At 67.6% G+C, this 55,068-nt stretch carries 55 protein-coding genes and 1 tRNA gene (2 of these 56 only partly in view); 21 read left to right on the top strand and 35 right to left on the bottom strand.

Features of this window, described 5'->3' with window-relative positions; all coding sequences use genetic code 11:
- The 7 genes from L2D00_12625 to hemC all read right to left on the bottom strand — a co-directional run.
- Positions 1-266, bottom strand: the beginning of a protein-coding gene (locus tag L2D00_12625; protein WBQ12683.1) for a Na/Pi symporter. It extends 1,390 nt beyond the left edge of the window; 266 of the gene's 1,656 nt are visible here — the first part of the coding sequence; the start codon lies at positions 264-266; its stop codon lies off the left edge, out of view.
- A gap of 217 nt (positions 267-483) precedes the next feature.
- Positions 484-559: transfer RNA gene (locus L2D00_12630), tRNA-Thr, on the bottom strand.
- Between the two features lie 104 nt (positions 560-663).
- Positions 664-1,338 (bottom strand): uridine kinase, encoded by a 675-nt coding sequence (gene udk / locus L2D00_12635; protein ID WBQ12684.1) that lies wholly within the window; start codon positions 1,336-1,338, stop codon positions 664-666.
- Positions 1,339-1,347: 9 nt separating this feature from the next.
- Positions 1,348-2,805: a hypothetical protein gene (locus tag L2D00_12640; protein WBQ12685.1), complete on the bottom strand. Its 1,458-nt coding sequence runs from the start codon at positions 2,803-2,805 to the stop codon at positions 1,348-1,350.
- Positions 2,802-3,983 (bottom strand): hypothetical protein, encoded by a 1,182-nt coding sequence (locus L2D00_12645; protein WBQ12686.1) that lies wholly within the window; start codon positions 3,981-3,983, stop codon positions 2,802-2,804. The genes L2D00_12640 and L2D00_12645 overlap by 4 nt, the downstream gene beginning before the upstream one ends.
- Before the next feature lie 81 nt (positions 3,984-4,064).
- A complete protein-coding gene (locus tag L2D00_12650) occupies positions 4,065-4,787 on the bottom strand; it encodes a uroporphyrinogen-III synthase (GenBank protein ID WBQ12687.1) in 723 nt (240 codons plus the stop codon).
- Position 4,788: 1 nt separating this feature from the next.
- Complete coding sequence (hemC, locus tag L2D00_12655) at positions 4,789-5,745, bottom strand: hydroxymethylbilane synthase (GenBank protein ID WBQ12688.1); 957 nt, start codon at positions 5,743-5,745, stop codon at positions 4,789-4,791.
- Positions 5,746-5,805: 60 nt separating this feature from the next.
- Between hemC and tsaD the strand changes: the two genes are divergently transcribed.
- Entirely contained in the window at positions 5,806-6,951 is a 1,146-nt protein-coding gene (tsaD, locus tag L2D00_12660) for a tRNA (adenosine(37)-N6)-threonylcarbamoyltransferase complex transferase subunit TsaD (protein WBQ12689.1), read from the top strand.
- Between the two features lie 40 nt (positions 6,952-6,991).
- Entirely contained in the window at positions 6,992-7,993 is a 1,002-nt protein-coding gene (locus L2D00_12665) for an NAD(P)-dependent glycerol-3-phosphate dehydrogenase (protein WBQ12690.1), read from the top strand.
- Between the two features lie 25 nt (positions 7,994-8,018).
- Here the strand turns inward: L2D00_12665 and L2D00_12670 are convergent, their stop codons facing one another.
- A complete protein-coding gene (locus L2D00_12670; GenBank protein ID WBQ12691.1) occupies positions 8,019-8,417 on the bottom strand; it encodes a DUF2237 domain-containing protein in 399 nt (132 codons plus the stop codon).
- A gap of 163 nt (positions 8,418-8,580) precedes the next feature.
- On the opposite strand from L2D00_12670, the gene L2D00_12675 reads away from it, so the two are divergent.
- Together L2D00_12675 and L2D00_12680 are read left to right on the top strand one after the other, a co-directional pair.
- Complete coding sequence (locus L2D00_12675) at positions 8,581-9,201, top strand: peroxiredoxin family protein (protein WBQ12692.1); 621 nt, start codon at positions 8,581-8,583, stop codon at positions 9,199-9,201.
- 68 nt (positions 9,202-9,269) lie between these two features.
- A complete protein-coding gene (locus tag L2D00_12680; GenBank protein WBQ12693.1) occupies positions 9,270-9,833 on the top strand; it encodes a GNAT family N-acetyltransferase in 564 nt (187 codons plus the stop codon).
- Positions 9,834-10,023: 190 nt separating this feature from the next.
- Here L2D00_12680 and L2D00_12685 read toward each other — a convergent pair whose 3' ends face one another.
- Positions 10,024-10,794, bottom strand: coding sequence for a LytTR family transcriptional regulator (locus L2D00_12685; GenBank protein ID WBQ12694.1), 771 nt, complete (start codon positions 10,792-10,794; stop codon positions 10,024-10,026).
- A 165-nt stretch (positions 10,795-10,959) separates the two neighbouring features.
- On the opposite strand from L2D00_12685, the gene L2D00_12690 reads away from it, so the two are divergent.
- From L2D00_12690 to L2D00_12705, 4 genes are all read left to right on the top strand, one after another.
- Complete coding sequence (locus L2D00_12690; GenBank protein WBQ12695.1) at positions 10,960-11,346, top strand: DUF2306 domain-containing protein; 387 nt, start codon at positions 10,960-10,962, stop codon at positions 11,344-11,346.
- 88 nt (positions 11,347-11,434) lie between these two features.
- On the top strand, positions 11,435-12,670 hold the full coding sequence (locus tag L2D00_12695; GenBank protein ID WBQ12696.1) for an alkaline phosphatase family protein: 1,236 nt from the start codon (positions 11,435-11,437) through the stop codon (positions 12,668-12,670).
- A gap of 124 nt (positions 12,671-12,794) precedes the next feature.
- Positions 12,795-14,198, top strand: a complete 1,404-nt coding sequence (gene lpdA, locus L2D00_12700; GenBank protein WBQ12697.1) for a dihydrolipoyl dehydrogenase — start codon at positions 12,795-12,797, stop codon at positions 14,196-14,198.
- Positions 14,199-14,358: 160 nt separating this feature from the next.
- Complete coding sequence (locus L2D00_12705; protein WBQ12698.1) at positions 14,359-14,913, top strand: GNAT family N-acetyltransferase; 555 nt, start codon at positions 14,359-14,361, stop codon at positions 14,911-14,913.
- 45 nt (positions 14,914-14,958) lie between these two features.
- Here the strand turns inward: L2D00_12705 and L2D00_12710 are convergent, their stop codons facing one another.
- The 5 genes from L2D00_12710 to L2D00_12730 form a co-directional block, all read right to left on the bottom strand.
- On the bottom strand, positions 14,959-15,768 hold the full coding sequence (locus L2D00_12710) for an exodeoxyribonuclease III (protein ID WBQ12699.1): 810 nt from the start codon (positions 15,766-15,768) through the stop codon (positions 14,959-14,961).
- Between the two features lie 19 nt (positions 15,769-15,787).
- Positions 15,788-16,402 (bottom strand): hypothetical protein, encoded by a 615-nt coding sequence (locus tag L2D00_12715; protein ID WBQ12700.1) that lies wholly within the window; start codon positions 16,400-16,402, stop codon positions 15,788-15,790.
- Positions 16,403-16,752: 350 nt separating this feature from the next.
- Positions 16,753-18,843, bottom strand: coding sequence for an EAL domain-containing protein (locus L2D00_12720; GenBank protein WBQ12701.1), 2,091 nt, complete (start codon positions 18,841-18,843; stop codon positions 16,753-16,755).
- A 254-nt stretch (positions 18,844-19,097) separates the two neighbouring features.
- Positions 19,098-20,567 (bottom strand): hypothetical protein, encoded by a 1,470-nt coding sequence (locus L2D00_12725; protein ID WBQ12702.1) that lies wholly within the window; start codon positions 20,565-20,567, stop codon positions 19,098-19,100.
- A gap of 168 nt (positions 20,568-20,735) precedes the next feature.
- Positions 20,736-21,740, bottom strand: a complete 1,005-nt coding sequence (locus L2D00_12730) for an adenosine kinase (GenBank protein ID WBQ12703.1) — start codon at positions 21,738-21,740, stop codon at positions 20,736-20,738.
- Between the two features lie 130 nt (positions 21,741-21,870).
- Between L2D00_12730 and L2D00_12735 the strand changes: the two genes are divergently transcribed.
- Entirely contained in the window at positions 21,871-22,794 is a 924-nt protein-coding gene (locus L2D00_12735) for a hypothetical protein (protein ID WBQ12704.1), read from the top strand.
- Here L2D00_12735 and L2D00_12740 read toward each other — a convergent pair.
- Positions 22,775-23,647, bottom strand: coding sequence for an isoaspartyl peptidase/L-asparaginase (locus tag L2D00_12740; protein ID WBQ12705.1), 873 nt, complete (start codon positions 23,645-23,647; stop codon positions 22,775-22,777). The two genes, L2D00_12735 and L2D00_12740, sit on opposite strands and share 20 nt — an antisense overlap.
- A 189-nt stretch (positions 23,648-23,836) precedes the next feature.
- Between L2D00_12740 and L2D00_12745 the strand changes: the two genes are divergently transcribed.
- Entirely contained in the window at positions 23,837-24,610 is a 774-nt protein-coding gene (locus L2D00_12745; protein WBQ12706.1) for an SDR family NAD(P)-dependent oxidoreductase, read from the top strand.
- 4 nt (positions 24,611-24,614) lie between these two features.
- Here the strand turns inward: L2D00_12745 and tadA are convergent, their stop codons facing one another.
- Positions 24,615-25,097, bottom strand: a complete 483-nt coding sequence (gene tadA, locus L2D00_12750; GenBank protein ID WBQ12707.1) for a tRNA adenosine(34) deaminase TadA — start codon at positions 25,095-25,097, stop codon at positions 24,615-24,617.
- A 38-nt stretch (positions 25,098-25,135) separates the two neighbouring features.
- On the opposite strand from tadA, the gene L2D00_12755 reads away from it, so the two are divergent.
- Positions 25,136-26,023 carry an rRNA pseudouridine synthase gene (locus L2D00_12755; protein ID WBQ12708.1) on the top strand — a complete coding sequence of 296 codons (888 nt, stop codon included), beginning with the start codon at positions 25,136-25,138 and terminating at the stop codon, positions 26,021-26,023.
- Positions 25,998-26,558, top strand: a complete 561-nt coding sequence (gene rsmD, locus L2D00_12760) for a 16S rRNA (guanine(966)-N(2))-methyltransferase RsmD (GenBank protein WBQ12709.1) — start codon at positions 25,998-26,000, stop codon at positions 26,556-26,558. The genes L2D00_12755 and rsmD overlap by 26 nt, the downstream gene beginning before the upstream one ends.
- Positions 26,559-26,589: 31 nt before the next feature.
- Here the strand turns inward: rsmD and L2D00_12765 are convergent, their stop codons facing one another.
- Together L2D00_12765 and L2D00_12770 are read right to left on the bottom strand one after the other, a co-directional pair.
- The gene (locus L2D00_12765) at positions 26,590-27,402 is read right to left on the bottom strand and encodes an SDR family NAD(P)-dependent oxidoreductase (protein WBQ12710.1); all 813 of its coding nucleotides are present in this window, start codon (positions 27,400-27,402) and stop codon (positions 26,590-26,592) included.
- Positions 27,403-27,437: 35 nt separating this feature from the next.
- Positions 27,438-28,418, bottom strand: a complete 981-nt coding sequence (locus L2D00_12770; protein ID WBQ12711.1) for a hydrogen peroxide-inducible genes activator — start codon at positions 28,416-28,418, stop codon at positions 27,438-27,440.
- A 176-nt stretch (positions 28,419-28,594) separates the two neighbouring features.
- Here L2D00_12770 and L2D00_12775 point away from each other — a divergent pair, with 176 nt between their 5' ends.
- The 4 genes from L2D00_12775 to L2D00_12790 all read left to right on the top strand — a co-directional run bounded on the left by L2D00_12775 (position 28,595) and on the right by L2D00_12790 (position 31,630).
- On the top strand, positions 28,595-29,146 hold the full coding sequence (locus L2D00_12775; GenBank protein WBQ12712.1) for a peroxiredoxin: 552 nt from the start codon (positions 28,595-28,597) through the stop codon (positions 29,144-29,146).
- A gap of 96 nt (positions 29,147-29,242) precedes the next feature.
- Positions 29,243-29,776 carry a carboxymuconolactone decarboxylase family protein gene (locus L2D00_12780; protein WBQ12713.1) on the top strand — a complete coding sequence of 178 codons (534 nt, stop codon included), beginning with the start codon at positions 29,243-29,245 and terminating at the stop codon, positions 29,774-29,776.
- Positions 29,777-29,898: 122 nt separating this feature from the next.
- Positions 29,899-30,201, top strand: a complete 303-nt coding sequence (locus tag L2D00_12785) for a hypothetical protein (protein WBQ12714.1) — start codon at positions 29,899-29,901, stop codon at positions 30,199-30,201.
- A gap of 103 nt (positions 30,202-30,304) precedes the next feature.
- Positions 30,305-31,630, top strand: a complete 1,326-nt coding sequence (locus tag L2D00_12790) for a dicarboxylate/amino acid:cation symporter (protein ID WBQ12715.1) — start codon at positions 30,305-30,307, stop codon at positions 31,628-31,630.
- 59 nt (positions 31,631-31,689) lie between these two features.
- Here the strand turns inward: L2D00_12790 and L2D00_12795 are convergent, their stop codons facing one another.
- From L2D00_12795 to L2D00_12805, 3 genes are all read right to left on the bottom strand, one after another.
- On the bottom strand, positions 31,690-32,148 hold the full coding sequence (locus tag L2D00_12795) for a PTS sugar transporter subunit IIA (GenBank protein ID WBQ12716.1): 459 nt from the start codon (positions 32,146-32,148) through the stop codon (positions 31,690-31,692).
- A 42-nt stretch (positions 32,149-32,190) separates the two neighbouring features.
- On the bottom strand, positions 32,191-32,853 hold the full coding sequence (raiA, locus tag L2D00_12800) for a ribosome-associated translation inhibitor RaiA (protein ID WBQ12717.1): 663 nt from the start codon (positions 32,851-32,853) through the stop codon (positions 32,191-32,193).
- A 153-nt stretch (positions 32,854-33,006) separates the two neighbouring features.
- A complete protein-coding gene (locus tag L2D00_12805) occupies positions 33,007-33,903 on the bottom strand; it encodes a hypothetical protein (GenBank protein ID WBQ12718.1) in 897 nt (298 codons plus the stop codon).
- Between the two features lie 265 nt (positions 33,904-34,168).
- On the opposite strand from L2D00_12805, the gene L2D00_12810 reads away from it, so the two are divergent.
- Together L2D00_12810 and L2D00_12815 are read left to right on the top strand one after the other, a co-directional pair.
- Complete coding sequence (locus tag L2D00_12810; protein WBQ12719.1) at positions 34,169-35,536, top strand: DUF1800 domain-containing protein; 1,368 nt, start codon at positions 34,169-34,171, stop codon at positions 35,534-35,536.
- 22 nt (positions 35,537-35,558) lie between these two features.
- Positions 35,559-36,749, top strand: a complete 1,191-nt coding sequence (locus L2D00_12815; protein ID WBQ12720.1) for a DUF1501 domain-containing protein — start codon at positions 35,559-35,561, stop codon at positions 36,747-36,749.
- A 51-nt stretch (positions 36,750-36,800) separates the two neighbouring features.
- Here the strand turns inward: L2D00_12815 and rpoN are convergent, their stop codons facing one another.
- The 5 genes from rpoN to L2D00_12840 all read right to left on the bottom strand — a co-directional run bounded on the left by rpoN (position 36,801) and on the right by L2D00_12840 (position 41,079).
- The gene (rpoN, locus tag L2D00_12820) at positions 36,801-38,309 is read right to left on the bottom strand and encodes an RNA polymerase factor sigma-54 (protein ID WBQ12721.1); all 1,509 of its coding nucleotides are present in this window, start codon (positions 38,307-38,309) and stop codon (positions 36,801-36,803) included.
- Positions 38,310-38,318: 9 nt separating this feature from the next.
- Positions 38,319-39,086 (bottom strand): LPS export ABC transporter ATP-binding protein, encoded by a 768-nt coding sequence (gene lptB, locus L2D00_12825; GenBank protein ID WBQ12722.1) that lies wholly within the window; start codon positions 39,084-39,086, stop codon positions 38,319-38,321.
- 85 nt (positions 39,087-39,171) lie between these two features.
- Positions 39,172-39,753 (bottom strand): hypothetical protein, encoded by a 582-nt coding sequence (locus L2D00_12830; GenBank protein WBQ12723.1) that lies wholly within the window; start codon positions 39,751-39,753, stop codon positions 39,172-39,174.
- Positions 39,750-40,427, bottom strand: a complete 678-nt coding sequence (locus tag L2D00_12835; GenBank protein ID WBQ12724.1) for a hypothetical protein — start codon at positions 40,425-40,427, stop codon at positions 39,750-39,752. Before L2D00_12835 ends, L2D00_12830 begins: the two co-directional genes overlap by 4 nt.
- Positions 40,428-40,464: 37 nt before the next feature.
- Complete coding sequence (locus L2D00_12840; protein WBQ12725.1) at positions 40,465-41,079, bottom strand: ribonuclease D; 615 nt, start codon at positions 41,077-41,079, stop codon at positions 40,465-40,467.
- A 204-nt stretch (positions 41,080-41,283) separates the two neighbouring features.
- Between L2D00_12840 and L2D00_12845 the strand changes: the two genes are divergently transcribed.
- Entirely contained in the window at positions 41,284-41,676 is a 393-nt protein-coding gene (locus tag L2D00_12845; protein WBQ12726.1) for a hypothetical protein, read from the top strand.
- Positions 41,677-41,788: 112 nt separating this feature from the next.
- On the opposite strand, the gene lptD is transcribed toward L2D00_12845, so the two are convergent.
- From lptD to rdgB, 4 genes are all read right to left on the bottom strand, one after another.
- A complete protein-coding gene (gene lptD / locus L2D00_12850; GenBank protein WBQ12727.1) occupies positions 41,789-43,957 on the bottom strand; it encodes an LPS assembly protein LptD in 2,169 nt (722 codons plus the stop codon).
- An 81-nt stretch (positions 43,958-44,038) separates the two neighbouring features.
- Positions 44,039-44,857 (bottom strand): YmdB family metallophosphoesterase, encoded by an 819-nt coding sequence (locus L2D00_12855; GenBank protein ID WBQ12728.1) that lies wholly within the window; start codon positions 44,855-44,857, stop codon positions 44,039-44,041.
- A 76-nt stretch (positions 44,858-44,933) separates the two neighbouring features.
- Complete coding sequence (gene hemW, locus L2D00_12860; GenBank protein ID WBQ12729.1) at positions 44,934-46,091, bottom strand: radical SAM family heme chaperone HemW; 1,158 nt, start codon at positions 46,089-46,091, stop codon at positions 44,934-44,936.
- Complete coding sequence (gene rdgB, locus L2D00_12865) at positions 46,088-46,693, bottom strand: RdgB/HAM1 family non-canonical purine NTP pyrophosphatase (protein WBQ12730.1); 606 nt, start codon at positions 46,691-46,693, stop codon at positions 46,088-46,090. Before rdgB ends, hemW begins: the two co-directional genes overlap by 4 nt.
- A 452-nt stretch (positions 46,694-47,145) precedes the next feature.
- Here rdgB and L2D00_12870 point away from each other — a divergent pair, with 452 nt between their 5' ends.
- Both L2D00_12870 and L2D00_12875 read left to right on the top strand, forming a co-directional pair.
- Positions 47,146-47,700 carry a DUF2975 domain-containing protein gene (locus tag L2D00_12870; protein ID WBQ12731.1) on the top strand — a complete coding sequence of 185 codons (555 nt, stop codon included), beginning with the start codon at positions 47,146-47,148 and terminating at the stop codon, positions 47,698-47,700.
- Positions 47,701-47,717: 17 nt separating this feature from the next.
- The gene (locus L2D00_12875) at positions 47,718-47,957 is read left to right on the top strand and encodes a helix-turn-helix transcriptional regulator (protein ID WBQ12732.1); all 240 of its coding nucleotides are present in this window, start codon (positions 47,718-47,720) and stop codon (positions 47,955-47,957) included.
- A 12-nt stretch (positions 47,958-47,969) separates the two neighbouring features.
- Here L2D00_12875 and L2D00_12880 read toward each other — a convergent pair whose 3' ends face one another.
- The 5 genes from L2D00_12880 to L2D00_12900 all read right to left on the bottom strand — a co-directional run.
- Positions 47,970-48,635: a hypothetical protein gene (locus L2D00_12880; protein WBQ12733.1), complete on the bottom strand. Its 666-nt coding sequence runs from the start codon at positions 48,633-48,635 to the stop codon at positions 47,970-47,972.
- A 313-nt stretch (positions 48,636-48,948) separates the two neighbouring features.
- On the bottom strand, positions 48,949-50,133 hold the full coding sequence (locus L2D00_12885) for a hypothetical protein (GenBank protein ID WBQ12734.1): 1,185 nt from the start codon (positions 50,131-50,133) through the stop codon (positions 48,949-48,951).
- A gap of 18 nt (positions 50,134-50,151) precedes the next feature.
- Positions 50,152-52,089, bottom strand: coding sequence for an acetate--CoA ligase (gene acs / locus L2D00_12890; GenBank protein ID WBQ12735.1), 1,938 nt, complete (start codon positions 52,087-52,089; stop codon positions 50,152-50,154).
- Positions 52,090-52,153: 64 nt separating this feature from the next.
- Positions 52,154-53,095 carry a hypothetical protein gene (locus L2D00_12895; GenBank protein WBQ12736.1) on the bottom strand — a complete coding sequence of 314 codons (942 nt, stop codon included), beginning with the start codon at positions 53,093-53,095 and terminating at the stop codon, positions 52,154-52,156.
- 12 nt (positions 53,096-53,107) lie between these two features.
- On the bottom strand, positions 53,108-55,068 hold the 3' portion of the coding sequence (locus tag L2D00_12900) for a prolyl oligopeptidase family serine peptidase (GenBank protein ID WBQ12737.1). It continues 247 nt past the right edge of the window; 1,961 of the gene's 2,208 nt are visible here — the last part of the coding sequence; the start codon falls outside the window, past its right edge; it ends in the stop codon at positions 53,108-53,110.

A 55,068-nucleotide genomic window follows, 5' to 3' on the forward strand; every position in this document is an offset into this window, starting at 1 on the left:
GTGCCCAGGATCACCCACACCGCCCGGCGCAGGCTCAACAGGCGCGCGTTGACGAAGCCCACCGTGGCCACGGTCACCGCGCTCGATGACTGCACCACAGCCGTAATCAGCACGCCCAGCGCAAACCCGCGCACGCTCGATTTTGTCCACGTCTGCAACAGGGTGCGCAGCGCGCCGCCGGCGGCGATCTTCAGCCCGTCGGTGAGCAGCCCCATGCCCAGCAGGAACAGCCCGATCCCGCCGGCCAGCGTCAATATGGCCATCATCTCCGCCAGCTCCGCTCAGCTGCTCCGGGTTCGGACATTACAGCGATTTCACGAAGGTTGGAGCGGGCAGGGGCAGCGGGCAGGGGCCGCGGGGTTGTGAAAGGCAATGGTGCGGCCCTGCAGGCCAGGTTTGAACCGGCAGGGTTCGCCAGGGCGGCCGCCCGCCCGCAGCGTCAGCGAGGATCGACTGAGCGGACGCGAAGGAGAAGAGAAAAAATGGTGCCGCTTGCGTGACTCGAACACGCGACCTACGCATTACGAATGCGTTGCTCTACCAGCTGAGCTAAAGCGGCTCTGGACCCGGCGCAAGGCCCGGTTCAGCGACGGCGGAACCTACCCTTGAACGCCCGGGCGGGCAAGCGGGCAGTGAAGCCCGGTTTCAGTGTCCGTTTCAACCTCACCCGTGCTCATCCCGGAACCGCGCGATGGCGTCGCAGACCGGGCGCGACAGGCTTTCGAAAAACGCGGTGAGGTGATCGCTGGGACGCGCGGCGGCGGCATCATTGCGGATCACCAGATGGGCGTGCTCGCGGCCCGGCGCGGTCCATTCATGGTGCATGGGGCGCACGGTGCGCAGATACTGGCCGACCACCGACTGGGGCGTACGTCCGCGCTCATTGACGTCGCGCAAGAGGCGGCGCGCCAGGCGGATATCATCGGGCGCATCCACATAGACGCGCAGATCGAACAGGTCGCGCACCTGCGCGTCGCAGAACAGATGAATGCCTTCCACGATGATCACATCGGCCGGTTCGATGCGGCGCGTGTCGGCGCGCCGGCGGTGGATGGTGAAGTCATAGATCGGCGCCTTGACCGGCTTGCCGTCTTTGAGCGCCGCCAGCTGGCGCGCCAGCAGGGCATGGTCGCGCGAGGCCGGATGGTCGAAATTGAACTCGGCCGGCTCGAAATCGGGCTTGGCACCGTGATCGCCGTAATAGTCATCTTCCGCCATGACCAACGCCGACAACGGCGCGGCGGAGCGGGCGGCGGCGCGTGCGATCTCGGTCTTGCCCGAGGCCGAACCGCCGGTGACGCCGATCAGCAGGCGCTTTTTCGGGGCAAGCAAGCTCATGGGAATGCATCAGTCCTTGCGGGCGTCTTCTTCAACGCCGGGATCGTCCGGCGCCCGCGGGGCCTGATAGCTGTCCTCGTCCGCGCTGTCGCGCGGTTTTGCAGCGCGCGGCTTCACCGGGGCTTCCAGCAGCGCGCTGTCGGGCGCAGCGGCGGCGGCGATCTCATAGCGCTCATGGCGCGGATGGATCAGCCGGCTTTCCCGGCCCCAGGCGTCCACCATGCGCTTCCAGTCGTCCTCGGTGTAGGGGAAAGCCGCGCCGGTCTCGTCGATGTCTGACCAGTCGGCTTCGCCCGGAGCGTGGGCGGCGCGGGTCATCCAGCGCCGGGCACCGGCTGTGTCGCCTTCCAGCTGCGCGGCGCGCGCGGCCAGCACGCAGACCCGTGCCGACACAGGCGGCTGGGCGGTCAGGCTGGCGAGCGCGGTGCGGGCCGCGTCGCGGTTTTCCTGGTCCAGTGCGGTCTCGGCCAGCAGGATGCGGCTTTCGCGATGCTCCGGATTGAGGGCGGCCAGGGCGCGCAGGCGCTCGGCGCGCTTGGCCTTTGTGTCGGACTTTCGCAAGGCACCATGGGCCCGGGCCAGCGCCGGGTGCGGCGCGCGTGTCCAGGCCGCTTCGAGAATCTCGGCTGCCCGGCGGTGACGGCGCTGATCGGCGAGCAGGCGTCCGGCCAGTTCGGCGGCGGGGGCAAAATCGGGCGAAGCCCCCGCGGCACGCTCGGCCAGTCTGGCCGCGGCTTCAGGATCGGACGCCTCCATGCGGCGCGCCTCGGCGGTCAGCAGCACGGCGCGGGTCCGCGCCGCGCGCGCCCGGTCCACCAGTGCGCGCTTTTCACCCTCAGACAAGGTGGATTCCGCCTCGCGCCAGCGCGCGGCGTTCACCTGGGCTGCGAACAGCGAATCATAGGCCCAGCGCGCTGGCCCGGAGGTCTCGAATGCCTCGCTGGCATGGGTGATCACACCCAGCGCGTCGCCGCGCGCTTCGGCGATGGCGGCCAGCCCGCGCCGGGCCACCAGCCGGGTGCGGGAATCCTCCAGCATGGCCTCATACTGGCTCTGGGCGCTGGCGAGATCGCCGTCGGCTTCGGCGGCGCGCGCCGAGAGCAGGCGCGACAGGGCAGGCCGGTCCAGCAGCGCCTCGGCCCGCGCCGCCTGCCGCACGGCCAGCGCGCCCTGGCCTGCGGCCGATGCGATCAGTGCGCGCTCAAGCGCATCAAAACCCTGATCACGTTTGCGGCGCTGACGGAATTTCCGGAACGCGTCGGGCGCGCCCCAGACTTTGGCGATCAGCCACCAGGCGACCACCAGCAGGAAGGTCACCAGCAAAAGCACGCCCATTGCCAGCGCGAACGGCCCTTCGGCCTGGACGCCCAGAAACTCCACGCGCACCACGCCCGGATTGAGGGTCAGGAAGACGGCCAGCGCGGCGGTGAATACGCACAGCGCAATGGTGGCGATCAGGCGGATCATGGTCCCACCTCGTGATCGAGCGCCGCGCGGACCTGGCTCAGCGCGGCCTCTATCTGCAGGCGGGCCTCAGCGCCCTGCAGCCAGTCCTGGATCACGGCGCGGGCCGGGTCCTCCAGCGTGCGGGCGGTGTCCACCGCACCCGCCAGATCGCCGTCATCCAGCGCCTCCCGCAAGCCGCTTCCCGGACCCGGGCCTTGTGCATTGCGGGCGATGCGCAGCACGCCGAACCAGACCTCGGTCTGCGCGCTGACGGCCTGCAATTCGTCTTCAGGCAGCTGGGCCGCCAGCTGTTCGCGCGATGGCGCGCCGCTGCGGGCATGTGCGCGCAGATCGCCCAGGCCCGGCGCGTCCGGCCAGGCGCGGCGCAGCTCGGCGAGCTCAACGGCGAACGGACCCGATCCACGCGCCGCCGCAGCCAGATCGGCATAGGCCAGGGCGCGGCGCGCCTGATCCTGTGATGGCACAGCGGCCGGTACGGCCTGCATCTGCGCCACACGCGCGTCCAGATCATCCAGGCGGCCGGTCGCGTCATTCAGGCGCGACTCAAGCTGCGCCGATTCGTCATTGGCCCGCTCCGCTGCGGCGATCCGGTCGGTCAGCGCGTCGATCCGGGTCAGCACCGGGTCCAGCGCGGCGGACATATCGACACCCTCGCCGGCTTCGCCCGTGCCCATCGCGGCGATCCGGGCTTCCAGGGTGTCAAGCCGGCGCGCGGCCTGGCTGGCTGTGTCGCCAATGCGTGCCTCCAGCGCCGTCAGATCGGCCCCTTCCGCCGGCTCGACGGCTTCCAGCGCCTCCACGCGATCACGCAAGGCGGCGGCGTCGCGCACCAGCTGCTCAAGGGCTTCCACGCGCAGGCCTTCGCCGGGATCTTCGGCCTCAAGGGCAAGCAGGCGCGATTCAATGCGTGACAGGTCTGGCGGGGGTGTCTCGGCGGCCTCCAGAGCACCCAGGCGCGCCTCCAGCGCAGTCATGTCCGGGGCGGCTGCCGGCAGGGTGCGCGCCAGCACCCAGCCGGCCGCACCGCCAATCAGCGCGGCGGCGACCACAAATCCGGTCACGCGCAATACGGCCAGCACCCGTGACAATCCCTTGCGGGGCTCAGGCTCGCTATCCACCGGTTTGAACTCGGCATCCACCGGTTCGGGATCGCCGTTCGGCTTTGTCCGCCCGCTCATCGCGCCTGCCTCGTCAGCAGTCTGTTGTCCATAACGCGCCCGACTCTAAGCCGCGCCGCGCCCGCGCGCCACCGCCCGATGTCAGGTTTTCCCGGGCGCAAGGATTGTGCTGAGCGCTTCGAACAGCGCCGCTTCATCAGGTCGCTGCGCCACTGTCACGTGCCCTGCACCCGAATGGCGCAGGGGCCCGGCTGCAGCGTCGGAGATTGCCAGAATGTGCGCTGCGCCAAGCGCTGACAGGCGGCCCGCAGCCTCCACCAGCGCGACCAGGCGTTCCGCACCCAGAGGGGAGTGGAGAAGCACCACGGCGCCCGGCCCAAGCGCGCTCAGCGCCGGTGCGGGCAGGGCCTCCACCGGGCGGGCTTCGTAGGCGATATGGCTGCGCGCATCGCGCCCGATTTGCTGCAGGGCACCAGATAGATCAAGCGCCTGATCGCGCCCGCGCACATGGATGAGCCGTCCCGGATCGGGCGCGTTCAGGAGGATGTCCAGCAAGCCGGCCGCATCGCCCGATCCGGTGACCACGTCCTCATGCCCGGCGGCGCGCGCTGCGGCGGCGCTGGCCGGGCCGACGGCGAAAACTTTGAGGGTTCGCGGCGCGCCAAGGCGCGACAACTGGCCCGCGCCATTGGGGCTGGTGACGATGACACCGCCCGCACCGGTCCAGTCCGGCGCTCCCTCTGTGGCGGCAATGCGCGCCGTCGCGGCGTTAACGGCAGGATAGCCCAGCGCCGCCAGCCGCTCGCAGGTCAGCGTGGCGCCGGGCTCGGCGCGCGTGACCAGCACCGGGCGCGCCGCCGTCATGTCATCCGGTTCCGGCGATAATCGCGGCCAGCGCGGGGCCGCCTGCATCGCGAATCCGTTCGCCGACGGCGTGGCCCAGAGCTGCGGCTTCTGCGAGACCCGCGGCCGGCGCTGAACCCTGATCGGTCCATCGCTGCTGGCCGTCTTCGGACAGGGCTTCCGCGCTCAGCCGGATTTTGCCTTGTGCGATATGGGCGTAGGCGGCGATGGGGGTGCGGCATGATCCGTCCAGCGCTTCCAGCACGCCGCGCTCGGCGGCGGCCGCCAGAGCGCTGTCATGATGCTGGATGGCGTCGCACAGCGCCTGAGCCTGGGCATCGCCCACGCGAATTTCCACGCCGACGCAGCCCTGGGCCGGCGCGGGCAACATGGTGTCCGTGTCGATGGGTGTCAGTTTTGCCTCGTCCCGGCCGAGCCGGCGCAGACCGGCGCGCGCCAGGAAGGTCGCGCCGATCGCGCCCTCGCGGACTTTGCCAAGGCGCGTATCCACATTGCCACGCAGCAGGGTGACCACCAGGTCGGGGCGCGCGGCCAGCGCCTGTGCCTGACGCCGGATCGAGGCGGTGCCCAGCACGGCCCCTTGCGGCAGATCGGCGAGCTGAGCTGACCCGTTGGCGACCAGCAGCACGTCGCGCGGGTCCTCACGCTCCAGGATTGCCGCGATCATCAATCCCTCAGGCAGGCGGGTCGGCACATCCTTCATGGAGTGCACGGCGAAGCGTGCGTCGCCGGCCAGAAGCGCTGTCTCCAACTCCTTGGTGAACAGGCCTTTTCCGCCCGCCGCCAGGAGCGCGCGGTCGGTGATCCGGTCGCCGGTCGTGGACAGGCCCAGAATCGGAAACGCAGCGGCGCAATCCTCCACCCCGGCGGCCTGGCCCAGTATGGCCTGCAGATTATAGGCCTGGGCGAGGGCCAGCGGCGAGGTGCGCGTGGCGATGGGCATGGGTTCAAAAGGCATGGCCGCTCCTGACCGGCGCCGCCCATTGTGTGCGGGCGCGCGCAGCGCTAACGATCTGTCATGGCGTTATCCCATGCTTTTCCGTTCGGGCAACCCGTCGCGTCACCGCAAAAGGCGTTGACCGTGCTGGGTCTTGAGTCCAGCTGCGACGATACCGCCGCCGCCATTGTGCGCCGCGAGCCCGATGGCGCGATCACGATTCTGGCCGAAGCCGTGATCGGTCAGAACGACGCCCATGCGCCCTATGGCGGGGTGGTGCCCGAGATCGCCGCGCGCGCCCATGCCGAGCGGATGGACGGTCTGGCGGCGCGGGTGCTGACCGAAGCCGGGCTCGCACCGGGTGATCTCGACGCCGTGGCGGCCACGTCCGGGCCGGGCCTGATTGGCGGGGTCATGGCGGCGCTGATGACTGCCAAGGGCATCGCGCTGGGCGCCGGCATTCCGCTGGTGGCGGTCAATCACTTGGAAGGCCACGCCCTGTCGCCGCGCCTGACGGGGCGGCTGGACTTCCCCTACCTGCTGCTCCTGGTCTCCGGCGGCCATACCCAGCTCCTGATAGTAATAGCAGTAGGAGTCATGACCCGCCTCGGCTCTACCATCGACGATGCGGCGGGCGAGGCATTCGACAAGACCGCCAAGATCATGGGGCTCGGCTTTCCCGGCGGACCGGCTGTGGAGCGCGCGGCGCGGGAGGCTCGCAATCCGGACCGTTTCGCCCTGCCGCGCATGCTCCTGGGCAAGCCGGGATGCGATTTTTCGTTTGCCGGTCTGAAGACCGCCGCGCGCCGGGTGTGGGACGGGCTGGAGGCGCCCGGCGATCCGGACTGTGCCGACCTCGCCCACGCGGTGCAGGGTGCCATCGCCGCCCATCTGGCCGAGCGTACGGGGCGGGCGATGGACGTCTTTACAGACCGGCTGCCCGAGGCCGGGCGCACGCTGGTGGTCGCAGGCGGCGTGGCGGCGAACCAGACCGTGCGCGGCGCGCTGGCTGCCGAGGCGCAGGCGCGGGGCTTCACCCTGGTGGCACCGCCCTTGAAATACTGCACAGATAATGCCGCCATGATCGCGCTGGCGGGCGCCGAGCGTCTGGCGCTGGGACTGACGGACGGGCTGGACGCGCCGGCGCGGGCGCGCTGGCCGCTGGATGCCGATGCGGCGGCCGCGGCACCGGCGACCGGCTCCGGGCGCAAGGGTCCCAAGGCGTGACATCCGTGCGCGAGAGGGCCAGGGCAGGAAGGGACGGGGCATGACCGCATTTCAGACCATCGGCGTGATCGGCGCAGGTGCCTGGGGCACCGCGCTGGCCCAGGCTGCCGCCAGTGCCGGGCGTGATGTCACGCTCTGGGCGTTTGAGCCGGAGGTGACGGATTCAATCCGCACAACCGGCGAGAACTCCACCTTCCTCAAGGGCGTGGCGCTCAATTCCAGCATCCGCGCGACCTCCGATCCTGAAGCCCTGGCTGGTTGCGCTGCCTACCTGCTGGTCACCCCGGCCCAGCACGCCAGGCGCACGCTGGCGGCTTTCGCCCCTCACATCCCGGACGGCACGCCAGTTCTCCTGTGCGCCAAGGGCATCGAGCAGGGCTCGCTGGCGCTGATGACGGATGTCCTCGCCCAGACCATCCCCCATGCCGTGCCGGCTGTCCTGTCAGGTCCCAGCTTCGCCATCGATGTGGCGCGCGGCCTGCCCACTGCGGTGACGCTGGCGTGTGATGATGAAGCGTTGGGCCAGCAATTGATGGACGCCATCGGCTCGCCGGCGTTCCGGCCCTATTGGAGCTCGGATCTGATTGGCGCGGAGGCGGGCGGGGCGGTGAAGAACGTACTCGCCATCGCTTGCGGCATCAGTGAGGGCAAGGGGCTGGGCCGGTCCGCCCACGCCGCCCTGATTGCGCGTGGCTTTGCAGAAATGACCCGCCTGGGCGTGGCGCTGGGCGCCCGGCGCGAGACGCTGGCGGGGCTTTGCGGGCTGGGTGATCTGGTGCTCACCTGCTCCTCGCCCCAATCGCGCAACATGTCCTGCGGGCTGGCGCTGGGCCGGGGCGAGGCGCTGGCCGACATCATGGCGGCGCGCAATGCCGTCACCGAAGGCGTCGCCACGGCGCCCGCCGTCACCGCGCTGGCGAGGCGGGCCGGCGTGGAAATGCCGATCTGTGCCGCAGTCGATGCAGTTTTGTCCGGCGCGCTGGATGTGGATGGTGCCATCGAAGCGCTGCTGTCGCGGCCCTTCGGGCCGGAAGCCAGCTAAACCTTCGGCAAGCTCGATCCGTGTGTCACTGGCGATCCACCGCGTGGGCGGTCAGCGCCTCCAGCGGCACGATGGCCAGCGTACGGGCATGGGTCGCTGCCAGATCGACCCGGGGCGCGCAGCCGGCTTCGAACGCTTCCAGCCAGCGTGCGGCGCACAGGCACCAGCGGTCGCCGGGGCGCAGGCCGGGGAAATCGAACTCGGGGCGCGGCGTGGACAGATCATTGCCGCGGCTCATGGAAGATTTCAGGAAATCCTCGGTGAGCACCGCGCAGACGGTATGGACGCCGCGATCCTCCGGCCCGGTATGGCAGCAGCCATCGCGGTAGAAGCCGGTCTTCGGATCGTGGCTGCAATCAGCCAGCGGCCCGCCCAGCACATTGCGCGGGGCACCGCCGGAACCGGATACGTGATCGAAGGGCATATCGGGGCTTTCAGCTTGGCACATTGTCAGACTGGCCCGCATGGCCGGGCCGGGCAAGGGCCGCCATCACGACTGTCTCACAACACGTTGAGGCGCCTTTTTCTGGCCCGCACGCCGCGGCACAGTGGCGGGCATCAATCCTGACCCGCTGGAGGGCCGTTCCATGATCACCTGTACTGTCGTTCGCAAGCTCGCGTGCGCGCTTGCCGTTTGCCTGGCGGCACCCGCCGCCTTCGCCGCCGCCAATCCGGATCCTGCCGAGCTGGCGCGTGAGGCGGCGGCAGGGTTTGGCCCGGCAATCGGGTCCCAAGCGCCTGATTTTGCTTTGCCCGATGCGGATGGCCAGATGCGCACGCTGGCCGATATCGCGGGGCCGCGGGGCGCGGTGATCTATTTCAACCGGTCGCTGGACTGGTGCCCGATCTGCATCGCCCAGACCCTCGAGCTGCAGGTGTCCGCCGAGGCGTTCGAGGCGGCTGGCTGGGGTCTGGCCGTGCTAACCTACGACAATGCCGGGACTTTGGCCGCCGCCGCCGAGCGGCGCGAGCTGACGATGACCCTGTTGTCGGACGCGGACAGCGCCGTGATCGATGCGTTTGACGTGCGCGACCCGATCTATGCCGAACCGCGCCACCGCGCCCATGGCGTGCCCTATCCTGTGGCGATCGCCATCCGCCGGGACGGGACTGTCGCCGGCAAGTTCTGGCATGAGGGCGGGCTGGGATCGGATCGCGGCTATGCGGTCCGGGTGAGCGCGCAGGAGGTGCTGGCCACCCTTGACTAGGCGCTTGCGTCTGGCGGCGGGCGGGGCGAGTCTGGCAGGCAGCATGTACTGCCGGGGAGGATGCCGCCATGCTGGACGGACCGGTTCTGGAGACCGCGCGCCTGCGCCTGCGTCCGCCGCAAGAGGCGGACTTTGCAGGGCTTTGCGCCCTGATGGGTGATGAGCAAACAGCCCGGCACATTGGCGGCGCGACCGAACCGGCGCTGACCTGGCGCTCCATGGCCATGCTGATGGGTCACTGGATGATCCGCGGCTACGGATTTTTCTCGGTGGAAGACAGGGCCACCGGAGACTGGGTCGGCCGGGTGGGGCCCTGGAACCCGCATGAATGGCCCGCGCCGGAGGTCGGATGGTCGATCCTGCGCCGCCACTGGGGCCAGGGCTATGGGCCGGAAGCGGCTGGCGCAGCACTGGATTTCGTCTTTGACCGGCTGGGCTGGGAGCGGGTGATTCACCTCATTGCGCCGGAAAATGTCAATTCGGCCGCCGTGGCGCGCAAGCTGGGCTCGGTCAATACCGGCGAAAGTGCGCAGATACCGGGTTTTCCGGGCAGTCTGACGGATGTCTGGGCGCAGTCGAAGGCGGACTGGGCGGTCAATCGTGCGCCGCTTGTCCACGCGCTGACGCCCTGAGCCAGGCGGGGATAACAGGGCGGGACGGCGCGGCGATACAAGCCCTGTCATGCCCGATTCAGGTGTCGAAACTGTCCCGGCATGTGTTCAATAGGGTGCCTGACGGGGTCAAGCGTGCGCTTTAAGGGGTCAAGACGGACGGATTCATGGCCCTGACGGCACCGGGCCGGTTCAGTCCCCCTTCCCGGCCTCAAAACCACCCCGCCTCCTTCAGCGCCGGGTAGTAGCTGCGGCTGACCGGAGCCTCGCTGCCGTCGGTCAGGATCAGCACGCCGCGGCCATCGCCTTTCCTCGCATCGGCGACAGCCGCGCGGGCCACCCACCAGGAGCGGTGGGTGCGGGCGCCGTCGAGGGCCGCGCAGGCGGCGGCCGCGTCCGACAGGCGCATCAGGATCAGCGCCTCGCCCGCCTTGGTGCGCACGCGCAGATAATGATCCTCGGCGCTCATCCACAAGATATCGGCGCGGCGCAGGCGCACGGGCAGCTTGTCGAGGAGGGCGGGTGAGGCGGAGGCCGGGGACGCAGCGCCGGTGCCCGCCTGGTCTTGCGTGCGCGCCGCCATGATGAGGGTCTGGCGGTGGCGCAGATAGCTGATGCCGGTCATGGCGGCGGCGATCACCAGCACGAAGACGGCGAGCAGGGGCAGGTTCGGCCAGTCCGGCGCGCCGCTGCGCACGGCATCAATGGCGAACACCATGGCGGTTACCGGCACGGACAGGAGCACGGCGGCGCCGGCGAACCAGATCCCGTCCGGCCCATCCGGGCGCAGGCGCCGCATGAGGCGGACGCCCAGATGGCCGCTGATCCCGCCGAGCAGGATCAACCCGGTCCAGTAGACCCAGACCAGCGGCCAGCCGAAGGCCTGCGTGCCATAGGGGCCCAGCACGGCCAGAAACGTCCCGATGGCGATGAGCACCCCCGCTTCGCGGACGGTTTTCACAAGCCGGTCCCGGCTGATCATCCTGGCGACCCCTCCCGTTCGCGAAGCGTGAATGACAGCCATAGCGCCATTCACGACGGCTTTCAGCCCCTTCGCGAAAGGCCGGTTTCCGGCGCCGTCCCGCACTGTCAGGTGAGATCCGGCCCGCCGCATGAGCGCGGGTGTAATCGACTACGGAGACCTGACATGAATATCGACGCCTTCCTGGCCGCACCCTGGCATATCCAGCTGCACGCCGGCGCCGCCATCGCTGCGGTGCTGCTGGGCGCGGTGCAGCTGATCGCGCCCAAGGGCACGCTGCCCCACCGCCAGCTGGGCTATGTCTGGGTCGGGCTGATGCTGACCGTGGCGGTCACGGCCATCTTCATCCGGCATAGCGGCAGTTTCAGCTGGCTGCACCTCTTCGTGCCGCTGACTGTGTTCGGCATCGCCGGTCTGATTATCCAGGCACGCAAGGGCCTGGTCAGCCGTCACCGCAACTCGGTGCTGGCCCTGTATCTGGGCGCCTTGATGATCCCCGGCGCGTTCAGCTTCCTGCCCGGCCGCCTGATGTGGGACGTGGTGGCGGGGTGACGGGCGGGATGACGGGGCAGGCCGTCATTGACCTGACGCAGGCATGGCGTATCAGGGGCGGATCCCGCGTGTAACAGGAGCTTCGCCCATGTCCCGCCGTCTGACCCGCCTCGCCCGTCTGGCCGGTTTCACCGCGCCGCTGGCGCTTGCCCTGGCTGCATGCAGCGAGCCGGTGGCTCTGGACCCGGCGCGCGACACGCCGCCGCCGACGCCGCAGATGATGCGCGAGGCCGGGCTGAGCGAAGCCCCGCGCACGCCCTGGGCGGCGCTGGAGCCCTTCTATGACCAGCTTGAGTATGATGTGCCGCGCGCGCCCGCCGGGCCGGCCTTGCCGGGTTCCGACCGGGCGCTGACCTCCATCGCCTTCGGGTCGTGTAACACGCCCGAGCGCGAGATCCCGATCCTCAACGTGATCGCGGACGGGGGCCATGACCTGTTCATTTATGGCGGCGACAATGTCTATGGCGACGCGCGCGCCTATGATGCGACCCTGCCAGAACTGCGCGCGGCCTATCACCAGCTGGCCGCCCGGCCGGAGTTCCAGCGCCTGCGCGCCGCCTTGCCCATGCTGGAAGTGTGGGACGACCACGACTACGGCATGAACGATATGGGCCGCGCGTTTCCCTTCAAGGGCTTCGCCGAGCGCCTCTTCCTCGATTTCTTCGGCGCGGGCGAGGACGATGTGCGCCGCACGCGCGAGGGCATTTACGACGCCCATGTGTTCGGCCCCGACGGCCAGCGTGTGCAGGTGATCCTGCTCGACACCCGCTGGTTCCGCTCTGATCTGACCCCCACCGACGAGCGCGGTGCGGTCGGGCGTGAACGCTATGTGCCCAGCGACGATCCGAACCAGGACATGCTGGGCGCGCAGCAGTGGGCCTGGCTGGAAACGCAGCTTCAGGTCCCGGCCGAAGTGCGCCTGATCGTGTCATCCATCCAGGTTCATGCCGACGGCCATGGCTGGGAAGCCTGGCGCACGATGCCGCGCGAGCGTGACCGGCTTTACAGCCTGATCGGCGAGACCCGGGCCAATGGCGTGGTGCTGGTGTCGGGCGACCGGCATTCGTCCGGTCTGTATGTGCGTGAGGACCTGATCGATTACCCGCTGTACGAGATCACCTCCTCCTCGCTGAACATGTCGTTCCGCGATGAAAACACCGAGCCGGGCCCGCACCGGATCGGCGACATGTTCGCTCCGGAAAACTATGGTGTGGTGGCCATCGACTGGGAGGGCGGGAGCCTCAATCTGGAAATCCGTGACAATACCGGTGCCGCCGTGCGTGAGCAGGCGGTGTCCCTCGCGCAAATCGGGGCGCTGCGCTAGCGCCCGCCGCCGCCTTCATGATCGCGTTGACGCACGCGCGCGGGGGAGTAGGGTGCGGCCAACAGCGCCCGGCCCCTCCCCGCACCCATCGCCCGGCGCCCTTTAAAGAAAGGCCCGCCAAGCCATGGCTGACAAATTTGACGTGATCATCATCGGGGGCGGCCCCGGCGGCTATAACTGTGCCATCCGCGCCGGCCAGCTGGGCCTCAAGGCCGCCCTGATCGAGAAGCGCAAGACGCTGGGCGGCACCTGCCTGAATGTGGGCTGCATCCCGTCCAAGGCACTGCTGCATGCGTCGGAAATGTATGAAGAGGCCGGGACGCACTTTGCCGATATGGGCATTGGCGTGGGCGCGTTGTCGCTGGATCTCAAAAAGATGATGGCGCGCAAGGATGCGGCGGTGAAGGGGCTCACCGACGGCGTCGCCTTTCTGATGAAGAAAAACAAGGTCACCGTGTTCCACGGAACCGGCGCGATCGCAGGCAAGGGCAAGGTGACGGTCACGCCAGACGACGGCGAGGCGCAGACGCTGGAAACCCGCCATATCGTCATTGCCACGGGCTCTGACGTGACGCCGCTGCCGGGCGTGGAGATTGACGAGGCGCGTATCGTCTCCTCCACCGGCGCGCTGGAGCTGGCGTCCGTTCCCAAAAAACTCACCGTGATCGGTGCGGGCGTGATCGGGCTGGAGCTGGGCTCGGTCTGGCGCCGGCTGGGCTCGGACGTGACCGTGGTGGAATATCTCGACCGGGTCCTGCCGGGCATGGACGGGGCGGTGTCCAAAGCTGCGCGCAAGATTTTTGAAAAGCAGGGCATCAAATTCCAGCTGGCGCGCAAGGTCACCGCCGTGGAGACCGGCAAGGCCGGCCTGACGGTAAAGACCGAGGCGGCTGCGGGCGGTGATGCCCAGAGCCATGAGGCCGATGTGGTGCTGGTGAGCATTGGCCGCCGGCCCTACACGCACGGGCTGGGCCTGGACACGGTGGGGATCGAGACCGACACGCGCGGCTTCATCCCCAACGAGCACTTCCGGACGTCCGCCGACGGCGTGTGGGTGATCGGCGATGCGACCTACGGGCCCATGCTGGCCCACAAGGCCGAGGACGACGGCGCGGCCTGTGCCGAGCTGATCGCGGGCAAGGCGGGGCATGTGAATTATCTGGCCACGCCCAACGTGGTCTACACCTATCCGGAAATCGCCGCGGTCGGGTACACCGAGGAGCAGGTGAAGGAGCAGGGCCGCGATTACAAGACCGGCCAGTTCCCGTTCATGGCCAATTCGCGCGCGCGCACCATCCACCAGACCGACGGCATGGTGAAAATCATCGCCGATGCGAAGACGGACGAGATTCTGGGTGCCCATATCATTGGCCCGCACGCGGGCGAGATGATCGCCGAGCTGGCGCTGGCCATGGAGTTCCGCGCCTCGTCGGAAGACGTGGCCCGCACCTCCCACCCCCACCCGACCCTGTCGGAAGCGATTCGACAGGCGGCGATGGGCGTGGAAGGCTGGACCATGCAGATGTAGGTGGCGTGCGCGCGTGCAGCGGGCTGACGGTTACAGCGGTGCGGCGCGCCGTGGATCAGGGCGGACGCATGGGCGTGTGTCACAAAAGTTTTGAGAGACTTCCGCGCGCGGCGCTACGATACAAAGCCTTGCGAGGCGTGGGGCTGGGCGGAGCTGAGGCATGACCGGGTCTGGAGCGCAGATTGAGGTGCGGACCGAACGCCTGCGCCTGGTGGCGCTGGACGCTGTTCTGGCGCATTTGCAGCGGCACGACCGGGATGCCTTCTTCACCGCCCTGCGCGCCCGGCGCGAAGCCGCCTGGCCGCCGGAGCTCAGAGGCCATTTTTCCATGGACCGGTCGCTGGACGCGCTGACTGCCGCACCGGGCGAGGCCGGCTGGCATGGCTGGGTGTTCCTGATGCCGGTGCAGGGCGGCCCCGACCGGGCCGTGGGCGCGGGCGGGTTTCACGGCGCGCCGGGTTCTGACGGGGCGATCGAGATCAGCTACGCCATGCTGCCCAGCTTCCGCGAGCAGGGCCTGGCCACCGAGGCGGTGGAGGGGCTGCTGGGCTGGGCGTTCGCTGACCGAAACGTGAAATCGGTGCGCGCGCGTACGCCCGCTCATCTCGCCGCCTCACGCCGGGTGCTGGAAAAGACCGGCTTCCGCCAGACGGGCGAGGCGAGCGTCAACGGGGAACAGGTCGCCGACTATGCCCGCGCGGTGCCGCAGCGTTAGAGCGTAATTTATCCGAAAATCGGGAGTCACTTTTCCGACTGCGCTCTAGCGCAGTTGCAGCGTCACCGGCGCATGGTCGGAAGGCTTGTCCCAGTCGCGGCAGTCTTCCCAGACCTTGAAGCCCGCGCGGCCCGGCGCCATTGCCGCCGCCTCGAGATCGCCATTGACCCAGATATGATCCAGGCGGCGGCCGCGATTGGACGCGCGCCAGTCGCGATTGCGGTAGCTCCACCAGGTGAACAGCTTCTCCGGTTCCGGGACCAGCGCACGGGGCGCATCGGCGAACCCGCCCGCCATGCGGATGCGTTCGAGCGCATCGGTTTCCACCGGGGTGTGGGAGATCACGTTGAGGAGCTGTTTGTGCGACCAGACATCATGCTCGAGAGGCGCGATGTTGAGATCGCCGACCAGAACGCGCGCGCCGGGATCGTCGCGCCGGCCGGCGAGATAGGTCTCCAGCGCGTCGAGAAAGTCGAGCTTGTGGCGGAAGCGCGGATTGATCTCCGGGTCCGGCTCGTCGCCGCCGGCAGGGATGTAGAAATTGAGGATTTCGAGCCCGTCAATCTTCACGCGCTGATAGCGCGCCTCGGCCTTGGGGCAGACGGCATGGGGCTCTAGCGCCTCGACAGGCAGGCGCGAGACGGTCGCGACGCCGTGCATGCCCTTCTGGCCGGTGACAGCCGCGTGGGGATAGCCCATCTCGGCGAAGGCGGCGTAGGGGAATTGATCCTCCAGGCATTTGATCTCCTGCAGGCAGATGATGTCGGGCGACGCCTCGGCGGCGAAACGGGCGATCTGGGGCGCGCGCAGGCGGACCGAATTGATATTCCACGTCGCCAGGGTCAGCGCGCGCATGGGCAAATCCTCTTTGCGGTCACAGGATGTTGTAGCTGGCACCCGATACCGCCACCGGCCAGCGTCCGCGCACATAGAGCCGCCAGCGCGCGAGGAAGGGATGGGGCGGCTGGTCGTCCTCGGCCTCGGCCAGCAGCACCAGCACGGCGCCATGGGCGGCCTGGATGAGCCCTCCGGCGGCGGCGTTCACAACGGTCTCGTCATAGACATCGTCCATGGCGGCGCTGGCCTCGGCGGCTTCGCGGGCATGGTCGGCGATGCGCGCCTGTACCAGCGAGAAGGCGGCGTTGACCGCCTCTTCGTCGAGGCGCTCGAGCACCTGACCGGTCAGGGCCGCACGCAGCATTTCCTCAGCCTCCCAGGCGGCCGGGTTCTGGTCCAGCGTTTCGGCCACGCCTGCAGCGTCGGCCCAGTCACCCAGCAAGGCCGGCTCAGCTTCGGGAAAGCCCAGCCCGTCGAGATAGGCGCGCGCCAGCGCCTGTTCGCGGCTGTCGAGCCGCTCGCCCAGGCGCGAGAAAAAGGCCGGATCGCCCAGCGACTCAGCGAAGGCGCGGGCCTTGAACAAAAGCGGGATTTCATCGAGCAGGCGGGCGATCTCGTCTTCGCCGCCGCCCTGGGAATGGGGATGGGTCATGGCCGCCTTCTAGCGCGTTTCCATGCGCGCCGGGAACCGGTTTGACAGATGCAGGGGATGTCGCGGGCTCTGGAAATGGCGCGCCCGGCGGCTGGGGGGGCCGCCGGGCGCTGCGTTCGCACCCCGGGGTGAGGGTGCGAGGTCGTGGCCGGGAGGGGTTCCGGCTTCAAGCCTGGCGACGCACGCGGGGGGACGTTGGCGCCAGGAGCGGTCCGTTCGAGGTCCGCACTTGCAAATGTGCCACATCTCCCCGGTTTTGTTCAATTAAATTCGAGAAAGAATTTGAGCGTTGCTGCAATGACACAGGCGTGTCAGGCGCGCGTCACCGCGTCCATGGCCGTGCCGGGTGCCTATCCGGCGATCTGAGCGGCTTTGGTGCCAGGTGCGGAGAAGCGCTCGAACTCGTCCAGCGGCATGGGCCGGGCGAACAGATAACCCTGTGCCAGCGTGGCACCCAGATTGCGCAGGGCGGCATATTGCTCGGCCGTTTCCACGCCCTCGGCGACGGTCTTGAGCTTGAGCGAGCGGGCCATGGCCAGAATCGTCTCGACCACGATGCGCGCATGTTCGTCGTCCATCATGTTGCGCACGAAACTCTGGTCGATCTTGAACACATCGAACGGCATGCGTGTCAGATAGGACAGGCTGGAATGGCCGGTGCCAAAATCGTCAATGGCGAAGGTCACGCCCATCTCGCGCAGCGGGGCGATCTGGGCGATGACGCGCTCGGGGTCGCGCATGGCTGTGGACTCGGTCAGTTCCAGCTCCAGAAGCTCGGGCGGCAGGCCCGATTGCTCCAGCGCATCCATGACGCTGCGGGCGAAGTGCTCGCTCTCGAACTGCATGGCCGAGACATTCACCGCCACCGGCTTGGTCAGGCCGCTGGCGCGCAGGGCCTGGGCGTCGCGGCAGGCGCGGCGCAGCACCCAGTCGCCGATCTCGCCGATCAGCCCGCATTCCTCGGCGGCCTGGATGAACGCACCCGGTGCCAGCATGCCCGCCGTGGGGTGGCGCCAGCGCACCAGCGCCTCGGAGCCGGCGATGGACCCGTCGGCAAAGCTGATCTTGGGCTGATAGAAGACCACCAGCTGATCGTCGCGCACCGCTTCACGCAGTTCATTTTCCAGCACCAGGCGCTCGAACGCGCTGCGGTTCATGGAGGATTCGAAATACTCGTACGCATTGCCGCCGCTGCGCTTGGCCGCCGCCATGGCCAGATCCGCGTGGCGCAGCAGGGTTTCGGGATCGTCGCCATCGCGCGGGAACAGGGCGATGCCCGCTGACAGGCCCAGGAAGACCTGATGGCCGGAAATCTCGAACGGGCGGCGGATCGAATCGATGATGCGGCGGGCCAGGCGCGCCGCGTCAGCCGGATCGCGTAGCTGAGGCAACAGCACGGTAAACTCGTCCCCGCCCAGGCGCGCCACCATGGACGGCTCCGAGCCGCCTTCGCCATGAGCGAGATCCCAGCCGCGGGCCGCTTCGCGCAGACGGCGCGCCACGGCGTCCAGCAGCCGGTCACCTTCGCCGATGCCCAGTGAGTCATTCACCCGCTTGAACCGGTCGAGATCGAGAAAGAGCACCGCGCCTTCCTGCCCGTTCTCGGCTTCGCGGGTCACGCGCTCGACTTCCTTGCGGAAGCGCTCGCGATTGGGCAGTTCGGTGATCATGTCCACATAGGCCAGCCGATGGACGCGCTTCACGCTGGCTTCCAGGCGCGCGAACATGCGGTTGAACGCGTTGGCCAGCAATTCCAGCTCGTCGCCGGTGCGGATATCGATGCGGATGTCCAGATTGCGCGAGGACGCGGCGCGGGCCGCCTCGATCAGCTTGCGCATCGGGCTCAGCGCGCGGCTCACCATCAGCGCCACCAGTGGCAGGAAGACCAGGAGCGCGCCCAGCGCGATCATCACCTGGCGGCGCAGAATTTCTCCGGCCGGCCGCGCCACCGCATGAATCGGCACCTTCACGACGATAGCACCCACCACGCGGCCGTCATGGAAGGCCGGGGCGGCGACATGGATGTCCTGACCGATGGTCTCGACGCGCGTATCCACCGCGCCCAGCGCCGACTGGATCAGCGCGTCGGCGGCGCGCATGCCCGGATTGACCGGCACATCGCCATCGGCGGCCAGAACCGTGCGGCTCACATTGACGGCGTAGATACCGTCGACGTCGGCGCGATCGGAAAACTGGCCCAGGCGCGTGACCAGAAAGCCCGCATCGCCGCTGGCGATGGCCGGGGCAAGCGTGGTGGCGAACAACTCGGTGATGATCTGTGCATGCTGCAGGCCGGTTTCGGTGTTTTCAGCGCGCTTGAGGTAGTACTCCACGCTCATCAGCGCGGCCGTGGCCAGGATCAGGATCAGGCCGCACAGCAGCGTGAACTTGATAACCAGCGAACGCATGACGCGTGAAATCGCATGTCTGATCGGCGCCATGTCCCCTCCCGAGCACAAGAGCAGGCTGTCCGGGCACGGACTGCCTGCCACGGGGACAGCATGGCGCGTTGTGCTGAATATAGGGTTAAACGGCTGAAACCGTTCATTGAGCCAAATGCAATCGGGGGATATGAGTAGATTTACTTATAGATACGGGCAGAGCCAGTGACCCCAAGTGAACTGAAGCCCGCCCCCAAGCGGCCCACTCCCATCGTCGGCGCAGCGCCTACTGGCTGCCGACTTTCAAGCGCGCCTTATCCGCCAGCCGCCCTTAGCTCCGGAATCGCATTCAGGAAAGCCGGTGTGGGGTCGAACTGACAAACCTGAATGCGGCGATTCCCGTTCTCTCCAACATAAATCACAGGGTCCATGGCAATGCGAACTTCCGTCTCGTAGTCGTCGTGGCCCTCTGCGTGGAGTTCTTCGCGCAGCGCTGTTTCATGGTCGGGTGTCCATCCGCCCCAAACGGCTTCGGGGTTGCGCCTGTCCTCGAGTAGCCGAAGATAGTCTTCCACACGCTTGAACCCGAACATCTTCATCACATCAGATTTTTTATGGGTCTTCAGCGCATCCACAATCTGGACCGGGGCGATACGCGCGGTCTTCTTGAAGCCACGATCCGCCATGATGGCAAAGACGAGTCCCATCAGGACGGCCACGACAATCAGCAGGGTCACGTGAGACAGCAGCTGCGCCGCGCGTGCTCCGGCTTCATCCTTAGCGGCCAGCCCGAACACCATGACAACAAGAAAGGTTGCCATGACCAAGCAGGTGAGAAGCTCGAACCAGAAAACTTCTCTGCGCGCGCGTGGCCAGTACCGGTAGACGAAAAACAGAACATAGAAAATCGTGAGCAGGAGTGTCAGTATTATCTGGGATAGCGGTAATCCTAGAGCCGTAATTGCAGGCTCGAAACCGATCCGCACCAGAACGGCAAAAGCATCATGGAGCGCCCAAAGACTGACTCCCATGATAAGCAGAACGGGTGTGATGAACTTTGCTACCCTCAAATTGCGGTGCCGCGGTAGCTCGCGATGATCATTGACCTCCACGAAATACATGTCCCATGCATGACGCAAATAGTACGGTAGGCGCTCAAGCCGGCGCCAGCTGCGCATCGTGTCCTTCACGCCTTCGCTGACCTGATTCATGTCGTCCTGGCGCGATACCACGGCTCGAATCTTCGCCGCATTCTCGCTGACTACCGAACTCTCCCCGTTTAGCTGGTTGGTGATCAGCACGTCGATCCTGGGCGCAAGCTTACCAATGGCGGCATTATAGTCGCGAATCTCCATGTCGAGCTTCGTATGCAAATTAAAATAGATGCTGGCTCCAATCAGTAGCAACACGCCAGTTAGCAAAAATAACCAAAGATCGAAATCATCCGGCGAAACGGGGTGACTGAACAGGCTGGTTCCGTACGCGTAAAGGGTCATCATCGGCAACATTGTCACGACGACTGGAAAGGACGTGGCATGCGCAAACCATCGAAACCGGAATGCGTTGAGTGACCTATGCTTCATCAAAGAGTCGAGCTTGGAGTTGTGCCGGGTGCCTTCAGTTACCGGGACTTCGCCGCACCACATGTCTTTGACGGTTTCTTCAAATATCCGTACTCGCTCGCGCACGCGGGCGCGCTGTTCGTTCGGGTCGTACCCGGTGCGCGGCGACGCCTCTGTGGTTCGCTCCGGTGCCGCAACGCTTTCTGGATTGTCTTGTGTCACGCCTGTCCCCCTCAAGACCCGCCGTTAACCAGCGCGACGGTAGCGTGCACGTCTGCGTATGCAATCCGATAGACGGATGCGGGCCGACTCCATCATGCATTGTGGCTTAAGGGTCACGCATCGGTTCGAGGGCGAGCCGCGCCAAATTGGCGATAGTCCCGAATGCTCCTAGCGATCCAGCGACAAGCCCGCCTTGGCGGCCAGGTCCTTCAACGCCGCGTGGGGGCGGGCACCGAAATGGGTGATGACCTCGCCCGCCGCGATGACGCCGAGGCGCCCGCAGGTTTCCAGATCGCGGCCCAGCGCGTAGCCGGTCAGGAAGCCGGCGGCGAACTGGTCGCCGGCGCCCGTCGTGTCCACCAGGCGCTCGATTGTCGTGGCCGGCACGCGCGCTTCGTCCTGGCCCGATACGATCACCGCGCCTTTTTCAGAGCGGGTGACGGCGGCGATGCGGGTCTCGGCGCGTACCGCCGCCAGGGCCTCGTCGAAATTGTCGGTCTCGTAGAGGGATTTCAGCTCGGCCTCGTTGGCGAACAGTACGTCCACGTGGTGGCGCACCAGCTGGCGGAAGCTCGCCCGGTGGCGCTCGACGCAGAAAATGTCGGACAGGGTGAGGGCGACAGCGCGGTCGGCGGCGCGGGCGTATTCCGAGGCGCGCACATAGGCGGCCTTGGCCTCCTCGCGGTCAAATAGATAGCCCTCAAGGAACACCACCCGGGCCGCCGAGACGAGATCGCGGTCGATATCTTCCGGATCCAGCAAGGTGGACGCGCCCAGATAGGTGTTCATCGCGCGGCGCGCATCGGGCGGCACGGCAATCAGACAGCGCGCCGTGGACGGTCCGCCGCTCAGGGGCGCGGTGTCAAAATGGACGCCGGCTGCGCGCAGGTCGCGCGCAAAGGTCTGGCCCAGCCCGTCATCGGCGACCTTGCCGATATAGGCACCGCGTGCGCCGAAGCTGGCGACGCCCGCCAGCGTGTTGGCCGCTGACCCGCCGGAGATTTCCTCGCCTTCGGGGAAGGCCGCGTAGAGCGCATCGGCGCGCGCTTCGTCGATGAGGATCATCGCGTCCTTGACCAGGCCGTGAGCCTCGATGAAGGCCTCGTCCACAGGGGCGAGCACGTCGACAATGGCGTTGCCGACGCCCAGGACGTCGAAGCGGGTTTCGGACATGGGAGGCCTTTTTGGCGGGCGGGAAGGAGGATGGGCGGATTTGAGCCACCGGACTTAGCCTGCATGGCGGTCCGGCTCAAGGTGCCCCAAAGGCTGGCGTGCGGTGCGTCTGCGCGCTATGGCCCCGCCCATGAGCGCACGGGTCTGTTTTCTCACCTCCGCCGACATGATGAAGGACCGCCCGGGCGCGCGGACCGACTGGGTCGAGTTTGATCTGGAATACGGGGCCTTGTCACGTGCCTGCCACGATGTGGATATCGCGCTGGAGCACCGCGTCTGGGACGAGGCGTTCGACGCGTCGCGCTTTGATGGCTTCATGATCGGCACGGTCTGGGACTATCCGCCCAAGCTGGCGCTGTTTCTCGAAACGCTGGACCGGCTGGCCGGCCACGGGCCGGTGTGGAACCCGCCGTCCCTGGTGCGCTGGAATATCGAGAAGACGTATCTGAAAGCGCTGGAATCGGCAGGCGCGCCGTCCATCCCGACGCTGTGGCGCGCGCGGGCCGATGACAGTGCCATCCGCGACGGCTTCGCGATGTTCGACACCGACCGGCTGGTGGTCAAGCCGCTGGTGGGCGGCGGCGCGTGGCGCCAGGCGCTGGTGCGCCGGGGCGAGGCGCTGCCCGGCGCGGACGCCCTGCCGCCGGGTGCCTGCCTGATCCAGCCCTTCCTGCCGGGTGTGCCCGAAGAGGGCGAGTATTCGCTGATCTTCTTTGGCGGTGAGTTTTCCCACGCTTTGGTCAAGCGCCCCAAGGCGGGCGATTACCGCGTCCAGTCCATGTTCGGCGCGCGTGAAGAGGTCTGGACGCCGTCTGAAGCCGAGCTGGCACTGGCGCGCAGCGTGCTGGACGCCGCCGCGCAGATCACCGGCGAGGCGGACCTGCTCTATGCGCGCGTCGACATGGTGCGCGGTCTGGACGGCCAGCTGGCCGTGATGGAGCTGGAGATTATCGAGCCGTATTTCTATCCTGAGCAGGGTCCGGACATGGGCGCGGTGTTCGCCCGCGCCCTGCAGGCCAAGCTGTCGGGCGGGGCTATTTCACCGAGGCGGTGATGCGCCCGCCGGGATGGACGATGGCGTGCTTCATGCCGGGCGAGTTGTATTGTGCGCTGACGGCGCCGGACGCGTCCACCGCGATGATCCCGCCCTCGCCGCCCAGATGTCCCACATCATCCAGCGCGCCCTTCACCGCGGCCTCCAGGTCCGCGCCGGCATAGCGCACCCGCGCCGACACATCGGCGGCAGCATTGGCGCGCATGAAGAATTCGCCCTGGCCGGTGCACGACACTGCCACGCGCTCATCGGCCCAGGTGCCTGACCCGATGATGGGCGTGTCGCCGACCCGGCCCCAGACTTTCTTCAGCGTGCCGCCCGTGGACGTGGCCGCCGCCAGCGCGCCGGAGGCATCCAGCGCCACCGCGCCCACCGTGCCGGTGGGGATGGCGCGATTGTCGGGCGCGGCCGCGGAGATGTAATACCCGTCCGGATCGCGCACGGGTGCCAGACCGTGCTCGCGGGCGAAATGGGCGGCGCCGGCACCGGCCAGCAGGACATGGGGCGTATGCTCCATCACGGCGCGTGCGGCATCCACCGGCGACAGATAGCCCTCCAGCGCCGACACCGCCCCGGCCCGGCGGGCGCGCCCGTCCATCACGGCGGCGTCCAGCTCATAGCGGCCGGCCTGGTTGGGGGCGCTGCCCTTGCCCGCCACATAGAGCCCGGAGATTTCCATGGCGCGCACCATGTCGCACACGACATCCAGGGCATCGGCACCCGCTTCCAGCGCCGCGCGGCCCTCTTCGGCCAGATTGCGCAGATGGGTGATCTCCACATCATAGGACCGCTCGGCCAGCACGCCGGCACCGCCATGCAAGACAAGGGCGGGGCGGGCGGTGGTGCGGGTCATGCAGATGTCTCCGGTGACTGTGTGGGCGTGCTCTAGCAGAGCCGGAGCCCGGCTCCAAGGCGCGCGGCCTGCGGCGGGCACCGCCCTTCGCGCATGCTTCCATCCCCCGCACAGGCGCGCTATGTCCGGTGCCACGCGCGCGGCCGCGCGGCGGCATCACAGACCACCAGCTTTCAAGGGAAAACAGTTATGGACATCAAGGGCAAAGCAGCGATCGTCACCGGCGGGGCCTCGGGCCTGGGCGAGGGCACGGCCCGGCGCCTGGCCGCCGAGGGCGCCAAGGTCGCCCTGTTCGATCTCAACGAGGCGCGCGGCCAGGCCGTGGCGGCCGAGATCGGCGGCGTGTTCGCCAAGGTCAATGTGGCCGATGTGGACAGCGTGAAGGCCGGGTTCGAGATCGCGCGCGCCGCCCACGGGCAGGAGCGGATCATGGTCAATTGCGCCGGGATCGGCTGGGCGGAGAAAACTGCGCGCCGCTCGTCCGCGGGCGATATCGTCATGCACCAGCTCGACAAGTTCGCCCTGGTGGTCAGCATCAATCTGGTCGGCTCGTTCAATTGCGCGGCGCTGTCGGCGGCGGGCATGCTGACCCTGGACCCCGATGCGTCCGGGCGCGGCGTGATCATCAACACCGCCTCTGTCGCCGCCCAGGACGGGCAGATCGGCCAGGTGGCGTACTCAGCGTCCAAGGGCGGGATTTACGGCATGACCCTGCCCATGGCGCGTGATCTGGCGCGCGAGGGCGTGCGGGTGAACACCATCCTGCCGGGCTTCTTCGAAACCCCGATCTACGAGCAGATGCCGCCGGAAGTGAAAATCAATCTCGCCAGCCATCTGCAATTCCCCCAGCGCTTCGGTACCCCGGCCGAGTTTGCCGATCTGGTCGCGTTTATGGCGAAGAACGACTACATCAACGCCGAGTGCGTGCGCCTGGACGCCGGCGCACGCATGCCGCCGAAATAGGCCGTCAGGCTTCAGACGCTTTGGAGCGGCGGCGTGCCCGGAAGAACTCTTTCAGCAGCGCCGCCGCTTCTTCGCTCCGCACGCCGCTGGTCACCTCCGGGCGCCAGTGGCAGGTGGGCTGGGTGAAGAAGCGGGGGCCGTTAGCCACCGCGCCGCCCTTCACATCGTGCGCGCCATATACCAGGCGACCGATGCGGGCATGGCTGATGGCGCCCGCGCACATGGCGCAGGGCTCCAGCGTGACATAGAGGGTGAGGCCGGTGAGCCGGTAATTGCCGATTGCCTGCGCTGCCGCGCGCAGGGCGAGGATTTCAGCATGGCCGGTGGGATCGAGCCCTGAGATCGGGGCGTTTCCGGCCTCGGCGATCACCTCGCCTGTGGCCGGATCGACGATCACGGCACCCACGGGAGTCTCGCCCGCAGACGCTGCGGCTTGCGCCCGGGCCAGCGCCCGTCCCATAAACGCATAATCGTGCGCATCGCTCATGGATGCGCCATAGCCTTGGCCCGGAGGCCAGTAAAGCCTTGAGCGAGACAGACGACGACCAGGCCGGGTCCGGCGAGCGCATCGCCAAGGCGCTGGCCCATGCCGGCGTCGCCTCGCGCCGCGAGGTGGAGCGCCTGATCGCGGCGGGCCGCGTGGCGGTCAATGGCCAGGTGCTCGACACCCCCGCCTTCAAGGTCACGCCCGACGACATCATCACGGTGGACGGCAAGGTGACCGGCCCGCGCCCGCCCACCCGGCTGTGGCGCTATCACAAGCCGGCGGGCCTGGTGACCACCCATGCCGACCCCCAGGGGCGCGAGACCGTGTTCGCCGCCTTGCCCAAGGAGCTGGGGCGGGTGATTTCGGTGGGCCGGCTCGATCTCAATTCCGAAGGCCTGATGCTGCTGACCAATGATGGTGAGCTGGCGCGGGTGCTGGAACTGCCCGCCACCGCCTGGACGCGCCGCTACCGCGTGCGCGCGTTTGGCGACGTGGACGATTCCGCACTGGCGCGCCTGGCCGGCGGCGTCACTGTGGAGGGGATCAGCTATGGGCCGGTGGAGGTGGCGGTGGACCGCCATACCGGGTCGAATGTCTGGCTCACCGTGGGCCTGAAAGAGGGCAAGAACCGGGAGGTGAGGAAAGTCCTCTCCCATGTCGGCCTGACGGTGAACCGGCTCCTGCGCACCGCCTATGGCCCGTTCCAGCTGGGCTCGCTGGAGCGCGGCAAGGTGGAGGAAGTGCGCCTGAGCGTGCTGCGCGAACAGATGGGCAAGCTTTACCGCCTCGGGCCTGACGGTCATCCGCTGAAAGCCGGCGAGGCCAGTGCGCCGGCGAAGACCGAGGACGGCGTGCGCGGCCCCGGCCGGGCGCAGCGGCGCGAACCCAAGGGACCGACCCATGCGGATCGTCGCCGGCGTCCATAAGGGCCGCCCGATTGCCGCGCCGCGCGGCATGACCACCCGGCCGACGTCGGACCGGGCGCGCGAGTCCCTGTTCAACAAGCTCGTCCATGCGCCATGGGCGCCGGACCTCACCGGTGCGCGGGTGATCGATGTGTTCGCGGGCTCCGGCGCGCTGGGCTTCGAGGCGCTGTCGCGCGGGGCGGGGTTTGTGTTGTTCGTGGAGACCGATCCTGGCGCGCGCGGTGCCATCCGCACCAATGTGGAAGCGTTCCAGGCCTTTGGCGTCACCAAGCTGCACAAGGGCGACGCGGTGGCGCTGGGCCCCAAGCCGGACAAGCTCGGCCCGCCCTTTGCGCTGGCTTTGCTCGATCCGCCCTATGGCAAGGGTCTGGGGGAGCGGGCGCTCGCCAAACTCCACGCCGGCGGCTGGCTGGCCGAGGGGGCGCTGGCGGTGCTGGAAACCGGCGCGGCGGAAGAGCCTGACCTGACGGGGTGGGATGTCTTGGACACCCAGGACAGCGGCGCGGCGCGCTTCTGGTTCGTGACGCGGGGCTGAGGCCTGCTACCCGTGTCCTGCGACCCGGCCCCTACTTCCCGTCCATCGTCTTTTCCTGCCGCGCCATCAGGGCGCGCGCCAGCGGGTCGGGCAGGATGCGGGCCAGGCCCGTCATGAACTTATAGAAGGCGCCGGGCACGCGCAGCGGCACGCCGCGCTCCACGGCGTCATAGCCGGCGGCAGCCACATCCTCGGCCTTGAGCATCCAGTAACCGGGCACGTTGGACACGGTCTCGCGCGCGCCGTTCACATCGTGAAACTCCGACCAGGTATAGCCCGGCGCGACCGCCGTGACGTGAACGCCCTGGCCCCGAATCTCGGCCCCCAGCGCCTCGGACGCCTTGATCAGCAGCGCCTTGATGCCGGGATACAGGGTGCCGGAATAGCGCGTATGGGCCTTGGCGATGGAGACCAGCGCCGAGACCGAGGAGATATTGATGATCCGCCCGAAGCCGCGCTCAGCCATGCCGGGCGCCACCAGATGCATGAGTTTGAGATAGCTGGTGACCATCAGTTCGAGAAACCGCGCCTGATCATCCCAGCCCGTCTGGCAGAAATGACCCGGCTGGCCCGCGCCGGCATTATTGACCAGGCCATCAATCTGGCGCCCGGCCCTGGCCACGGCATCGACGATGGCCTGCGGCGCGGCGGGATCGGCCAGATCGGCGGCGATCACCAGCGTGTCGACGCCATGTTTGGCCTTCATCTCGGCGGCCAGCGCCTGCAGCTTGTCCTCGCGCCGGGCCACCACGGCCAGATCCCAGCCATGGCTGGCGAACTCACGCGCGAAGGCGGCCCCGATGCCGGACGAGGCGCCGGTGACGAGAACGAGTTTGCGGGTCATGGTTAGGTCTCCTTGCAGCGAAGCGGAAGGGGGGATCAGGCGGAGGGGCGGGCTGACCGGGCCGGGTGTCCGGATGGGGGTGTGGCCAGCGCCAGGTTCGGTGCCGCCGCCAGCTCGTCACGGATCGCGTTGGCCAGGGTGCGGGTTTCGTCGGCGCGGGCCGATCCCTTGCGCCACACCAGGCCGATCTCGCGGCCCACAACCGGCGGATCGAAGGGGCGGATGGTCAGGTCCATCTGGTCGGCGAGCCCGGCATCGACCGCCATGCGGGGCAGAAGCGTCGCGCCCAGACCGCTGCGCACCATCTGGATCAGCGTGTGCAGGCTGGTAGCGGCGAAATCCGAGCGTCCCGCGCCGCGCCGCTCCGGGCTGGCCGCGCACACGGTCAGGGCGTGATCGCGCAGGCAGTGGCCGTCCTCGAGCAGCAGGAGCTGCACGCCCGCCAGCATGCCGGTGGTGAGCGTCTCCACACGGGACAGCGGATGATCGGGCGGGGCGGCGAACAGAAATTCGTCGGCCATCAGCACCTGGGTCTCCAGCCCGTCGGCCTCATAGGGCAGGGCGATGACCGCGGCGTCGAGGCGGCGATCTTTCAGCGCATCCACCAGACGGTGGGTCAGGTCCTCGCGCAGGAACAGTTCCAGCGCCGGGAAGCGTTTGCGCAGATCAGGCAGGGCGCGCGGCAGCAGGAAGGGCGCGATGGTGGGGATGACGCCGAGCCGGAATGGCCCGGTGAGCGGCTGGCCGGCGGCGCGGGCGGCGTGAACCAGGTCTTCGGCCTCGGTCAGGACGACGCGGGCGCGCGCCACAGCCGTTTCGCCCGCCGGGGTCAGGGCCGCGCCCCTTGCGCTGCGCTCCACCAGGGTGGCGTTGAGGATGCCTTCCAGCTCCTTGATGGCAGCTGACAGGCTGGGCTGGGTGACGTGGCTCATCTCGGCAGCGCGTGAAAACGTGCCGTGATCGGCCAGCGCGACCAGGAAGCGCAGTTGGCGCAGCGTGGGCAGAAGCGTGCTCATGTGGATCGAGATAGGCTATGGGGGCCAGAGTGACAATCCATTGGATTTATCGACCCCGGTGCCCACATGCAGGCCCTGATGCTGCGTTGCGGCGAAGTTTATTGCAGCGCAGCGAAGCTGGCGTGGCCCTGCCACGCCGGTGCAGTCGCAGGTTCAAGGTTCAACAGGAGAGTTACATGCTCGGTATTGGCGACAAGCTGCCCGAATTCGAAGTCACCGGCGTAAAGCCGAAATTCAACGCGCACGAGGAAAACGGCCAGTCGGCCTTCGAGCCGATCACCCATGAGAGCTTTCCCGGCAAGTGGAAAGTGATCGTGTTCTACCCGAAGGATTTCACCTTCGTGTGCCCGACCGAGATCGTGGCCTTCGCGCAGCTGAACGGCGAGTTTGCCGATCGCGACGCGGTGGTGATGACCGGCTCCACCGACAACGAGTTCTGCAAGCTGGCCTGGCGCCGCGAGCATGCCGACCTGCGCTCGCTGGATCAGTGGCAGTTCGCGGACCCGACCGGCTCGCTGGTGGACGCGCTGGGCGTGCGCTCGCCTGAAGGCGCGGCCTATCGCTACACCTACATCATCGACCCGCACGGCGAGATTCAGCACGTCTATGCGAACAATCTCAATGTCGGCCGTAACCCGGAAGACACGCTGCGCGTTCTCGATGCGCTGCAGACCGACGATCTCTGCCCGTGCAACCGCCAGGTCGGCGGCGACACGTTGGCGGCCTAACCACCGCCCTCAGCCTGGGGCCGGACGGGTGACCCCCGTCCGGCCCCAGCGCGCTTCTTCACGCCTCCTCCCCCATAAAAAATCAGGAATGCCCCGATGAGCCTCGACGCGCTGAAAGACTCCCTTCCCGACTACGCCAAGGACATCAAGCTGAACCTGTCCTCACTGGCGCGCGAAACCGTGCTGGACGAGCAAAAGAAGTTCGGCTGCTTCCTGGCCAGCGCCTATGCCGTCGGCGAACCGGCCGTGGTGCGTGCGCTGAGCGCCGAGTTCGAAGGCAAGCTGTCGCCCGAAGCCGCTGGCGCCGCCAAGGCCGCTGCCGCCATCATGGGCATGAACAATGTCTATTACCGCTTCGTGCACTTGTCTTCGTCCAAGGATTACAAGACCCTGTCGGCGCGCCTGCGGATGAATGTCATCGCCAGTCCGGGCGTGGACAAGGCCGATTTCGAGCTGTGGTCGCTGGCAGTGTCGGCCATTAATGGCTGTGGCATGTGCATCGACGCCCATGAGCACGAACTGCGTCAGGCCGGCCTCACCACCGAGCAGATCCAGGCTGCCGTACGTATCGCCTCGGTGGTCAATGCCGCCAGCGCGATCCTGCGCGCAGAAGCCGCTGCGGCGGCCTGACCGACGTCAGCGCGCCGCAATTGCATCCAGGCCGTTCTGCCCGTCCGCGTACCCCGCGGGCGGGCAGATTGCTTTTTGGAGCAGGCTTTGACAGGCGGCTAATTTGTCCGTATAGTGAGCAAATGAGCCGCGTTCTTGACCAATCCGAGCATGCACGCCGGTCCCGGGACAGGGGCCGGACGGCGCGTGCGTGGACCTGGTTCTCGCGCCGCACTATCGAGGCGGGAAGCCATTACCGCGATCTGAGCTGGCGCACGGTGTGGGTCCAGGCGCTGATGGCCTCAGGCCTTATCGTGGCCTCGCGCATTGATCCGGGCTTCGCCCTGTCGCCCTGTCGCCCTGTCGCCCTGGGCGTTGCTGGCGGGCGTGATCTGGGCGCTGCTCATCGCGCGCATCGCCATCCTGAAGGCGGCCTGACGGGCTGACATGACCGCGGGCTGACCCCTTGCGCCGCAGCGTTGACCTTCTGCGCGAGCGGCTTAGGCTGCGGCCTTATTGAACGCGGGCGGTCAATCAAAAGGGGCTCTCATGACTTGGTGGTTCGGGACCGCGCTGTGGAAGCGCGTGCTGGGCGCGCTCGCGCTGGGCGTGGTGTTTGCGCTGGGTCTCGCCCAGGTCATCGGCCAGGAGGCGGCTGCGGCGTTGATCGACGCGGCCGTGCGGCCCGTGGGCGATCTGTTCTTCAACCTCATCCGGATGCTCATCATCCCGCTCATCCTGACCACGCTGGTGGCCGGGATTGTCAGCCTGGGCGACCCCAAGAAGCTCGGCTCCATCGGCGGCAAGGCGGTGGCGCTGTATCTGGCCACGACATTCTTTGCTGTCTGGATCGGCATCGGGTTCGGGCTGGTCTTCCAGCCCGGCGCCGGGGTCAATCTGGGCGGTGCCGATCCGATCCCGGTGGATACCGACCAGCCCGGTATTATCGAGCGCCTGATCGCCATCGTGCCGACCAATCCGGTGGCGGCGATGGCCGACACCGACGTGCTGGCGGTGATCTTCTTCGCCATTCTTCTGGGCATCGGCATCATCATGGCCGGCAAGGCCGGCAAGCCGGTGGGCGATCTGTTCAGCTCCGCCGCCGATGTGGTGCTGAAAATCACGCATATCGTCATGGAAGTGGCACCGTTCGGCGTGTTCGCCCTGGTGGCCCACACCGTCGCGACCCAAGGCATCGAGGCGCTGGCCTCGGTGGCGGTGCTGATCATCACCGTGTATCTGGCGCTGATCGCCCATGCCGTGATCGTCTATGGCGGCTTCATCCGCTTTGTGCTGAACCTGCCGGTGTTCAACTTCCTGCGCGGCATCGCCGATGCCCAGGCGGTGGCGTATTCGACGGCGTCAAGCTCGGGCACCCTGCCGGTGACCATCGCCAATGTGGTGGATAATCTGGGTGTCAAGCGGTCGGTCGCCGGGTCGGTGCTGCCGCTGGGCGCCACCATCAACATGGACGGCACCGGCATTTATCTGGGCATTCTCGCGCTCTTCACGGCCCAGGCCTTCGGCTATGATCTGGACCTGATGCAATACACTATGATTGCGCTGACGGCGGCTCTGGCCTCGATCGGCGCGGCGGGCATTCCCAGCGCCGGGCTGTTCCTTCTGGCGATCGTGCTGGGCACGTTCGACGTGCCGCCCGAGCAGATCGCCATCATTGTCGGCTTCATCCTGCCGGTGGACCGGATCATGGACATGGCGCGCACCACGGTGAACGTGACCGGCGACGCCATGGTCGCCACGGCGGTGGCCAAATGGGAGGGTGAGCTGGACGAGGACCGTTTCCGTGCGCCGGCTGACAAGCCCTACACCGCACCCGACCGTGCACCGGACGTGGCGGACGCGGATCGCGACTGAACGCGTATATCTGGATTGAACGGATGACGTGCGCCTGACCGGGCTCTTGCGCGCCGGACTCAGGCGGCGTTGGAGCGCACGCTGCCAGCGATAATGGCGCCGATGGCGTCGGCGTCCGGCGCGGCGCGCACGGCCCGGCGCACATCCTCGCGCCGGAACAGGCGGGAGATCTGAGCCAGCGCCTTGAGGTGTTCTGCACCGGCGTCTTCGGGCGCCAGCAGCAGGAACACCAGATCGGCCGGCTGGCCGTCCACGGCGTCAAAGTCCACGCCCTGCTTGAGGCGCGCAAACACGCCGCACACCCGGTCCACCAGATCAGTGCGGGCATGGGGGATGGCCACGCCGTCGCCAACGCCGGTGGAGCCGAGGCGCTCGCGCTCGATGACGGCGTCCAGCACCGGCCGGCATGGCGTATTCAGCGTGCGCTGCGCCAGTTCGGCCAACCCGTGGAGGGCCTGCTTGCGGCTCGTGGCGTTCATATCCGCCACAATGCCGCCCTGCGGAATCAAGTCGATCAAGGTCATGTCCTGCTCAGCCAGACTGAAGCGCGGATCGCGCCGTCAGGCGGAGACGCTTGCGCCCGCCGCCAGCTTGGTGCCGTCTTTAGCGCTTCGCGCCGGATCAATCCAGCCCACATGTCCGTCAGGGCGCCGGTAGACGATATTGACCGCGCTGTTGACCGCATTGCGGAACATCACAAAGGGGGCGTCGGCCAGGTCCATTTCCAGCACCGCCATGGACACGGTGAGCGTACGCAGCTCACCCGCCGTCTCGGCGATGATCACCGGCTCGTCGCCGCCCACCGCGCCGCCGTCATCCTCCTCGTCCAGATCCGCGTCCACATCGGCGTCCGCAGCGCCATTGCGGCGGCCTGACTGCAGCACCCGGATCGAGGCGCTTTCCGCGGGCAGGGCCGCCTTGTTGTCGGCGTGGTGATCTTTCAGCCGGCGCTTGTAGCGGCGCAGACGCTTCTCCAGCCGCTGGGAGGCGGCCTCCGCGGCGGCATAGGCGTCCTCGCCTGACCCCGACGCCTGCAGAAAGGCGCCGGACGGCAGATGCAGCGAACAGTCGACCTTGAACCCGAACCCCTCCTTGGCGGCCACGACGAAAGCTTCGGCGGGGCGGCTGAAATACTTCGCCGCCGCGTCGGATACGCGCAGTTCGATACGCTCGCGCAGGGCGGGCGAGACGTCGATGCCTTTGGAGACGAACTGGATTTGCATGGGAACTCCCTTTGCAGCCTGTGGCCGCGCACCGCATTCGGCGCTTTCGGGCTCTCCCGCCGCGCCGGTGCGCGGCCCGCTCCCGGTCAAGGAGCGGGTATGTACGCTATCGGTCTTCAACACGGGCCGTCAATGCGCCAGGCTCAGGCGTGCTCAGGTGCGCCAGCGCAAGGTGGCGGCACGCACCGGGTTTTCAAATGCCTCGCCTGTGGCGCGGGCGCGGGCCCATTCGGCTTTCATCCGGCGGTACCAGATGAAAAGCTGGTCGCCGTCACGGATCAGCATTTCACGCAAACGCCAGGGCGCGGCACGCTGGCGCAGCGTCATGATATGCACGTCCTGCTGCAGAAAGCTGCGAGTGAACGGCCGTACAAAGGGGCTGACCAGGCTCAGCATCGGCGAGCGCCAGTAGAAAATCTGGCGGATGCGTGTGGAATGGGCATCCACCGGGGTCAGTGCCGTCAGGCCCAGCACCGTGTTGGACCTATTGGAAATCCATTCGCTGCGCAGGGCGGGCAGCTGAAAGCCGATTTCCACCTGTACCCCGCCGCCGATCAGCTTGTAGGCGGCGGAGTTCTTGGGCTCGTGGGCCAGCATGGTGAAGCCCATCGGGCTGGGCACATACTCCTTGGCCTTCTCGCGCAGGGTCCGGCTGGAGCGCCAGAGCGGGCTGGCGTGCACATAGGGGCCGTGGGCGGGATCGAGCAGGCCGTAGACCGCATCGTCATAGGGGCCGGGCAAGAGCGCCTCCTCGACAAAGCGCACCTGGCCGCCCGGACCGTTGAACACCGGCGGGCCGCAGGGCGGCGCCTCGCCCTCCGGTCCGGCCAGCCAGGCCCAGATCAGGCCTTCACTTTCCTGTACCGTAATCGGTTCGGGGCTCGCGTCGATGACAATGCCTTGCGCATCACGCGTCAGGCGCAGCGTGCGCCCGAACACCGGCTCGGCGTGCTCGGACCCGGCGCGCACCTGGCGGGCGATGGCGGCGACATACCACAGGCCGTCGGGCGCGGCAGTGGAGGCGTCGGTCGGGGCGGCGGCGTCTGGCATGGCGGGACCTGGATCGAGAGGCGCGGTGCAAGGTGCGCCCAAGGAAGGCCAAGCGTCCTAGCACGCCTTGCGTTGAAGCGGGAAGCGGGGCGAGCCCGGCGGGCGGGTTGTGCGGCCCGGGCCTGGCCGCTGCACAGCTGAGCGGGCCACAGCTTGTCCCGGCGGTTCCGCCGATCGGGGCGTAGTCTGAAGCCGCCCTTGCGACGGAAACGCGCGCGCTCGAGCGTACAGGATATCATGGCGCACGGCCCGGAGAGGACTGATCATGAGCGCACGCGACGCCGCCATCGCCGTCAACCGCTTCGGTCTGGGTGCCCGTCCCGGGGATATCGAGGCGGCCGCGCGCGACCCGCACGCCTGGCTCGCCGACCAGATGGATCCGTCCGCGATTGCAGGCCCGTCTCCGGGACCGACGGCCCAAGAGGGGCTTGCCTATCTGCAGACCGAATATCCCCGCTTCCGCGCGCAGATAGAGCGGACGGGCGCTGATCCCGACGCGATTCAGCGCCAGGTGCGTGAATTGCTGCGCGAGCCGCGCCTGGCCCATATCGCCTGGCGCACCGGCATTGCGGTGACCACGCCGCACGGCTTTGCCGAGCGCTGGGTGCGCTTCTGGTCCAATCATTTCTCGGTCGCGTCCAATACGTTGCCCATGGCGGTGATCGCGCCCACGCTGGAAGCCGAAGCGATCCGCCCCAAGGCCTACGGCCCGTTTGCCGATCTGTTGCGCGCCGCCGAGCTGCATCCGGCCATGCTGATCTATCTCGACCAGGCCGTGTCGCTGGGCCCCAATTCGATGGCGGGCCGGTTTCTGGACCGGGGCCTCAATGAAAACCTCGCCCGAGAGATTCTCGAGCTGCACACGCTGGGCGTGGCGGGTGGCTATGGTCAGGGCGATGTCGAGGCGCTGGCGCGGATCCTGACCGGGTGGACGGTGGGCAGCCGCCGCCTGCGCTCGGACCCGGACGATTATGGCCGCGCCCTGTTCGATGTCCGCCTGCAGGAGCCGGGGACGCACACGCTGCTGGGCCAGCGTTTCGCCGGGGAGGGGCCGCAGCGCGCCGGCGAGGCGCTGGATTTTCTTGCCACCCGGCCCCGGACGGCCCGCTTCTTGTCGGAAAAGCTCGCCCGGCACTTCCTGTGCGATGATCCGGCGGCGCGCGATATCGCCCATATCGAAGCGGCCTGGATGGGCAGTGGCGGCGATCTGGCGGCGGTGGCGCGCGCTGTGATCACGGCACCATCGGCGTTTGATGCGGCTTTGCGCAAATTCAAGACGCCGGAGGACTTCCTGATCTCGTCGCTGCGCGCTGTGGGCGCGCCGGCACCCAATCCGCGCCAGCTCTATGCCGGCTATGTGGCGCTGGGCCAGGCGCCGTTCTCGGCCCCGTCGCCGGCGGGCTGGCCGGATCATGCCGAGGCCTGGGCGAGCCCGGACGCTGTGCTCAAGCGGCTGGACTTCGCCTCGGCGCTCGCCGGGCGCGCCGGCCGCAATGCCCGCCCGCGCGAACGCGCCCTGGAGGTGCTCGGAGCGGGCCTCACCGATGCCACCGCACAGGCGGTCGCGCGCGCCGAGACGCCCGAGCAGGGGCTGACGCTCTTGCTGATGAGCCCGGAATTTCAACGCCGCTAGGCCGGCTGAGGAGCGTTTTGTGATGACCGATATGTCCACCACCCGCCGCCGTCTGCTTGTGTCGGGCCTCGCGGGTGCCGGGCTTGTATTGCCCGGTGCTGCCGCCGCATTCGCCCAGGCACCGCGCGCCGCCGGGCGCAAGCTGGTGGTGATTGTCCTGCGCGGTGCCCTGGACGGGCTGGCCGCCCTCGCCCCGGTCGGTGAGCGGCGCTATGGCGCGCTGCGCGGCGACCTCGCCCTGGAGGGCGGCCTGCCGGCGCCGGGGCCTTTCGTGTTTCATCCGGCCCTTGAGACCCTGGCCGGTCTGTTCGCGTCCGGCGAGGCGCTGGCCGTCCATGCCATCGCCACCGATTACCGTGCGCGCTCTCACTTTGACGGTCAGGACCGGCTGGAAGCGGCGACGCCGGCCATTCGCGATGGCTGGATGAACCGGGCGCTGGCGCTGATGGGGCCTGACGCGCCCGGCGCGGTGGGTGTGGGCCAGTCCATGCCGCTTCTGCTGCGCGGGTCTGCGCCGGCGTCAACCTGGGCACCGGCGGTGCTGCCGGGTGCTGATGACGACACGATCTCGCGGCTGATGGATTTGTACGCCAGCGATCCGATGCTGGGCCCGGCGCTGGCCCGGGCGCTGGAGACTGACGCCATTGCGTCGGCCATGACCAGCGGGTCTTCCATGGGCGGGCCGGGTGCGCGCGGCGCAGGGCCGCAGGCCTATGCGCTGATTGCGCAGGCGGCGGGCAATCTCCTGACCGCGCCGGGCGGGCCGGATGCGGCGGTGATCAGCTTTGATGGCTGGGACACCCATGTGCGCCAGGGCGCGCGCGAGGGCCAGCTGGCCAACCGGCTCGCCGGGCTGGACGCCGCGATCGCAGCCCTGCGCCAGCAATTGTCCCAGGTGTGGGACCGCTCGGCGATCCTGGTGGTGACCGAGTTTGGGCGCACGGTGCGCCTCAATGGCGCTGGCGGTACGGACCATGGCACGGGCGGTGCCGCCTTCCTCATCGGCGGGGCGGTGCGCGGTGGCCGCATGATCGGCGACTGGCCGGGGCTGGACCGCCTGTACGAAGACCGCGACCTGTATCCGGCCAATGATCTGCGCAGCCTGTTCAAGGCTGTGCTCGCCGAACACTGGGGTCTGGACCCTGCCGGCCTTGCGCGCAGAGTGTTCCCTGATAGCGGTGCCGTGCCGCCGTTCGAGGGGCTGATTGTCTAGCGGGGCCAGACACCGGGCGTTCGGCCCCTCACAACAGGCCGGGCTTCAGGCCTAGCTTGCGCCCTTCATGATGCGGCGGCGCTGGACCGAGGAGGGAATGTTCATCGCCTCGCGATACTTGGCCACGGTGCGCCGGGCAATATCCACCCCGTCAGCCAGCAAGCGCTCGACTATGGCGTCGTCGCTCATCACCTGGTCGGCGGTTTCGGAATCGATCATCGCCTTGATGCGGAAGCGCACGGCTTCGGCCGAATAGGCTTCGCCGCCATCGGCGGACGCGATGGACGAGGTGAAAAAGTATTTCAGCTCGAACAGGCCACGCGGCGTGGCGATATATTTGTTTGAGGTGACACGGCTGACCGTGCTTTCGTGCATGCCCACCGCGTCGGCGACGGTCTTGAGGTTAAGCGGGCGCAGCCACGCCACGCCCTTGACCAGAAAGGCGTCCTGCTGGCGCACGATCTCGCTGGCGACCTTGAGGATGGTGCGCGCGCGCTGGTCCAGGCTTTTCACAAGCCAGGACGCGTTCTGGGCGCACTCGGTGATGAACTGCTTTTCCTGGTCGGAGCGCGCGCCGCGGCTGATCTGGGCTGCGTAGCGGTTATTCATCAGGACGCGCGGCAAGGTGTCGGTGTTCAGCTCCACCGCCCAGGTCCCGTCGGGACGCTCGCGCACGGTCACGTCCGGCTCCACCGAGCGTGCGCCGTCGGCACCAAAGCCCAGGCCCGGCTTGGGCGTCAGGCGCTTGAGCTCGGCGATCATGTCTTCGAGATCTTCGCCATCCACGCCGCAGGCCGCCTTGAGCGCCGTATAGTCGTGCTTGGCCAGAAGCGGCAGATTGTCCACCAGCGCGGCCATGGCCGGATCGAGCCGGTCGCGCTCCTTGAGTTGCAGGGCGAGGCATTCCTGCAGCGAGCGCGCCATCACGCCACACGGCTCGAACTGCTGCAGCCGGTCGAGCATGGCTTCGGTTTCGGAGCGCGTGACGCCCAGGCGCTGGGCGGTCTCGTCGAGATCGGCGCGGAAATATCCGTCCTCGTCGGCCAGATCGATCAGATGGGCGGCGATCATGCGGTCAGAGGCGGCCAGCACCAGGTCCGCGAGCTGGTCGTGGAGGTGCTCGCGCAGGGTCTTCTCGCGGGCACTGTTGGCCGCCGCATCATAGTCCTCGCCGTCAAACCGGCCGCCGCCGCCCGCGCCGGCGCGCGACCAGTCAATGGCGCCGCCTGCGGGCTCGGCCCCCGCCATGTCGGCTTTGGAATCGGAGTACATCGCCTCGGTATCGGCGTCGATCGCCTCGGTGGCGCGTTCAGGGGTGTCAAAGCTGAGTTCGGCACCGGGCGCCGTATCGGTGGCTTCGACCGGGTCGGCGCGCTCGTCGGCAGCGGCGTCATTGCGCTCTTCGCGCTCGAGCAGGGGATTGCGCTCCAGCTCGGCTTCGACGAACTCGGCCAGCTCCATATTGTTCAGTTGCAGCAGCTTGATGGCCTGCTGCAACTGGGGCGTCATGACGAGGCCTTGCCCCTGACGCGCCTCGAGCCTGTGTCCGAGCCCGGCCATGCTTCCCCCCTAGTTGAACAGCTCGCCGAGATAGTGACGGCGCACGCTTTCGTCGCGCCGGACTTCCTCGGGCGTGCCTTCAAACAGCACTTCGCCGTCATAGATGATGGTCGCGCGATCAGTGATCTCGAGTGTTTCGCGCACATTATGGTCGGTGATCAGGATGCCGATGCCGCGCTCCTTGAGATAGGTGATCAGGTCGCGAATGTCGGATATCGCCAGCGGGTCGATCCCGGCGAAGGGTTCGTCCAGCAGGATGAAGCTGGGCTGCGCGGCCAGAGCGCGGGCGATCTCGACCCGCCGGCGCTCGCCGCCGGACAGCGCCACGGCCGGGCTCTGGCGCAGATGGCTGATGTTGAGCTCGTCGAGCAATTCATCCACCAGCGTCTTGCGCCGGGCGCGGCCGGGTTCGGCAAGTTCCGCCACCGCCATGACATTGTCTTCCACTGACAGGCCGCGGAAGATCGACGCTTCCTGCGGCAGATAGCCGATGCCCAGGCGTGCGCGCTGGTACATGGGCAGGTCGGTGATGTCGGCGCCGTCGAGCATGATGGTCCCGCTATCGGCCCGAATCAGGCCTGTGATCATGTAAAAGCAGGTGGTCTTGCCCGCACCGTTCGGACCCAGGAGCCCCGCCACCTCTCCACGCTGGAGATCGAGCGAGACATTGCGGACCACTGTCCGCCGGCCATAGGCTTTGCCCAGCCCCCTGACCGAAAGCCCCGAACCGCTCGCGCCGGAGGCTTGCGCCTCCGCCTGCTTCGCCGTGTCCATCATGGTTAGCTCCAGCACGCCTAAGATTTGGTGAAGCCGCGCGCGGGTGCCTGGCGATCGGCTTTCGCTGACATGGGCGCGGTGCGGTTCAACGTCCGTCCGGGAAGGGTTGCGGACCGTCGCCGGGAATGGCGGGAAGCGGGCAGTCACGCGCGTCCTGTTCGCTCTGGGGGCCGGTGAAGAAAATCGAGCGCACGCGCCCGCCCTCGCCGCTGCTCAACCGGGCGATGCCGCCGTCGATATCAGCTTCCAGCCGGTCGCCGGTGGACACATTGCAGCCCTGGGTCAGGACCACCGACCCGACAAGGGTGAGGGTGCCCGCTTCAAGATCGTAGACACCGCTATCGCCGCGCGCGACTTCGCCGGCGCGCACGTAGAACACCTCTCCGGTGGCGACCACCCGGCGCAGCTGACCGGTGCCACCGCCCGCGCGCCGCTCGAAGAAGGCCTCGACCCGGTCGGCGCGCAGCCGCTCGTCCCCGCGGATCATGTTCACATCGCCCCAGTAGACCAGCCGCCCCTGGGGGTCGAGCATTTCGCTATTGCGCGCGCTGATATCGAGTGGGGCCTCAGGGGCCGGGGCCGGAGCCGGTGTCTGCGCCAGGGCGGCCGGGTTGGCGAACAGCGGGGCGGCGCAAAGGAGGGCGGCGCAGAGCAAGGGGCGGATCATGGTCGGGTCTCCTGATCATCGGGCGTCGTGCCGCCAGGATAGATGCGGGTGCGCACGTCGCCGGTAAGGATAACGCGGTTGCCGCCGTCTTGCACCTGGAACGCGTCAGCGCGCACAGCGCCCCAGGGCGCTGCGCCGGACACGCCTTCGTCTCCGTCCACAGTGCCGTCGCGCAGGCTGATGCGCGCCGACGGCGCCTCGAACCGGTAGCCGGCCGGGGTTGCGAACCGCACATCGGTTCTCAAGGTCAGCGATTGGCCGGCCTCGTCAAAAACACCGGTCTCGGCCAGGGCTTGTGATGAGTCGCGCAGGCCCTCGATCCAGGCATAGTCGAGCGCCGGGCGCTCCAGATCGGTGAGCGGGGTCACCCCGCCCAGGCGCCGCACCGCTGCATCGGCGGTGATCATGAAGGGCGTGCCGCCCCGGTCGCGGCCTGTGAAGCGCGGATTGATGATTCGCTCGGCGTCGCCCGCGGGCGTGAATGCCGGCTCCGACGGGCCCGAGGCGCGCGACATGAAGGTCTGCATCAGCGCATTGCCCCCCACCAGCACCATGGCCACGAGCAAGACGGCGCGCAAAATCCGCACGCGACCGGAGCGCGCGCGCGCGCTGGTGAGTGAGCGCGCCCGCCGGTCGCCGATCAGACTGTCGGACGCGTGCGCGGCGGCGGTCATGCGAGCCTCTCCAGGCCAGGCTCGGGCGGCGAGGACATCATGAGTGTGAGAAAATGTCGATTTCAGGCCAGCCGCCAAGATCAAGACGCGCGCGGGCGGGCAGGAAATCGAAACAGGCCTGGGCCAGTGCCGTACGGCCCTCGCGCTCCAGCATGGCGGCGAGCCCGTCGCGCACCTGGTGCAGATACAGCACGTCCGAGGCGGCGTATTCCAGCTGGGCGGGCGTCAGGTCAGGCGAGGCCCAATCGGAGCTCTGCTGCTGTTTGGACAGCTCGATCCCGGCAATCTCGCGCACCACATCCTTCAGCCCGTGGCGGTCGGTATAGGTCCGCGTGAGCTTCGAGGCGATCTTGGTGCAGAACACAGGCCCTGTCTCCACGCCCAGATCACGCAGCAACATCGCGACATCGAACCGGGCGAAATGGAAGATTTTCTCGACGGCGCGGTCGGCCAGCAGCGCCTTCAGATTCGGACAGTCATCGCCGCTGCGCGCCAGCTGCACGATGTGGGCGTCGCCATTGCCGGCCGAAAGCTGGACCAGGCAGACCCGGTCGCGCACCAGCGACAGGCCCTGGGTTTCGGTGTCCACGGCCACGCGCGTGCCGAAATCGAGTCCGTCCGGCAGATCGCCCGGGTGGAAGTGAATGGCCATGATTTCGCCTGTGCACGCTTGTGTGATAGGATATGTGAATGGGTATCGGACCTTCCGTCCGGCGCGTCAATGCACACGCTGGTGCAAGGCGGACTTGCGCGCACGGAGTTGCTGATCGGGTCCATTGCGGGCCATGTCAATATTGAGACGCGGGGACCCCAGCCCCGGCGTTGGTACTGTCAAACAGCGGCCGGGCCGTTCCTGATGCTGAAATTCCGACTCTCGCGCGAGGACAAGGCCGCCATCGAAATCCGGTTCGAACCGGAGGCTGGCCTGATCAGCTTTGTGTGCGAAGGGGTGGTGACCGAAAAAGACCTCCTGCGTGCCCAGTCAGAGGCCGACCGGCTCGCCGATGGCCGCAGCGTGCGGGCCATGATGATTGATGCGCGCCGCTCCTCCCCGGGATATCCGGCCGGACAGCTTGTGGAGCCGATGTCGGCAATCCTGGAGGATCTGGGTATCCAGCGCTGCGCTTTTGTCAGCGTGCGCGGGCGCGATGACATCCTGGATGTGATCGAGACAGTGACATTCCCCTACGCGGTCCGGGTGCGCGCTTTTGAAGGTGACGTCGAGGCGCGCGCCTGGCTGCTCAGCTGAAGGCCGGGCTGATCGTCAGCGCCGGCCCGGCTACGCCGTCAATGGGCGCAAAGAGCCCGGCGCCGGTTCGAGCGGGGTGCCACGCCCTGACCCGCATCGCAGGTCTGTCCGGTTAGCGCCCGTCCACGCCGCCCAGCGTGAAAAGAACAATCTCAAAGCGGATCGACTCGCTCGGCTCGAGATTGCCGAACTGTATGTTTTCACGCTCATAAAAGAGCCGGACCAGGGTGCACTCGTCGCTGAAGACCAGGCCGGTCTGAACCCTGCGCGTCTCGTCGGCCACCAGGTCCTGGAGCTGCCGGTGAAACATCGTCCAGCGGGAGGTGAGTTCAAACTGCGCCGAGGTGCTCAGCTCGCGCAGCTCCAGCCCGCTGGCTTGCCGGGCAATATCGGTGTAGCGCGCTGACAGGCTGGCGCGCCATACCCGCGCCGAGGCATTGGCGTCGAGCCGGTTGGCTGCGCCGGTATCGCCATCCAGCCGCGCCCGCACGCCGACGCGCAGCCAGTCATAATCAAGGCGGCCCTCGGCGACCCAGTCGGAGGCGTCCTGGGCGGCACCCGATGTGGCCGGGAAGCGGTTGTCTCCCGACATCCGGTAGCTGCGCCCGGCGAACAGCTCCACGCCGCGTGACCCGCCCGCCTCGGTGAAAGACGCGGCCAGGCCCAGATCGGTGCGCGTGCCATCCTCCCACAGGTCAAAACCGGGCGAGCGTATCGGCGAAAACAGGAAAGAGCGGTCCAGATCGAGGGTCTGGCTGTCGAAATTCGGCGGGATATTGCCGCTTCCCGCTTCAGTCGAGGCGATGCCAGCCAGGCGCGGCGCCAGGATGATGTCCACACGTTCGCCCGGCCGCAGGAAGGGCCAGCTCACATCCAGCCCTGCCGCGCCCAGCCAGCGCGCGGCGTCGAACTGACCGGTCTCGACGCCCGCAACGGTGCGCTGGGTGATATCGAATACGTCGGCGCGCGCCGTTGCGAAGGGTTCTGCGCGGAGCCCGCCGGGCAGGATGACCGCGCGGCTCCAGTCCACGCCGGCGCTGGCGCGGCGGTAATCATCGCCCAGTTCGCGCGTCAGGCTGAGCGCATTGAAGGAGAATTCGGCTACCCCGCCGCCGCGGGGCAGCGCCAGCTGATAATGACCGCGCACCTGCGGTGCCGCCACCGGCAACTGGCCGTCGTCAAACGTCTCACTGATGAAGTTGAACTGGTAGGCGGTCGCGTCGGCGTACCAGGCTGGCCGGCGCCCGGCGGTCCAGACCTGGCTGATCAGGGAGCCCAGCGGCGCGGCCAGCAGGCTCTGATAGCCCTCGGCCTGTTCGGGATAGCCATAACGGCGCAGAAACAAATCCCCGCCGGTGACCGCCTGGGCACCAAAGCCCCAGCGCCAGTCCTGATTGATATCGAACTCGCCCACAGCGAACACATGCCCGCGCAGCGCCCGGTCGCCGAACGGGCCGTCAATGTCGAACTCGCGCTCATAGGTGGCTGATGTCTGCACATTCACCTGGCCGGACCAGAAGCGCTTGCGCCACTCCAGTTCCAGCAGGGGGCTGACCTCGGACATGACCCGCGGAGCGATGGTCAGGTCCTGGGACGGTCCGATGGCCCAGAAATACGGCTGTTGCCAGGAGAAGCCGAGCCGGTTGGAGAGGTCGATCGCCGGTGCCAGAAAGCCTGACTTGCGCCCAACACTGGGGTCGGCATGGGCAAAGGCCGGTGAATACAGTACCGGCACGCCCCGTATTTCCAGGCGGACATTGCGATAGCGGATCATGTCGTTGCCGACATCCTGGGTCACCTGGTCGGCCCGCAGCCGCCAGGTCGGCGTGCGCGTGCCGTCCTCACACAGATCGCAGGCTGTGTAGTACGCATCCCTGAGCTCAACCCCGCCATCGGCGCGGCGCAGGGCCAATGCGGCGGCGGTGCGCCCGTTATTCTCCAGCAAGGTGGCGAAACCGCGCGCAAAGCCCTCGCGCATCTCGTCGTCCAGCTCGACATAATCGGCCAGCTGGGCGGGGCGGCCGGGCTCGTGGATCTCGACAGAGCCGGTGGCGACGATGCGCCGCAGCGCGGGATCATAGGTGATCTCGTCGGCCAGCACGATGCGCTCGTCCGAGCGCATCCGCACGGCACCGCGGGCGATATAGAGGCCGCGTGCGCGGTCCTCGATCAGTTCGGCGGCGTCCAGATAGGTACGCTCAGTATCGCTCTGGCGGGCTTCGGCGAGCCCGGCCGTCAGCGCTGCAGCGGCGCACCCCAGAGCGAGCAAAGACCGTTTCAACGCAGACCTCGATCCCCATCGGCGCCGAGCACGCCGGAGTTTCGGGTGTACCGGATGAATTGCGCTCCGTCCACGGGCCGGTCAGACCAGGGGCACAGCCTCGATCAGCCGCCCCCCCATGCGCAGCGGCTCGCAGCGCACGGCGAGCCCCGTGCGCGGATCGGTCTCGACGAAGACACCGCTGATCGTGGCCTCGCCGCTGGCGGCGGTGAAGCGGGTGGAGCGCATATGGGTGACGAAGCGCGAGACCGGCTCGGTCTTCTCCATGCCGATCACCGAATCATAGTCGCCGCACATGCCCGCATCGGTGACATAGGCGGTGCCGCCATTGAGAATCATGTGATCTGCAGTGGGCACATGGGTGTGGGTGCCCGCCACCAGGCTGGCCCGCCCGTCGCAGTAATGGCCCAGCGCCATCTTCTCCGACGTGGCCTCGCCATGCATGTCCACGATGATGGCGTCAGCCACCTGGCCCAGCGGGCAGGCGGCGAGCTGGCGGTCCACGGCGGCGAACGGGTCATCCAGCGGCTGCATGAACAGGCGCAGAAGCACGTTCATCACCAGCACCTGGCGGCCATCGGGCAGGGTGTAGAGCGAGCAGCCCCGGCCCGGCGCGGCACCTTCGGGATAATTGACCGGGCGCAACAGGCGCGGTTCGCGCTCGATATAGGTGAGCGCCTCTGACTGGTCCCAGGAATGATTGCCCAGGGTGAGCACGTCGGCACCGGCATCGTACAGCTCGATCGCGGTGCGCTCGGTGATACCGAAACCGCCCGCAGCGTTCTCGGCGTTCACCACCACGAAATCGAGCTTGAGCTGCTTGCGCAGGCCAGGCAGGTGCGCGGCCAGGGCATCCCGGCCCGACTTGCCCACCACATCGCCAAAAAACGCCAGCCGCATGCCCGGTCATCCCTGTTCATTCGTTCGGTTCGAGCCGCGATATAGCGCATGCAGCCGCGTGCGGCCACGAAACGGCTCAGGGCGCAAGGCCGCCCGCGACGGCGTCGGCGAATATCCGCCCGGCAGGGGTCAGGATGAGGCGCGCGCCATCTCGCCTGACCTGACCACGCGACAAGGCCAGCGCGAGCCCCTCAGCGTCCACCTCATAGCCGGTGAGCGCCTTGAGAGCCGCGAGATCGAGCCCCTCATCCACCAGGCGCATGCCCATCAGCACCCGCTCCACCGCTTCGTCGCGCGCGCTCAGCACCTCGGTCTCGTGCGCGGCGCCCGATGCGGCGCGGGCGATATAGTCGGCGGGCCTCCGCGCCGCTTCCGCCGCGAGGCGTCCGCCGGCAATGTGGGCCCCCACCCGCGCGTGGCCGCCCGGCCCGATGGCGATCCAGTCGGCGCCTTCCCAGTAGAGCCGGTTATGCACCGATTGATCCGCGCGGGTGCGGGCGTGATTGGAAATCTCGTAGGCGGGCAGGCCGGCCGCTTCGGTCAGCTCTTGCGTCAGCGCGTACATGTCCGCCGCATCGTCGTCGCCGGGCGGAGTGAGACGCCCGCGCTCGGCCTGGCGGGCGAACGCCGTGCCCGGTTCGATGGTCAGCTGGTAGAGCGACAGATGGCCGAGCCCCATGGCCAGCACGCGGGAGAGCTCGGCCGCCCAGTCCTCCGGGCTCTGGCCTTCGCGGGCATAGATGAGATCGATGGAGAGACGCGCGAACAGGGCCTGCGCCGCCTCCAGCGCCCGAAGCGCGCCTGCAGCGTCATGATCGCGGCCAAGGCGGGCGAGGCTGGCATCATCCAGCGCCTGAACACCCAGCGACAGGCGGTTGATCCCGGCGCTGGCGAGCCCGGCGAAGGACGCGGCCTCTTTGGGATTGGCTTCCAGCCCGATTTCGGCGCCCGGCGTGAAGCCCCACAGCGCGTCGGCGCGCGCCAGCACGGCCTCGATCTGGGCGGGTGTCATCAGAGAAGGGGTGCCACCGCCGAAATGCACGCTGGCCAGAGGCCGCGGTCCGGTCCGGGTGCGCCAGTGATCGAGATCGGCGAGCAGGGCCTCTGTCAGCGCGTCCGGTGTGCCGCCGGACGCCTTGTAGACGTTGAAATCGCAATAGGGGCAGATGCGCGCGCAATAGGGCCAATGGACATACAGGCCGAGCCTGGCGGGCGTGGAGTTCCCGGTGCTCATACGCCGAACACATCGGCGGTCAGGGCCGCAAACGCCCGTGCGCGATGGCTGAGCGCGCGTTTGGACGCCGCGTCCATTTCAGCAAAAGTCCGGTCATGGCCCTCGGGCACGAAGATCGGGTCATAGCCGAACCCGTGCTCGCCGCGCGGCGGGAAGACCAGCCTCCCGCGAACCTCGCCCTCGTAAAGCCGCGTCTCGCCATCGGGATGGGCCAGGGCCAGCACGCAGACAAAGCGGGCGGTATGATCCTGGCTGCCCGCCGCCTCGAGCGCGCGGCGCACGCGCTCCATGGCAGCGGAGAAATCCTTGTCCGGCCCGGCCCAGCGCGCGGAGTACACGCCGGGCGCGCCATCCAGCGCATCGACGGACAAGCCGGAATCATCCGCCAGCGCGACCCGGCCCGAGGCGTGCGCAGCCGCCTCTGCCTTGAGGCGCGCATTGCCGGAAAAGCTTGTTTCAGTCTCTTCCGGCTCGGCCAAACCGAGCGCTCCGGCACCGATAACGGTCAGTCCGTGAGGCGTCAGAAGCGCATCCAACTCTTTGATTTTACCCGGGTTATGGCTCGCCAGAACCCAGGAATCCGTCCGTGTGAAGACATTCATGCATAACCGTCCTGCTGAAAAGACATATCGCCTTTCGGAAAATTAATATCGAATTTCGATATATTTTTGTTGCCAAGCGATGCGGAGTGTCCTAGATGTGGTCTCGAGGCGAGCGGGAACGCCCACCTCATAAAGCCGACAGCCCGGCGGAACAATGACCGGGCGAGGCAAAAAGTTGGTCGACACGAAACACAAGGAGAGTATGAGATGGTCAGGACCACTAACACCGCAGGACACGCCGCAATCGCCATGGTGATCAACCTGGTTCTGGTGGCGGGCGTGTTCGCCGGAATGGCCGCCGCGATCGCACCGCTGGTCGCGTAAGGGCATGGCGACGGCTGACGGCCGGAAGCTCTGAGACAAACCGCGCCTCCCCGGCGGATTTTGATCAGACGCATTCCGGCCACAGCCCGTGCGTCGCCCGGGTTTGAGAAAGACGAGGGGAGGGCAGCATGAGAACGCTTGGCGCCGGGTCGCTGGCCTCCATTCTGAAGGTGCTGCTCGATATCGGCTATTTTGTGCTGCTGGCCGTGCTCGGCCTGGCCAGCCTGATCATCGTCCTGATCGTTTTCAGCGGCATTTACGGCCTGCTCGGCTTCGGGCCGGCGCTGCCGGGTATGCTGCGCCAGTTGCTGGCGCGCGATTTCGTCGTGGCCTTGCCCATGGCGATCGCCGCCTGGGCGGCGCTGACTTTCATCGTGCACCGTCTGCGCCTGATTTTTGCGACCCTGCGCGAGGGCGACCCCTTTGTGCCCGAAAATGCCGGGCATTTGCGCGCCATCGCCATCGGTATCGCGGTGTACCAGCTGTTGCACTACGCCGCACACGGCGTGCTGGCGCTGGTGATCACACTGCTGGGACGGGCGCCGGTGGAAAGCGGCGCACGGGTGATCCCTGATTTCAGCCTCAATCTGGCGGCCTGGTTCTCGGTGCTGGCGATCCTTGTCCTGGCGGAAGTGTTCCGCGAGGGTGCACGCCTGCGCGATGAGCAGAAGCTGACCATTTAAGGGAGCGCGGGAAAGCCATGCCCATCCGCGTAACCCTTGACCGGATGCTTCTTGAGCGTCGCATGTCGCTGACAGAGCTGTGCGACCGCGTGGGCATCACCATGGCCAATCTGTCGATCCTGAAAACCGGCAAGGCCAAGGCGGTCCGCTTTTCCACGCTGGAAGCGCTGTGCCGCGAGCTCAATTGCCAACCCAGCGATCTCCTCGTCTACGATCCCCACGGCGATCCTGACGAGGATGATGACGAGGACGGCTGAGGCTGCAGGCGCTTACTCGGTGCAGAATATCAGTATCCCGCAGAACACGGCCGGGATGGCGAGCATGGCCAGCACCACCAGCGCGCCAAACCCGAACAGCCAGACCAGAGCGATCAGGGCCAGGGTGGCGTTGAGCATCACCCACGGGCCGGCGCGGTGCGGATCGTGTCCGATCTCGCGCAGCATATGGCCCAGGCCCGGTACGGCCAGCAGGAGACGCCCCAGCTGTCGCGGCGGCATCAGCAGCAGGGCGGCGGGCCGCGTCAGCCAATGACCCAGCGGCCGGCCACTCTGGGCCGCGGCAATCACACCCGCCATCACCAGACCCACCAGAGTCACGCCGGCCAGGGACGCTGCGCTTTCGCCCGCCTGGTAGACCCACCAGGCCGCAGCGATGGTCAGCACCAGGGTCAACGGTGCCATCGCCTGGTTGATCCGGCGTGCGGGCGTCCAGGCCGGCGCGGTCTCGCCGGCGCGCCCGGCCATGGAATTGGCGATGAAGGCCAGACCCGCCAGCGAGTGATAGGTCACGAGGGGGAGCGAGACGATCAGAAGCGCTGCGGTCAGCGGCGCATCGGTGATGCCCCATTTGGGGCCGGGCATGACGGCATAGAGTCCCGCCCAGATTGCGAACGGCGTCAGCAGGAAAATCCCGATGGCGTAAGGCAGAACATGCATGGGAGCGCTCGCTTAGGGCTTCGTGGCTTCAAGACGGGTGCCGGTATCGCGGCGAAATCGGGCGCCCGCAAGGCAAACCGGTGCGGCCAGAAAGCGCTTACCGGTTGTGGGGTTGTAGGCGGGCCGGTCTACGCCAATCGCCGTATTCTTCGATCCGCGCAGGCGCAGTAATCTGACGCTGCTACGCCAAACCTGTCGACAGAGGCGCGTGGTTTGGGCGGATCAGCTGGATTTGCGGGAGCACATGTCCGCAAATTGTCAGCCGCCCAAGGCGGGAGGCCCGACCCCTCATGCGGCCTCCCGCTGCCCGCCTCTAGGGAGCCGGTTCACTCGCCATATCGGGGCAGGGCCCGCCGTGCGCCGGGAGGTCTGACGGCGCCCGCCCGCCGAAAATCTTCACCAGAGCGTCCCGCAGTGCGGCCTCCCACGTGAACAGGTCGTGGCCTGAGTAATAGCAATACCGGTGCACCGGTGCGCCCTGCGCACGCAATTGCTCAGAATAGCGGGTGGCGGCGCGCTGAAACTCTTCTTCGTAGAGACCGGCGGAGATGTGAAACGCCACCTCGCGCACTGGCGGGTCCCGGAAGATGTCGGCCTCCGACGCTGCGGGGGACGCGGCGATGATGTGATCGATGGGCGATGATGTCCGCGACGCCGTCAGCGCGAAGGTGGCAGACGCCGACGCTCCGAAAATTAACCAACCCTCCCGCGTGACCTGCCCGCGATAGCGCGCTTCGATCCACGCAATGAACGCGTCCTCGAAAAATGTCAGATAGGCGCGGTGATGATCTGTGTCCGGGTGCGGAACATAGTCGTTCGACCGGGCGAAGGGCGTGTCCATCCGCGCCTCGATCGCGACGATCAGCAGCGGCGGCACGAGCTCCCGGTCGATCAGGTCCTGCACGATGCGCGCATACTGCCGGATCGCCTGACCGTCGGGCAGGATCAGGACCGGGACGGGCGCGCCGTTCATCTGCCGCGGTGCGTAGACGTGAACCCGCCGCTCGATCCCCGCAATGGTATCGTTGAGGGTCACGGTCTCGATGTCTGCGCTGAGCTCGGCATAGGCCACGCCGGCGCCAGAGGCGGCGCCCTCGAATGTGGCCCGGCCCAGCGTCCGGCTCTGCGCGTCGAACGCGGCAAATGTCAGTTTCGATCCGGACAGAGAGGGCAGGCGCCATGCCGCCGCCCAGCAGCCATCACCAACCGGTTCAAGGCGCTGTGTGGAAAGCGATCCGCTGACAAATTGCGGACGGTCCGGCGAACGGACGGCCAGCAGGAGGCGCTCGCCGGACGCCGTGACGGTGACCGGATCCTCGCTGTTGCAGGCTTCAGCCGGGACCGGCGCATCGTGGGGCTGAACCGCGACCTGGCAGCCGATGGCAGCACGGCACGTCTCACCCGCATCAACAAAATCAAGAACCTGCGCGTGCCCGGCTCCGCCAGCAAGGGCAAGTGTGAGTATTCCAGCAGATAGCCACTGACGTGCCTTGACCATGATCTGCCTCCGGAAGACCTACCCCTTGCGCCCCGCAATCAAACTATCCACCACGCCGGGATCGGCGAGCGTCGAGACATCGCCCAGCGCGCCGGTTTCGCCTTCGGCGATCTTCCTCAATATGCGCCGCATGATCTTGCCTGAGCGGGTCTTGGGCAGGCCGGGGGCGAACTGGATCACGTCGGGGCTCGCGACCGGCCCGATCTCCTTGCGCACCTGGGCTTTGAGGGCGGTTTCCAGCGCAGCGTCCGGTTCGCGCCCGGCGGTCAGGGTGACGTAGCAATAAATGCCCTGGCCCTTGATATCGTGGGGATAGCCGACCACGGCGGCTTCGGCGACCGCCTCATGAGCGACCAGCGCGCTTTCGATCTCCGCGGTGCCCAGCCGGTGGCCGGAGACGTTCAGAACATCATCCACCCGGCCGGTGATCCACCAGTATCCGTCAACGTCGCGCCGCGCCCCGTCGCCGGTGAAATAGGTTCCCGGATAGGCGGTGAAATAGGTGTCGATGAAGCGCTGATGGTCGCCATAGACCGTGCGCGCCTGGCCCGGCCAGGAGCCGAGCAGCACCAGATTGCCCTGCGCTTCGCCCGTGTCGGGCAGGCGCTGGCCTTCGGCATCCATCAAGGCGGGCCGGACGCCGAACATGGGAAAGCTCGCCGCGCCGGGTTTCAGGGCATGGGCGCCCGGCAGGGGCGTAATGAGGTGGCCGCCAGTTTCGGTCTGCCACCAGGTGTCCACCACCGGGCAGCGCCCGTCGCCGCACACGGCGTGATACCAGCGCCAGGCTTCTGGATTGATCGGCTCGCCGACGCTCCCCAAAAGCCGCAACGAGCACCGGTCATGGGCGCGCACCGGCTCGTCGCCAAAGCGCATCAAAGCGCGGATAGCGGTGGGGGCGGTGTAGAGCACGGTGACCTTGTGCTTGGCCACCACCTCCCAGATCCGGTCCGGCCCCGGCCAGGTGGGCACGCCTTCGAACATCAGCGTCGTCGCACCATTGGCCAGCGGCCCGTAAACGATATAGCTGTGCCCCGTCACCCAGCCCACATCGGCGGTGCACCAGAACACATCGTCCTCGCGATGGTCGAACGTGTAGTCATGTGTCATCGACGCCCAGACCATGTACCCACCGGTGGTGTGCATGACCCCCTTGGGCTTGCCCGTCGACCCCGACGTGTACAGGATGAAGAGCGGGTCCTCGGCCTGCATCGGCTCGGGCTCGCAATGGGCGTCCACCTCCAGCGCGCGCTGATGGTGCCAGTGGTCGCGCCCCTCCACCCAGCCCACATCGGCCCCGGTATGACGCACGCACAGCACGGCCTTCACGCCCGGCACCTGGGCGAGCGCTGCGTCCACATTGGCTTTCAGCGGCACCGGCTTGCCGCCGCGCACACCCTCATCGGCGGTGACCACGAAGGCGCTCTCGCAATCGCGGATGCGCCCGGCCAGGGCGTCGGGGGAGAAGCCGCCGAACACCACTGAATGGACCGCGCCGATGCGCGCACACGCCAGCATGGCATAGGCCGCTTCGGGGATCATCGGCATGTAGAGCGTGACCCGGTCGCCCTTCGCAACGCCCAGGCTTTTGAGCACGTTGGCGAAACGGCCGACATGGTTGAACAGCTGGGCGTAGGTGATGGCGTGGTGGCGCGCGGGGTGGTCGCCCTCCCAGATCAGCGCCGGTTTGTTGGCCCGCTCCGGCAAATGCCGGTCCACACAGTTCCAGCACGCATTCAGCACCCCGTCGGCGAACCAGCGAATGTGCAGATCGTCAGCGGCGAAGGAGATGTCGGAAACTTGCGCAGGCTTGTGCATCCAGCCGATGCGCTCCAGCTCCTCGCGCCAGAACCCGTCCGGGTCGGCGATGGAGCGCTGATATTTGTCCTGATAGAGCGCAGGCGTGATGCGCGCGCGCCCAAAGCTGGCGGGGACGGGAATAGGCGCGTCAGTCATCGCTCGCTCCGGATCGGCTCAATGATCCAAAGCATGGCCCGGCGCGCGGGCCGGGTGCAAGCGTCTAGCGCCCGCTGGAGCTTGCTGTTGCGGCAGTGGTCGCCGCGGTCACGGCAACGATGGCAGCCATCTGCGCCGCGATGACCGCAGACATCGCCGGAACCGCGCCCAGCGCGCCATCAACGCGATCGCCCAGCCAGACCAGCTGGGCCAGCCGCAGTCGGGCGGCACCGGTTTGCGTGACCTTCGCCAGCCCCTCCATATTCGCTTCGATAACGGTCAGGTCGGCGGGCGTCACGCCTTGCGCCGCCCATTCCATCCAGATGTGGCGATGGCCGGACCGGCGCAGCTTGCGGTGACCGCGTACGGCGCCGCGCAGGGCGAGATATCGGTCGCGCACCTCGCCGGCGGCATGCCCGTAGAGGGCGCACAGCCGCGCGCCTTCATGCTTGAGCCCGCGCGTCGCCCGCTCGCTTTCAAACACGGTCAGGGCGGCTTGCCGGTCCCGGGTGATGGTTTCGGGACTGTCATCGCGCGCGGCGTGGGAGGCGGCGAACAGGTCGGTCGTCGCAGAATCGGCCCGCCACCAGGGCGGGCGGATCGCCTGGCGGATTGCGAAAAAGCGCCGGATGGTCTGAGCGGAATCTGCGTCTGCGAGTGCCAGGACCAGCGCGGCGCGGGCGCCGCCGGCATAAAGCGTGCCGGCACGAGCGGTCTTTTCGCCTGCCTTCAGCGCGTCTCGCAGTCGCAGAAAGCTGCTGGCGGTCTTGCCGTGTCCGGCCAGCAGGGCGGCATAGATCCAGCGCAGATCTCCAGTGGGTGCGCGCATGTTGCCCAAGGCGCTTTTCAGCGCCTGGTGAACGGCCAGCATCGCCGCAGTATCCGCCGGGCCGGTGCCGGTGGCAGGCGTCAGCGCATGGGCGGTGAACCAGGCCCCCGCGCCGCGCGGTCCGCCCGCTATCGCGGTCACCGCATCATGGGCTTGTTCAAGACGTGTCAGGTCCAAGATGCGTGCGTCCTACTGTCCGGTGCGCGGCTGGGTGATATCCAGCCCGGTGTGGAACGCGATGAACGCCCATTTGTCGGCGGTTTCCTCGATCAGCTTGGAGACCGGCGTACCTGCGCCATGCCCCGCGCTGGTCTCGATGCGGATCAGGGTCGGCGCATCGCCCGTGTCGGCGGCCTGCAGGGCGGCGGCGAACTTGAACGAGTGGCCCGGCACGACCCGGTCATCGGTATCGGCAGTGGTGATCAGGGTGGCCGGATAGCCCTCGCCCTCCGGGATCGTATGCAGCGGCGAGTAGCCGTAGAGCACGTCGAACATGGCCGGGTCCTGGGGGCTGCCATAATCGGACACCCAGAACCGTCCGGCGGTGAACTGGTTGAAGCGCAGCATATCCATCACGCCCACGCCCGGCAGGCCCGCTGCGAACAGGTCAGGGCGCTGGTTCGACACCGCGCCCACCAGCAGCCCGCCATTGGACCGGCCTTCGATGGCGAGATTGTCCGGGCTGGTCCAGCCCATGTCGATCAGGTGCTCGGCGGCGTTGATGAAGTCATCAAAGACATTCTGCTTGGCGGCCAGGCGCCCGCCATCATGCCAGTCACGGCCATATTCGGAGCCGCCGCGGATATTGGCCAGCGCGAACACGCCGCCCATTTCCATCCACTGCAGGCGGCGCACGTCGAAGCCCGGCCGCATGGGGATGTTGAAGCCGCCATAGCCGAACAGAAGCGTCGGACGTGCGCCGTCCGGCGTCACCTCGCGGTGGTGCACAATGAACATGGGCACGCGCACATCGCCGGTGGAGTCGAAGAAGACCTGGCTGACCACATAATCATCCGGGTCGAAGGTCAGTTCCGGCGCGCGGAACACGCTGCTTTCCCCGGTCTCCACGTCATAGCGGTAGAGCGCGCCGGGCTGGTTGAAGCTGGAGAAGCTGTAGAAGGTTTCGGCGCTGTCGGGTTTTCCGCTGAAGCCCGCCGCGACGCCCAGGCCCGGCAGCTCCACCTCGCGCACCCGCGCGCCGTCGAGATCATGCACGCTCACGGCGCTGGCGACATCGCGCATGGTCTGGACGATCAGATGTCCGCCCACATGGCTGGCGCTGGTGATGGGGAAATCGCCCTCAGCGATGACATCGCGGCGCGCGCCCGGATCGGAGAGCTCCACGGCGACAATGCGCTGGTTGGGGGCGTTGAGGTCGGTGCGGAAGAAGAAGGTCTCGCCCGCATTGCCGACATAGCTGTGGTTATTGGCAAAGCCTTCGAATATCTCGACCGGCTCGGCACCCTCGCTCTCCAGATCGAGGATCCAGACGCCGTTGCCATCCGTACCCTGGCTGGAATTGATCACCAGATAGCGGCCGTCATCACTCACGGACCCGCGCCAGCTCGTCTCGGGCGTTTCGGGATCGGCGATGATGAGGCGGTCCTCACTCTGATCCGTCCCCAGTGCGTGGAAATAGATCGCCTGATTGAGATTGAGCGAGGTGAATTCTTCACCGGGTGCCGGTTCGGGATAGCGCGAATAGAAAAAGCCCGACCCGTCCCTGGCCCAGCTCAGCGGTGAGAATTTCACCCAGCGCACCTCGTCCTCAAGCTGCGCGCCGCTGTCCACGTCGATGACGCGGATGGTGCGCCAGTCAGAGCCGCCCTCCTGGATGAGGTAAGCGATACGTGATCCGTCCGGCGAGGCCACCGAACCGGCCAGCGCGGTGGTGCCGTCATCAGACCAGGCATTGGGATCGATCAGGGCTTGCGCCTGACCGTCCAGCCCGGTCTGGACCATCAGCACGGACTGGTTCTGCAGACCGTCATTGCGGGTGAAGAAATACCGGCCGCCGCGCTCGGTCGGCAGGCCGTAGCGCTCATAATTCCACAACTCCGACAGGCGCTGCGCGATGCGCGCCCGGCCGGGCAGGGCTTCAAGATAGGCGTTGGTGACGTCCTGCTGGGCGCGCACCCAGCCGGCGACGT

This window comes from Hyphomonadaceae bacterium BL14, from assembly GCA_027627705.1.
Taxonomy (GTDB): Bacteria; Pseudomonadota; Alphaproteobacteria; order Caulobacterales; family Maricaulaceae; genus Oceanicaulis.

Excerpts from the sequence above, each read along its gene's own strand:
- udk (WBQ12684.1), bottom strand. The coding sequence starts at position 1,338 with ATGAGCTTGCTTGCCCCGAAAAAGCGCCTGCTGATCGGCGTCACCGGC.
- L2D00_12640 (WBQ12685.1), bottom strand. The coding sequence starts at position 2,805 with ATGATCCGCCTGATCGCCACCATTGCGCTGTGCGTATTCACCGCCGCG.
- L2D00_12645 (WBQ12686.1), bottom strand. The coding sequence starts at position 3,983 with ATGAGCGGGCGGACAAAGCCGAACGGCGATCCCGAACCGGTGGATGCC.
- L2D00_12650 (WBQ12687.1), bottom strand. The coding sequence starts at position 4,787 with ATGACGGCGGCGCGCCCGGTGCTGGTCACGCGCGCCGAGCCCGGCGCC.
- hemC (WBQ12688.1), bottom strand. The coding sequence starts at position 5,745 with ATGCCTTTTGAACCCATGCCCATCGCCACGCGCACCTCGCCGCTGGCC.
- tsaD (WBQ12689.1), top strand. The coding sequence starts at position 5,806 with ATGGCGTTATCCCATGCTTTTCCGTTCGGGCAACCCGTCGCGTCACCG.
- L2D00_12665 (WBQ12690.1), top strand. The coding sequence starts at position 6,992 with ATGACCGCATTTCAGACCATCGGCGTGATCGGCGCAGGTGCCTGGGGC.
- L2D00_12670 (WBQ12691.1), bottom strand. The coding sequence starts at position 8,417 with ATGCCCTTCGATCACGTATCCGGTTCCGGCGGTGCCCCGCGCAATGTG.
- L2D00_12675 (WBQ12692.1), top strand. The coding sequence starts at position 8,581 with ATGATCACCTGTACTGTCGTTCGCAAGCTCGCGTGCGCGCTTGCCGTT.
- L2D00_12680 (WBQ12693.1), top strand. The coding sequence starts at position 9,270 with ATGCTGGACGGACCGGTTCTGGAGACCGCGCGCCTGCGCCTGCGTCCG.
- L2D00_12685 (WBQ12694.1), bottom strand. The coding sequence starts at position 10,794 with ATGATCAGCCGGGACCGGCTTGTGAAAACCGTCCGCGAAGCGGGGGTG.
- L2D00_12690 (WBQ12695.1), top strand. The coding sequence starts at position 10,960 with ATGAATATCGACGCCTTCCTGGCCGCACCCTGGCATATCCAGCTGCAC.
- L2D00_12695 (WBQ12696.1), top strand. The coding sequence starts at position 11,435 with ATGTCCCGCCGTCTGACCCGCCTCGCCCGTCTGGCCGGTTTCACCGCG.
- lpdA (WBQ12697.1), top strand. The coding sequence starts at position 12,795 with ATGGCTGACAAATTTGACGTGATCATCATCGGGGGCGGCCCCGGCGGC.
- L2D00_12705 (WBQ12698.1), top strand. The coding sequence starts at position 14,359 with ATGACCGGGTCTGGAGCGCAGATTGAGGTGCGGACCGAACGCCTGCGC.
- L2D00_12710 (WBQ12699.1), bottom strand. The coding sequence starts at position 15,768 with ATGCGCGCGCTGACCCTGGCGACGTGGAATATCAATTCGGTCCGCCTG.
- L2D00_12715 (WBQ12700.1), bottom strand. The coding sequence starts at position 16,402 with ATGACCCATCCCCATTCCCAGGGCGGCGGCGAAGACGAGATCGCCCGC.
- L2D00_12720 (WBQ12701.1), bottom strand. The coding sequence starts at position 18,843 with ATGGCGCCGATCAGACATGCGATTTCACGCGTCATGCGTTCGCTGGTT.
- L2D00_12730 (WBQ12703.1), bottom strand. The coding sequence starts at position 21,740 with ATGTCCGAAACCCGCTTCGACGTCCTGGGCGTCGGCAACGCCATTGTC.
- L2D00_12735 (WBQ12704.1), top strand. The coding sequence starts at position 21,871 with ATGAGCGCACGGGTCTGTTTTCTCACCTCCGCCGACATGATGAAGGAC.
- L2D00_12740 (WBQ12705.1), bottom strand. The coding sequence starts at position 23,647 with ATGACCCGCACCACCGCCCGCCCCGCCCTTGTCTTGCATGGCGGTGCC.
- L2D00_12745 (WBQ12706.1), top strand. The coding sequence starts at position 23,837 with ATGGACATCAAGGGCAAAGCAGCGATCGTCACCGGCGGGGCCTCGGGC.
- tadA (WBQ12707.1), bottom strand. The coding sequence starts at position 25,097 with ATGAGCGATGCGCACGATTATGCGTTTATGGGACGGGCGCTGGCCCGG.
- rsmD (WBQ12709.1), top strand. The coding sequence starts at position 25,998 with ATGCGGATCGTCGCCGGCGTCCATAAGGGCCGCCCGATTGCCGCGCCG.
- L2D00_12765 (WBQ12710.1), bottom strand. The coding sequence starts at position 27,402 with ATGACCCGCAAACTCGTTCTCGTCACCGGCGCCTCGTCCGGCATCGGG.
- L2D00_12770 (WBQ12711.1), bottom strand. The coding sequence starts at position 28,418 with ATGAGCACGCTTCTGCCCACGCTGCGCCAACTGCGCTTCCTGGTCGCG.
- L2D00_12775 (WBQ12712.1), top strand. The coding sequence starts at position 28,595 with ATGCTCGGTATTGGCGACAAGCTGCCCGAATTCGAAGTCACCGGCGTA.
- L2D00_12780 (WBQ12713.1), top strand. The coding sequence starts at position 29,243 with ATGAGCCTCGACGCGCTGAAAGACTCCCTTCCCGACTACGCCAAGGAC.
- L2D00_12785 (WBQ12714.1), top strand. The coding sequence starts at position 29,899 with ATGAGCCGCGTTCTTGACCAATCCGAGCATGCACGCCGGTCCCGGGAC.
- L2D00_12790 (WBQ12715.1), top strand. The coding sequence starts at position 30,305 with ATGACTTGGTGGTTCGGGACCGCGCTGTGGAAGCGCGTGCTGGGCGCG.
- raiA (WBQ12717.1), bottom strand. The coding sequence starts at position 32,853 with ATGCAAATCCAGTTCGTCTCCAAAGGCATCGACGTCTCGCCCGCCCTG.
- L2D00_12805 (WBQ12718.1), bottom strand. The coding sequence starts at position 33,903 with ATGCCAGACGCCGCCGCCCCGACCGACGCCTCCACTGCCGCGCCCGAC.
- L2D00_12810 (WBQ12719.1), top strand. The coding sequence starts at position 34,169 with ATGAGCGCACGCGACGCCGCCATCGCCGTCAACCGCTTCGGTCTGGGT.
- L2D00_12815 (WBQ12720.1), top strand. The coding sequence starts at position 35,559 with ATGACCGATATGTCCACCACCCGCCGCCGTCTGCTTGTGTCGGGCCTC.
- rpoN (WBQ12721.1), bottom strand. The coding sequence starts at position 38,309 with ATGGCCGGGCTCGGACACAGGCTCGAGGCGCGTCAGGGGCAAGGCCTC.
- lptB (WBQ12722.1), bottom strand. The coding sequence starts at position 39,086 with ATGATGGACACGGCGAAGCAGGCGGAGGCGCAAGCCTCCGGCGCGAGC.
- L2D00_12830 (WBQ12723.1), bottom strand. The coding sequence starts at position 39,753 with ATGATCCGCCCCTTGCTCTGCGCCGCCCTCCTTTGCGCCGCCCCGCTG.
- L2D00_12835 (WBQ12724.1), bottom strand. The coding sequence starts at position 40,427 with ATGACCGCCGCCGCGCACGCGTCCGACAGTCTGATCGGCGACCGGCGG.
- L2D00_12840 (WBQ12725.1), bottom strand. The coding sequence starts at position 41,079 with ATGGCCATTCACTTCCACCCGGGCGATCTGCCGGACGGACTCGATTTC.
- L2D00_12845 (WBQ12726.1), top strand. The coding sequence starts at position 41,284 with ATGCTGAAATTCCGACTCTCGCGCGAGGACAAGGCCGCCATCGAAATC.
- L2D00_12855 (WBQ12728.1), bottom strand. The coding sequence starts at position 44,857 with ATGCGGCTGGCGTTTTTTGGCGATGTGGTGGGCAAGTCGGGCCGGGAT.
- hemW (WBQ12729.1), bottom strand. The coding sequence starts at position 46,091 with ATGAGCACCGGGAACTCCACGCCCGCCAGGCTCGGCCTGTATGTCCAT.
- rdgB (WBQ12730.1), bottom strand. The coding sequence starts at position 46,693 with ATGAATGTCTTCACACGGACGGATTCCTGGGTTCTGGCGAGCCATAAC.
- L2D00_12870 (WBQ12731.1), top strand. The coding sequence starts at position 47,146 with ATGAGAACGCTTGGCGCCGGGTCGCTGGCCTCCATTCTGAAGGTGCTG.
- L2D00_12875 (WBQ12732.1), top strand. The coding sequence starts at position 47,718 with ATGCCCATCCGCGTAACCCTTGACCGGATGCTTCTTGAGCGTCGCATG.
- L2D00_12880 (WBQ12733.1), bottom strand. The coding sequence starts at position 48,635 with ATGCATGTTCTGCCTTACGCCATCGGGATTTTCCTGCTGACGCCGTTC.
- L2D00_12885 (WBQ12734.1), bottom strand. The coding sequence starts at position 50,133 with ATGGTCAAGGCACGTCAGTGGCTATCTGCTGGAATACTCACACTTGCC.
- acs (WBQ12735.1), bottom strand. The coding sequence starts at position 52,089 with ATGACTGACGCGCCTATTCCCGTCCCCGCCAGCTTTGGGCGCGCGCGC.